38 protein-coding genes (1 of these 38 only partly in view) are annotated in these 57,671 nt (G+C 66.3%); 8 read left to right on the top strand and 30 right to left on the bottom strand.

All coding sequences use genetic code 11. The annotated features are described in order from the left end of the window. Nucleotides 1–7 precede the first annotated feature (7 nt). The 3 genes from IFT60_RS15555 to IFT60_RS15545 all read right to left on the bottom strand — a co-directional run bounded on the left by IFT60_RS15555 (nucleotide 8) and on the right by IFT60_RS15545 (nucleotide 3,796). Nucleotides 8–349 (bottom strand): hypothetical protein, encoded by a 342-nt coding sequence (locus IFT60_RS15555; protein WP_192053079.1) that lies wholly within the window; start codon nucleotides 347–349, stop codon nucleotides 8–10. Between the two features lie 14 nt (nucleotides 350–363). Beyond that, nucleotides 364–732: a hypothetical protein gene (locus IFT60_RS15550; protein ID WP_192053077.1), complete on the bottom strand. Its 369-nt coding sequence runs from the start codon at nucleotides 730–732 to the stop codon at nucleotides 364–366. A gap of 190 nt (nucleotides 733–922) precedes the next feature. After that, nucleotides 923–3,796, bottom strand: coding sequence for a M16 family metallopeptidase (locus IFT60_RS15545; RefSeq protein ID WP_192053075.1), 2,874 nt, complete (start codon nucleotides 3,794–3,796; stop codon nucleotides 923–925). A 283-nt stretch (nucleotides 3,797–4,079) separates the two neighbouring features. Here IFT60_RS15545 and IFT60_RS15540 point away from each other — a divergent pair, with 283 nt between their 5' ends. Beyond that, nucleotides 4,080–4,838: a hypothetical protein gene (locus IFT60_RS15540; protein WP_192053073.1), complete on the top strand. Its 759-nt coding sequence runs from the start codon at nucleotides 4,080–4,082 to the stop codon at nucleotides 4,836–4,838. A gap of 429 nt (nucleotides 4,839–5,267) precedes the next feature. On the opposite strand, the gene IFT60_RS15535 is transcribed toward IFT60_RS15540, so the two are convergent. From IFT60_RS15535 to IFT60_RS15510, 6 genes are all read right to left on the bottom strand, one after another. Beyond that, entirely contained in the window at nucleotides 5,268–7,670 is a 2,403-nt protein-coding gene (locus IFT60_RS15535) for an outer membrane beta-barrel family protein (protein ID WP_192053071.1), read from the bottom strand. A 107-nt stretch (nucleotides 7,671–7,777) separates the two neighbouring features. Next, nucleotides 7,778–9,109 (bottom strand): DUF4382 domain-containing protein, encoded by a 1,332-nt coding sequence (locus IFT60_RS15530; protein ID WP_192053069.1) that lies wholly within the window; start codon nucleotides 9,107–9,109, stop codon nucleotides 7,778–7,780. Between the two features lie 79 nt (nucleotides 9,110–9,188). Continuing rightward, entirely contained in the window at nucleotides 9,189–13,001 is a 3,813-nt protein-coding gene (locus IFT60_RS15525; RefSeq protein WP_192053067.1) for a TonB-dependent receptor, read from the bottom strand. A gap of 613 nt (nucleotides 13,002–13,614) precedes the next feature. Continuing rightward, nucleotides 13,615–14,613, bottom strand: coding sequence for an L-arabinose ABC transporter permease AraH (araH, locus tag IFT60_RS15520; protein WP_192053065.1), 999 nt, complete (start codon nucleotides 14,611–14,613; stop codon nucleotides 13,615–13,617). Further along, nucleotides 14,610–16,166 (bottom strand): L-arabinose ABC transporter ATP-binding protein AraG, encoded by a 1,557-nt coding sequence (gene araG, locus IFT60_RS15515; RefSeq protein ID WP_192053063.1) that lies wholly within the window; start codon nucleotides 16,164–16,166, stop codon nucleotides 14,610–14,612. Before araG ends, araH begins: the two co-directional genes overlap by 4 nt. Nucleotide 16,167: 1 nt before the next feature. Next, nucleotides 16,168–17,172: an arabinose ABC transporter substrate-binding protein gene (locus IFT60_RS15510; RefSeq protein ID WP_192053060.1), complete on the bottom strand. Its 1,005-nt coding sequence runs from the start codon at nucleotides 17,170–17,172 to the stop codon at nucleotides 16,168–16,170. Nucleotides 17,173–17,417: 245 nt separating this feature from the next. On the opposite strand from IFT60_RS15510, the gene IFT60_RS15505 reads away from it, so the two are divergent. After that, entirely contained in the window at nucleotides 17,418–18,899 is a 1,482-nt protein-coding gene (locus IFT60_RS15505) for an SEL1-like repeat protein (RefSeq protein ID WP_192053058.1), read from the top strand. A 388-nt stretch (nucleotides 18,900–19,287) separates the two neighbouring features. Here IFT60_RS15505 and IFT60_RS26950 read toward each other — a convergent pair whose 3' ends face one another. From IFT60_RS26950 to IFT60_RS15425, 16 genes are all read right to left on the bottom strand, one after another. Next, entirely contained in the window at nucleotides 19,288–21,249 is a 1,962-nt protein-coding gene (locus IFT60_RS26950) for a family 43 glycosylhydrolase (protein ID WP_197986350.1), read from the bottom strand. A gap of 33 nt (nucleotides 21,250–21,282) precedes the next feature. Then, nucleotides 21,283–22,224: a LysR family transcriptional regulator gene (locus IFT60_RS15495; protein WP_192053123.1), complete on the bottom strand. Its 942-nt coding sequence runs from the start codon at nucleotides 22,222–22,224 to the stop codon at nucleotides 21,283–21,285. 40 nt (nucleotides 22,225–22,264) lie between these two features. Next, nucleotides 22,265–23,251 (bottom strand): galactofuranose ABC transporter, permease protein YjfF, encoded by a 987-nt coding sequence (yjfF, locus tag IFT60_RS15490; protein ID WP_192053056.1) that lies wholly within the window; start codon nucleotides 23,249–23,251, stop codon nucleotides 22,265–22,267. After that, the gene (locus IFT60_RS15485) at nucleotides 23,248–24,330 is read right to left on the bottom strand and encodes an ABC transporter permease (RefSeq protein WP_192053054.1); all 1,083 of its coding nucleotides are present in this window, start codon (nucleotides 24,328–24,330) and stop codon (nucleotides 23,248–23,250) included. Before IFT60_RS15485 ends, yjfF begins: the two co-directional genes overlap by 4 nt. Continuing rightward, complete coding sequence (locus IFT60_RS15480) at nucleotides 24,327–25,853, bottom strand: sugar ABC transporter ATP-binding protein (protein ID WP_192053052.1); 1,527 nt, start codon at nucleotides 25,851–25,853, stop codon at nucleotides 24,327–24,329. Before IFT60_RS15480 ends, IFT60_RS15485 begins: the two co-directional genes overlap by 4 nt. A gap of 7 nt (nucleotides 25,854–25,860) precedes the next feature. Beyond that, nucleotides 25,861–26,826: an ABC transporter substrate-binding protein gene (locus IFT60_RS15475; protein WP_192053050.1), complete on the bottom strand. Its 966-nt coding sequence runs from the start codon at nucleotides 26,824–26,826 to the stop codon at nucleotides 25,861–25,863. Nucleotides 26,827–26,959: 133 nt separating this feature from the next. Next, nucleotides 26,960–29,302, bottom strand: coding sequence for a glycoside hydrolase family 127 protein (locus IFT60_RS15470; RefSeq protein WP_192053048.1), 2,343 nt, complete (start codon nucleotides 29,300–29,302; stop codon nucleotides 26,960–26,962). Beyond that, on the bottom strand, nucleotides 29,299–30,264 hold the full coding sequence (locus IFT60_RS15465; protein ID WP_192053046.1) for an arabinan endo-1,5-alpha-L-arabinosidase: 966 nt from the start codon (nucleotides 30,262–30,264) through the stop codon (nucleotides 29,299–29,301). The genes IFT60_RS15470 and IFT60_RS15465 overlap by 4 nt, the downstream gene beginning before the upstream one ends. A 108-nt stretch (nucleotides 30,265–30,372) precedes the next feature. After that, nucleotides 30,373–31,923: an alpha-N-arabinofuranosidase gene (locus IFT60_RS15460; RefSeq protein ID WP_192053044.1), complete on the bottom strand. Its 1,551-nt coding sequence runs from the start codon at nucleotides 31,921–31,923 to the stop codon at nucleotides 30,373–30,375. A gap of 16 nt (nucleotides 31,924–31,939) precedes the next feature. After that, the gene (locus tag IFT60_RS15455; RefSeq protein ID WP_192053042.1) at nucleotides 31,940–33,895 is read right to left on the bottom strand and encodes a glycoside hydrolase family 97 protein; all 1,956 of its coding nucleotides are present in this window, start codon (nucleotides 33,893–33,895) and stop codon (nucleotides 31,940–31,942) included. A 44-nt stretch (nucleotides 33,896–33,939) separates the two neighbouring features. Beyond that, complete coding sequence (locus IFT60_RS15450) at nucleotides 33,940–34,710, bottom strand: SDR family NAD(P)-dependent oxidoreductase (RefSeq protein WP_192053040.1); 771 nt, start codon at nucleotides 34,708–34,710, stop codon at nucleotides 33,940–33,942. Between the two features lie 90 nt (nucleotides 34,711–34,800). Then, complete coding sequence (araD1, locus tag IFT60_RS15445) at nucleotides 34,801–35,793, bottom strand: AraD1 family protein (RefSeq protein WP_192053038.1); 993 nt, start codon at nucleotides 35,791–35,793, stop codon at nucleotides 34,801–34,803. Between the two features lie 174 nt (nucleotides 35,794–35,967). Continuing rightward, nucleotides 35,968–37,710 (bottom strand): IlvD/Edd family dehydratase, encoded by a 1,743-nt coding sequence (locus IFT60_RS15440; RefSeq protein WP_192053036.1) that lies wholly within the window; start codon nucleotides 37,708–37,710, stop codon nucleotides 35,968–35,970. A 159-nt stretch (nucleotides 37,711–37,869) separates the two neighbouring features. After that, entirely contained in the window at nucleotides 37,870–39,375 is a 1,506-nt protein-coding gene (locus tag IFT60_RS15435; RefSeq protein WP_192053034.1) for a family 43 glycosylhydrolase, read from the bottom strand. Next, nucleotides 39,368–40,276 carry an SMP-30/gluconolactonase/LRE family protein gene (locus tag IFT60_RS15430; protein WP_192053033.1) on the bottom strand — a complete coding sequence of 303 codons (909 nt, stop codon included), beginning with the start codon at nucleotides 40,274–40,276 and terminating at the stop codon, nucleotides 39,368–39,370. The genes IFT60_RS15435 and IFT60_RS15430 overlap by 8 nt, the downstream gene beginning before the upstream one ends. Further along, on the bottom strand, nucleotides 40,273–42,597 hold the full coding sequence (locus IFT60_RS15425; RefSeq protein WP_192053031.1) for a glycoside hydrolase family 2 TIM barrel-domain containing protein: 2,325 nt from the start codon (nucleotides 42,595–42,597) through the stop codon (nucleotides 40,273–40,275). The genes IFT60_RS15430 and IFT60_RS15425 overlap by 4 nt, the downstream gene beginning before the upstream one ends. A 224-nt stretch (nucleotides 42,598–42,821) precedes the next feature. On the opposite strand from IFT60_RS15425, the gene IFT60_RS15420 reads away from it, so the two are divergent. The 4 genes from IFT60_RS15420 to IFT60_RS15405 all read left to right on the top strand — a co-directional run bounded on the left by IFT60_RS15420 (nucleotide 42,822) and on the right by IFT60_RS15405 (nucleotide 47,696). Then, nucleotides 42,822–43,880: a UDP-glucose--hexose-1-phosphate uridylyltransferase gene (locus IFT60_RS15420; RefSeq protein ID WP_192053029.1), complete on the top strand. Its 1,059-nt coding sequence runs from the start codon at nucleotides 42,822–42,824 to the stop codon at nucleotides 43,878–43,880. Between the two features lie 7 nt (nucleotides 43,881–43,887). Next, entirely contained in the window at nucleotides 43,888–45,051 is a 1,164-nt protein-coding gene (gene galK, locus IFT60_RS15415; RefSeq protein WP_192053027.1) for a galactokinase, read from the top strand. Nucleotides 45,052–45,071: 20 nt separating this feature from the next. Beyond that, nucleotides 45,072–46,325, top strand: coding sequence for a DUF2264 domain-containing protein (locus IFT60_RS15410; RefSeq protein WP_192053025.1), 1,254 nt, complete (start codon nucleotides 45,072–45,074; stop codon nucleotides 46,323–46,325). Between the two features lie 288 nt (nucleotides 46,326–46,613). Beyond that, nucleotides 46,614–47,696, top strand: coding sequence for a S41 family peptidase (locus tag IFT60_RS15405; protein WP_192053023.1), 1,083 nt, complete (start codon nucleotides 46,614–46,616; stop codon nucleotides 47,694–47,696). 617 nt (nucleotides 47,697–48,313) lie between these two features. On the opposite strand, the gene IFT60_RS15400 is transcribed toward IFT60_RS15405, so the two are convergent. Genes IFT60_RS15400 through IFT60_RS15390 form a run of 3 tightly spaced genes read right to left on the bottom strand, consistent with a single transcriptional unit; the run spans nucleotide 48,314 to nucleotide 53,213 of the window. Further along, nucleotides 48,314–50,674: a beta-galactosidase gene (locus tag IFT60_RS15400; RefSeq protein ID WP_192053021.1), complete on the bottom strand. Its 2,361-nt coding sequence runs from the start codon at nucleotides 50,672–50,674 to the stop codon at nucleotides 48,314–48,316. Next, nucleotides 50,671–51,852, bottom strand: a complete 1,182-nt coding sequence (locus tag IFT60_RS15395; RefSeq protein WP_192053019.1) for a glycoside hydrolase family 88/105 protein — start codon at nucleotides 51,850–51,852, stop codon at nucleotides 50,671–50,673. Before IFT60_RS15395 ends, IFT60_RS15400 begins: the two co-directional genes overlap by 4 nt. A gap of 20 nt (nucleotides 51,853–51,872) precedes the next feature. Continuing rightward, a complete protein-coding gene (locus IFT60_RS15390; RefSeq protein ID WP_374001046.1) occupies nucleotides 51,873–53,213 on the bottom strand; it encodes a BNR repeat-containing protein in 1,341 nt (446 codons plus the stop codon). Between the two features lie 425 nt (nucleotides 53,214–53,638). On the opposite strand from IFT60_RS15390, the gene IFT60_RS15385 reads away from it, so the two are divergent. After that, nucleotides 53,639–54,589 carry a polysaccharide deacetylase family protein gene (locus IFT60_RS15385; RefSeq protein ID WP_197986349.1) on the top strand — a complete coding sequence of 317 codons (951 nt, stop codon included), beginning with the start codon at nucleotides 53,639–53,641 and terminating at the stop codon, nucleotides 54,587–54,589. A gap of 70 nt (nucleotides 54,590–54,659) precedes the next feature. Continuing rightward, the gene (locus IFT60_RS15380) at nucleotides 54,660–55,967 is read left to right on the top strand and encodes a glycoside hydrolase family 28 protein (protein ID WP_192053015.1); all 1,308 of its coding nucleotides are present in this window, start codon (nucleotides 54,660–54,662) and stop codon (nucleotides 55,965–55,967) included. A gap of 12 nt (nucleotides 55,968–55,979) precedes the next feature. On the opposite strand, the gene IFT60_RS15375 is transcribed toward IFT60_RS15380, so the two are convergent. Both IFT60_RS15375 and IFT60_RS15370 read right to left on the bottom strand, forming a co-directional pair. After that, on the bottom strand, nucleotides 55,980–57,098 hold the full coding sequence (locus tag IFT60_RS15375) for a HupE/UreJ family protein (RefSeq protein ID WP_192053014.1): 1,119 nt from the start codon (nucleotides 57,096–57,098) through the stop codon (nucleotides 55,980–55,982). Nucleotides 57,099–57,158: 60 nt separating this feature from the next. Beyond that, nucleotides 57,159–57,671: the 3' end of a rhamnogalacturonan lyase family protein gene (locus IFT60_RS15370; RefSeq protein WP_197986348.1), read on the bottom strand. 1,824 nt of this gene lie beyond the right edge of the window; the window shows 513 of its 2,337 coding nt (coding positions 1,825–2,337); its start codon lies beyond the right edge, outside the window; it ends in the stop codon at nucleotides 57,159–57,161.

Below are 57,671 nucleotides of genomic sequence, written 5' to 3'. Positions count from 1 at the left end.
AGGAGGCTCATCCATTTTTGCACATGAGCCAGCGTGTTTGCCATAAGGGTCTTCTGGAAAGGACGGTTGCATTAAAAAGTGCTGCTAAGCCGCAGCGAACTTCGTTCACGAGCGCACGTCCGCTTCGGCCGAACCGGGGCGTTGCGTTCAACGTAGCAGGTCGCCAGGCAAGCATGAGCTGAATGTTATTGAAAGGAGTAGACAGCGTTACGATCCAGCCCGTTGGGAAAGCCTGTTTTTGTTCCTTGCACGCTTGAAGCGGGATGCGTTGCGCGAGCGCATTCTGCGCTGCAAGAGCAAAGCCGATGCCAGCGAGCTGCATCATCCGCCGAGAAATTTTCGACAGCATTGTTCCTTCGGTTATCACCAAGCGCTCCCTGGGACAATGCCTTTGCCGTTCTCCCGTAGTCTGGACGATATGACCCAGCCTGTGACATCCCGATCACCCTTCTTCATCGCAATAAATGAAACTTTAGTAAAGCCCTTATAGGTAAAGTGTGCGAACAGCATATCGCCGCTAACGAGGACCTGATCGTTCATTTTGCAGCCGTTATCCGGCGCCCAGTACAACTGCACTCTGCCTGTTCCGACAATATCACGGCCCGAGCCGAAATCGGGAACGATGTTTGCAGCATCCTCCCCGTCTGCGTTTAACTTGTCACAATCGACGCCTGCAGATGCGCCGAAAGAAAGCAGTACAAGAGCCAGGAATAAAACGCAATTCTTATTCATGCGATCTCCTCGAGTCGACAAGCATTGCGCCAGCTATTTTCGGCAAAACAAGATCGACGATAAGGCCAACCGGCTACGTCGAACCGGTGTTTCTCAACGTCGACGATGGGACATAAAAACGCCCGACTCGATTTTCATGTGCTCGTGAAACGTCTAATTAATACATAAAGCCTGCCCGCAGCATCGCGCATCACGGCGTCCCCGCGCCAACGATGCCGCTGGGCTGCCACCACTTCTCCGGATTCATCACCACCTGTACATAATTGCCCGTGTTGAAATACTGCTGGGCGGCGGCCTTGATGTCGTCCACGGTGAGCGCGCTCATGACCTTGCCATCGGCCAGCCGCTCGGCCGGATCGGTGCCGGTCATCAGCGCGCCCTCGAGCAGGCCGGCCCAGGCGCCGTTTTCCTTGAGGCCGCGTGCGATCGATTGCAGCGCGGTTTGCTGCACCTTCAGCAGGTCGGCTGCGTCCGGCCCGCGGGTCTTCAGCAGTTCGATCTCGGCAAACAGCGCCGCCAGCACGGGCTCGACCTTGTTCGGCGAGGTCGGCAGCATTGCAGCCACCTGGTAATGGCCATATGGCACATGCGACAGGTTGCCGCTCAGCTTGACGCTGTAGACCAGCGACTTCTCGCGCAGCACGTCGGTGAGGCGCATCTTGGCGATCTCGACCAGGGCGAGGAAGCGCATCCGTTCGGCGTTCGAATACGTCGCCGGACCGGTGAAGTTCAGCGAAATGACGCTCTGGTCGTGGGTGCCGCGCCGCACTTCCTTGCGGACGACGCCGGTCACCGGGCGAATGCCCAGGTCCTTGAAGCCGACCGGAATCTCGCCGGTCGGCAGGCTGCCAAGGTAGGTGGCCAGCAGCGGCTTGAAGGTCGCCGGGTTGAAATTGCCGACAAAAATGAATGTCATGTCCCTGGCGCTGGAAAACCGTTCCCTGTAGAGCGCGATGGAATGGTCCAGCGTGACCTTGCCCAGCGCTTCCTGGCTCGGCAGGCCGGGCACGCGCGGGTGGTTGCCGTACAGGGTCGTGCGCACCGCGTCGGCCAGCACCATGTCCGGACGCGCCATGGCGTCGCGGGTGGCCTCGGCCTGCTTGCCGATATACGACTTGAACAAGTCCTCGTCGCGGCGCACGCTGGTGAAACGCAGGTACACGGCCTGCAGCAGGGTTTCGAGGTCGCCCGGGGCGGCGCCGCCGCTGACGTGCTCGGTGTGATCGGTCATGCCGATGCCCAGGCCCAGCGACTTGCCCGCCAAAATCTGCTGCAGGGCCAGCGGCGAATACGCGCCCCAACCCATGCTCGAGACGATGGCGCCGGCCATGCGCCCGTTGACGTCGTCCTCCGGCTGGTAGAGCGAGGTGCCGCCGAAGCGGGCCGCGCGCATGACCACCTGTTCGTTGCGGAAGTCGGTCTGCTTGAGGATCACCTTCACGCCGTTCGACAGGGTCAGGCGCGTGATGCCGACTGCCGCGTCCTGCGTTTCTTCGGTGATCGCGCCGCCCACGGGCGGGGTGTCGAGCAGGCTGCCGGCGAACACCTTGTCTTCGCGCGCGGTCACTGGCGCGTTGTCGGCCGCTTCCAGCGCGGCCAGCAGCGCGCCCTTGGCGGGCGCCGGGGCGCTCGCGGTGTCCTTGCCCTTGAAGGTCAGCTGGCGCGCCGCCCTGGCCGGCAGCACGGTGCGCGCATGCTGCTGGAGCTCTGCCAGGCTGATCTCCGGCAGCAGCGCGCGCGTCAGGCGGTGCTCGTCTTCGAGGCCGGGCAAGACTTCGCCGTTGAGGAAGCCGCCGACGTAGGCACCGACGAACGTGGCCGAATCGATCTTGTCGCGCTCGGCATACTGCAGTTCGACGCTGCGCAAGATGGTCTTGCGGGCGGTGTCGAGTTCGGCCTGGCTGAAGCCGAAGTCGCGCACCCGCGTGCTTTCCTGGGTCAGGGCAGCGATCGCCGGGGCGGCCCCGCCCTTGCCCAGCACCGCCTCGAGCTTGTAGGCCTGGTAACCCTTGCCCATCGGCTCGTATCCGGCCTGCGCGCGCACGAAGGGCGAGTCCGGCAACTGCGCCAGATGCTGGAAACGCCGGTTCAGCATGAAGTTGAACATGTTACGTACCTGCATCGCGCGGTAGTCGGCCACCGTGCGCCGTGTCGGCCGTTCGGCCTGCGGGTAGCCGATGGCGAGACTGCTGCCGGTCGCTTCGGCATCGGTGGCGATGAATGCGACGGTGCCGCGCCGCGCGCGCTGCGTGACGACGATCGGCGCGCGCGGATTGGCGGGCATGGTCATCTTGCCGAAATGCGTTTCGATCATCTTCTCGGCGGCGGCCGGATCGATGTCGCCCACGGCGACCACCGCCATCAGGTCGGGACGGTACCAATCCTTGTAGAAGCGGCGCAGCGTTTCCGGCGGCGCGTTCTGGATGATGGCCGGCTTGCCGATCGGTACGCGTTGCGCATAGCGCGATTCGCCCAGTCCAAAGAACCAGTTGGTCGACAGCGACCGGTTCATGCGGTAGGCGGCGCTGTCGCGCAGGCGCGCTTCCTGCGCGATCACGCCGCGTTCGGCGTCGACGGCATCGGGCTCGAAGCTCATGCCCTGGGCCCAGTCGGACAGCACCAGGAAACCCTTGTCCACCTGCTCCTGCTTGCCGGTCGGGATCGATAACTGATACACCGTTTCGTCGTACCCGGTGTATGCATTCAGGTCGGCCCCGAAGCGCACGCCGATCGACTGCAGGTAGGAGACCAGTTCATGTTTTTTGAAATTGGCCGACCCGTTGAATCCCATGTGCTCGACGAAGTGCGCCAGCCCTTGCTGGTCGTCGTCTTCGACCAGGGAACCGGCCTTGACCACCAGCCGCAATTCGAGCTGCTTTTCCGGCCTGGCATTGCGCTTGATGTAATAAGTCAGGCCATTTGCCAGCTTGCCGACCTTGAGGTCGCGTTCGTATTGGATGGGTTCATTTGGATCGGTGGCGGCATTGGCGTTTGCTATAGACGCAAACAGGACTGCGATCGAACAGACAGCACGCAGGAAGCTGGAAGATACCGCAAAAGACATCGACAACCTCACAAAAAATTAGCCGCTTGATATTACGCCTTTAATTTCCCTACGTCATTTAAATTATGCTTGTCGATCAGCTGGACGATTGATTCTGCGGATTATTCATTTCGGGTACGGAGCAGTTTTTTATTGATCCCGGCGTAAAACAGTCGACGGTCCTGTACGATGAAACGACTTATGATTGGTTCGATATAAACCCTCACCTATGCCGCCCGCCTGTATGTCGCCACCGCCACATCCACAAGCCCGATCCGATCAATCCCTGCTGCGCGGCCTCGCCGTGGCGACGATCCTGTCAGCAATAGCCGCCGCGGGGTGCATCGCCTACGCCGCGCGCCACGGTGCTGCAATCGCACGCAACATCAGGGCCCCGATCGTTGGCGACATGGGCGACATTCCGATGAAAATGCCATGGTATTTTGCCGAATGGGCTGAATATGAAGGCGAGCCGACCTGGGAAGTGCGGAAAGGACCAGCACCGGTCCGCACACTGGCGTCGAAGCTTGTGTCGTTTGGCTTCAAGCTGCGTTATCCGGATATGGCTGAATTGTCGACACCTGAACTTTGGAACGAGTATCGAACGGCGTCGATTTATACGACACCCTGGATACGTATCGGCATCAGCACAGGCAGTCATTTCGGTGACGGTGGCGCGCTCGATCGCCACTTGGAATTCACGCTGGCCGATGCGTCTGTAGACTATAAACTTGACCCGCGGCCACAATATGGCTTGAGTGTGTATCGCCCCTCATGGATCGCGCCATCGTTGAGCAAGGCAGCATTGCTTCACGTCGATAATGACATCCTTGTCTACCGCGACAGTCACGGTCGTGTCGACACACTTATTATTTGCAGCAACGTGAAGCATGATGCAGCGCCTTGCACACAAGAGTCGAGACTCGATACGAATATAAAAGCCTGGCTAACTCTGGCTTACCGGCGCGGCCGGCTGAGCGATTGGAAAATCATGGCCACCAAGGTACACCACACATTGATGCAGTATCGCGCTGATGCGGGTCGCATTTCTACAATCCCTTGATCCACTACCGGCTAAATCCCATGGCAATCATTCGTTCTAAGAAAGTCATGATCGTGATGAATTATGTAGGGCAAAGAAGACCGAATGGAGAAAATCCTGAAAGGAAAAAAATTACTGATCGAATTGAGCGCGCACGGTGCATTTGGTAGGGACCTCACTCCATTCAGCCTACCCGAATTATCCAGGAAAGAATGCTCAGACCCGAAAGGGGGACGGCTAGACCGGGGCGTATGCCGATCTTCCGTCTGAATTCCCTTACGCGATCTACTCAGATGCCCACATTTCGCGACGAATCAGCTGCTGGCTGAACGCGTGGGCGGCGCAAATGCGACTGGTCGGCAAACGAAAGGATGGAGCCGCCCACCTTACGCGTCTGTGCAGTGTTTTCGAAACAAAGTGGGCCTGCCTGCCTGATAGTCGTTTCGGGCCTCATCCCGAAAAGCCGCGGCCACCACCATTCCCGCCACCGCCATTCCCGCCCCGTGCCCCCGGCCCGCGCAGCACGCCGCGTCCGCCATTCCTGATCCGCTCATCCCCCGTCACCCCGCCCCACTGATAGCGCAGCCCCAGCGAAAACACCCGCGGCTGGGTCTGCGACAAGGTATGCAGGCGCAGGATCTCGTTCTCGACAAAGGTTTCGGTATTGCCCGCCCCGAACAGGTTGTTCACGTTCAGGTTGAGCGACAGCTGCGGCGAGAAGCGATGCATCCAGGTGAAGTTGGTCATCGTGGTCGCGCTGTTGACGCCCTGCCCGTTCAGGCTGCGGCCATTGCGGTTGACGCTCAGCTGCAACGACTCCTTGTCGAACTGGTACGCGAGGCGCAGGCGCGCGTTCTCGCGCCGGTTCTTTTGCTCGACCGGCATCCCGGCCGTGCGTGAATTGAACAGGCGCATGCGCGTCTCGTTGCCGACCGTGGCGCCCAGGTTGGCCGACAAGCCCTGGATGAACAGCTTGCGCGCGTTGAGGTTCAACTCGACGCCGACCGCATCGTTGGCGCCGAAGTTGACTGGCGAAGTCACGATCACGTTCGGGTCGGTGGCCAGCGGATAGCTGCGGTTGCCGAGCACGGGCGACTCGCGCCGCTTGTACAGGGTGACGCTGGTATCGACATCGAAGAAGCGGTCGCGCCAGGCCAGTTCGGCCGAATCGTTGTTGACCGGTTCCAGGTCGGGATTGCCCTGGCGCGCATAGAAATCGCTCAGGTAGACCAGGTTCGGGTTCAGGTCGCGCTCGTTCGGACGCGCCACGCGGCGGCTGACGCGCAGCTGCAGCTGGCCGGTGTCGCTCAAGCCCTGCGACACATACAGGCTGGGCAGCCAGTTGGTGTAGCGGTAGGTATTTTCCTGTTGCAGCAGCGGCTGGCGCACGTCGAGTTCGGTGTATTCGCCGCGCAGTCCGGCCTGCACGCGCAGGTCGGAAAAGAACTTCGTGCTCAGGCTGGCGTACAGGGCGGCGGTACGCTCGTCGGTCTCGAAGTCGCTGATGCGGCTGGGCACCGGTTCGTAGGCGCCGCTGACCGGATCGACGGCGAGGTAGTTGGTGGCGTTGGTGTTCTTGCTGACGGCCGCCTTGGCGCCGGATTTCAGCTGCCAGGTTTCCCACAGCCGGTTTTCGTAGTCCATCGACAGGTCGAGGATGCGGTTGTCGCGGTCGGTCGAGCGCAGGCTGTCGGCGGCGTAGCGCTCGGGACGCAGGCGGAAATCGTAGAGCACGCTGGCGTCCGAATCGTTCTTCTGGCTGGTATAGCGCAGGTCGAACTTGAGTTCTTCGCCGGGCTCGCCGCTCTTGTGGACGTAGGAAGCGCCGAGGCCGAGATTTTGCGCCGGCGACGTGCTGCGGGACGTGGAGGTGAAATCGGCGGTGGGCGCCATGGCGCGGCCGTAACGCCTGGTAACGCCGATATTCTCGCTGTCGTTCTGCATCTTCGAATAGCTGAACGTGGCGCCGGCCTGGTCACTCGCGCCGACGTTGTAGGTCAGCGTCGAGGCGAGCCTGACGGATTCCGAGGGCGCGTGGCTGTCGCTGCTGGAATCGGTACCGCCAATGACTTCTCCGGTGGCTGGATCGAGGTCTTCGCGCCGGGATTCGCGATAGCCGGTGCGCTCGTCCCGGCGCACGCCGACGCTGCCGCTGAGCGAGTACGGGCCGGCGGCGTATTCGCCGTTCAGGTTGGCGTTGTAGCGCTCTTCGGTGCCCTTGTTGACCGCCAGGGTGGCGCGCGAACCCGGCTTGCGGTTGCGCTTGAGGACCAGGTTGATGATCGGGCCGCTGCCGCCCTCGTTGCCGAATTCGGCGCCGGGTACGTTGATGACTTCGATCGACTCGATGTTCTCGGCCGCGAAGGAATTGAGGGCGTCGCCGCGGTTCTGGCCCTGGAACTGGGCGTCGCGCTTGCCGTTGACCATGATCTGGACGTTCGGGTTGCCGCGCAGCGCCACCGTGCCGTCCTGGTCGACCGAGACCGAGGGTACGTTGTTGAGGATATCGGCCGCCGACGCGTTGCTCACGCTGATGTCGTTCTTCAGCTCGTAGACGTCGCGGTCGACCTTGTTGGTCGGGCGCGCCGCGACGACCTGGACAGTCGCGATATCCTCCTCGGCGCCCGCCTGCGGCTCGGGTTCGGGCGTAACGGTGCCTGTGCCGGTGCTGGTGCTGGCGCCTTTGTTCGTCCCTGCGGGCGCGGGATTGGCAGCCGGGACAGCGGCCGGTGCCGGCGCGTCGGGACGGTTGCGCGGCGGTTCGGGCGGCTGGGTTTGTGCGACGGTTTGCGCAAACAGCGGCTGTACGGCAAAGCAGCTCAGCAGCAGTGCGGGCAATAGCTTGGGCGTCATCGGAATGGCTCACAGGGCAAAAAACCCCGGACGAGCTGCGAAGCCCACCGGGGTTGAAATTTCAAGACCGGGTCGCCGCATGGCGCACCCGGTTCCAGCCGCTACGATCAATAGAAAATGATATTGACGTTGGCGACGTTGCCGGTGCTGGCATTCACATCGGCCGTCGCAGTGGCGGTCGGTACGCCGCTCGAGTTGGTGCCGAAGGTAGTGACACGGCTGTAGCCGGTTGCCACCGCTTCGACCTTGTAGCGGCCGGCCGCCGGCACGGTCGTGATGTTGGCCAGCGTCAGCGGCAGCGCCGGCTTGTACAACGCGTAACGCAGCGAGGCGCGCGGCAAGTCGGTCAGCGTGTAATTGCCCGTTGCCTGGTCGACCGGCTGGAAGCGGTGGGCAAAGGTGCTTGCGGGAATACCGGTGCTGGCATTCGCGGCGATCGACTGCGACGCCGCCACCCAGGTGCCGCTCTCCGGCGCCGCCTTGCCGGCCGCATAGCCGATCTGGCCCGAGATGGTGCTGGTGGTGCTGGTCGGCAGAACGATCGGCGCGGCCACCGTGGAGACGGCGACCGTGGTGTTCGCCGCCACCGGCACCTGGCCGATGACGGAGGTGGCGCGGCCCTTGCCGGTGATGACGACGTCGTAGTTGCCGGCCGGGAGGCGCGGCAGCAGGAATTCGCCGGTGGTCGGATTCGGCACGGTGGTGATGGCGCTGATGCCGCCCTGCTGGGCGGTGATGACCACGTCGCTGGCCAGCGCCGCCTTGTCGATATAGCCGCTGACGCCGTTCAGCGCGGCCGGGACGACGCGCGCCACCGGCCGGAGCAGGTATTTGTCGCCGCGCGGCTGGATCGAATTGCAGGCGTCGAAATCGAACACGACGCTCGCCTGTTTGCCTTCTTCGATCGTCAGGTCGATCGGCATCTTGACGCCTTCGCTTGCCAGGCTGGCTGGAGTTTCCAGTGAACCGGGCGCCCCGGGGCCGGCGATCGTGGACTGGCCTTTCACCCTGACGGTGTTCGGGCTCGGCGTGGCGGCGACGGGGGTCTCGATCACAAGGCGCATCTGGGTGTAGATGCCGGCCGGCAGCGTGACATCGCCGAGGCTCGTGGTGGCGCCGCTCAGCACGCCCGCCGCATTGAGCAGGTTGAGCTTCTTGGCCCCCACCGCGAAGGCCACTTCCGACCAGCCGCTCGAGGCGGCCGTCGCCTGGAAGTCCTTGTGGAAGCGGATCCGGGCGATGCTGACATTGACCTGGTCGAATGCGCAGGATGGCGCGCCGGTCATGGCCGCGACGGCGACGGTGCCGGTAGCCGCGGTGGCGATCGGGGCCTGGGCCGGCGAGTCGTCGCCGCCGCCACCGCCGCAGGCGGCCAGCGCGGCCGCGGCGATCGCGCTGACCGCGATGGAACGGGAAGAACGGAAGAATGTTGGTTTCATGATTGTCTCGTCTGTTTTAGCTGTTTTGAGCGCCGCCGGGGTCATGCCGGCCCCGGCGGCCATCCGCTGATTGGCCCGATTACCGCCCGCCGAACTTGAAATTCAGACCCGCCATGAAGGTGGCGCCGGAGAAGATGTCGTTGTAGACGTTCGGCGTACCGTCGGCGAAGTTGGCGTAGCCACCGGTGTTGTTGCCGGTGTGGATCTTGCCCAGGTTGCGGCCCTCGGCGAAGATCTCGACCCAGTCGGTGATCTTGTAGGCGATCTTCGCGTCGAGGTAACGCGTGCCGAGGCGGAACACCGGGGTGCCCGGCAGGTAGGTCGGGAAACGCACCAGGGTCTGGCCAACGGCCGGATAGTTGTTGACCGAGTTGCTGTTGCAGCCGGAGGTGCACGAGAAGGTGCTCGCCTTGATCTGCAGGCCGACACGCATCGACAGGGCGCCGTCGTCATACCAGACCGACGCATTCCACGAGTGGTGCGGCTCGCCGGCCACCGGCAGGGTGTCGCCCGTGATCAGGTCGCGCATCGCGCCGCCTTCCAGGGTCGACTTGTTGCGGGTGTAGTTCAGGTCGACGCCGGTATAGCGCAGGTACCACGGCAAGGCGGTGAAGCCCACCTTGCTCGACACTTCGAAGCCCGTGCGGGTGAACGGGATCTGGTTGGTCCAGCGGCGCAGCGAGAACGCCAGGTCGGACAGCGGCGTGCCGGTCTGCGGATCGACGGCACTGGAACCGGCGAACGGATAGATGTTGTCGACGGTTTCGATCAGGCTCGGGGCGCCGATGACGCCCTTTTGCCGGTAGACCGCGCCCGACAGCATGATGTCCTTGTTCGGATACCATTCCAGCGACAGGTTCTGGTTGTAGTTGGTCAGCGGCTTGATTTCCGGGTTGCCCATGACGTCGTTACAGCGCATCAGTGCATCGCTCTCGCTGCCCTCTTCGTCGGTTTCGACCAGCCTGCGGCCATCATAGACGCAGGTACCGTTCGGGATCAGGCGGCCGGCGGCCGGACGGCCGATGGTCTTGCCCCAGTTGTAGCGCAGGACCAGCTTGTCCGGAATCACCCAGGTATTGAAGTTCAGCGACGGCAGGTAATCGGTCGTCTTCGCATTGATCGCCGTTTCCTTGCGGTACACGCGGGTGGTGATGCCCGCGGCGTTATTCGGATCCTGGTAGTTGTAATTGGCGGTCGGGACGATCGACTGGAAGGTCAACTGGCCGCTGCCGACCACCTTGGTCTTCACGGCGCGCACGCCGATGTTACCGTCGAAAACGATGCCGAACGGCAGCGAGCGCTGGGTGAAGGGGAAGCGGTCGACTTCGAAGTTGGTCATCACGTAGCCGGCATCGACCTGTTCCATGATCGAGTTCTTCGGCTGGTCGTACATCTTGCCGTCGCTGCCGATGCAAGTCTTGATGCAATCGAGGTTGTAGTTCTGCACGCCCAGCACCGCGTAGGCCTTGTCGATGTCGAACTCGGTCCAGCCCTGGATAAGGCCTTCCGGACGATCCTTGTCGCCGCCATAGAACTGGTTGGTCATCTCCTTCGTGTAGGACTGCTTGAAGAAGTCGCGGTATTGCTCCGGCGTGAGGACGTAGGTGCCCTGGCGCGCCGTGCTCGGGTTCGTGCTCGGGTTGTAGCCGTACTGGCACGGGCGGCCGCCCGGCGCGAGCGAACCCGGCGTGTCCTGGCAGACGATGAAGTTCGAGCGCAGGTTGTTGGTCGAGATATAAATGCCTGGAATGTAGCCGGCGGTGCCGAAGGTGCCGACCGCATCCTGCACGGTCGGGCCGCCGGTGTTCCAGGCGTCGTAGCCGCTCTTGCGGCGGCTATAGCCGACCTTGATCGACGGAACGAAGGGGATGTACTCGTCGGTGGCGATGTTGACGTCGAGCTTCGCGGTCTTCTCGTACGACTCGTTGATGCGCGGGTTCTGGAACGACAGCGTCGTCGAGTTGCCCGTCAGCGGCAGCTGGGCGCTGGTGTAGGCGGGCGTCGCCGGCGCGGTGGCGCTGGCGGCGGCGGCGGTCACCGCGGCCGATGGGGCCAGGCTCAACCAGTTGTTCGGGTTGGTCAGGTCCACCGAGTTGTTCGGCGAGTAGTTCCAGATGCCGTTCGGCAGTACCTTGGCGCTGGTCGGGCCGAGATAGGCGCTCTGGCTCATGCGCTTTTCGTAGCGGTAGAAGTCCGACTTCGAGTCGCCCAGCAGGAACTCGGCGCGCACGATGCCCTTCTTGAAGGTGCCGCCCGCCTGGGTATAGCTCGATTTGGTGCCGATGGTCGACGTGGTGTTGTCGACGCCGAACAGGCCGTCGGCAATCGTGAAGCTGGTCAGGTGGTGGTTCGCATCGACCACGACCGAGGCCGGGTCGATGTTGGACACGGCGCCGTTCAGGCCAGGGGTCGTGATGACGCTGCCGCTGGTACTGCCGCTCCGGTAGGTCAGCTCGCCCGGATAGAGGAAGTAGCCGGAAGGGGGATTCAGGGTGCGGATACCGCCGGCGCCGTTGGGCTGCACCGCGGTCGTGTCGATCGAGGTCGCGCCGTTGAACCCGTTCGGCCCGCGCGCGGTCGCCCCGTTCACGTTCACGCTGCCGTAGTTCATGTTGGTGCTGTAGTTGATGACTTCGCCCTTGCTGCGGCTGTGCTTGGCGTAGATCGTCAGGTTGTCGTTGACCTTGAAGTCCAGGCGCAGGTCGCCGCTCACGCGGTCGTCGTTCCAGCGGTTGACGAAATAGCGGGTATTGCTCGGCGTCCAGTCGTTCCACTGGCCCAGGCAGCTCTGCAGCGCCAGCAACGTGATGTTCTGGGCATTCGTGCGGTTGTTGCTGCCGGTGCCGATCAGGGCGGCGGTGGCAGCCGGCAAGATCGGGAATTTCTGGTAGCACTCGGCCTTGGTCTTGGCCGCGGCCGAGCCTTCGAGCACGTCCTTCGGCGTCATGCTGACCCAGCTGCCCGATGCAGCATTGCTGTACGGGACCGTGTAGAACGGCGTGGTCGACTGGATGTCGTTCAGGTTCAGCGTATCGGGACGCAGGGCGACCGTCTTCTCCGGCGAATTGTCGAAGTCCATCAGGCGCACGTGGCCCAGCTGGCTGCTGGCGCCGCCCTGGTCAATCCGGTGCGCTTCCTGGTTGACGCTGCTCTTCGAGAGATTGACCAGCACGCCCAGGCGGCCATCCATCAACTTCTTGACGCCGATGACGTTCAGGTTGGGGTTGACCTTCTTGTTGATCGAATTCTGCTGGCCTGCCACGCGCACCGACAGGTAATCCTTCTTGAAGTCGAGGCCGCTGCGGGTGGTGATCTTGACGCCGCCGCCGAGCGAACCCTCGGTCATGTCGGCGGTCGAGCCCTTGATCACGTCGACGCTCTTGATCAGGTCAGAAGACAGCTGGCGCATTTCGACCGCGCGGCCGCCGGACGTATCCGCGCCCGCCGAAATACCGCCCAGCATGTCGGCGCCGCCGGCCTGCTGCACGCCCTGGCCGTCCAGCTCGACGCGGGTCAGTTCCGGGCCATTGCCGCGGATCGACACGCTGATGCCTTCGCCGAATTCGCCGCGGTCGACCGCCACGCCGGCGACGCGCGAAATCGCATCGGCCACGTTACGGTCAGGGAAGGCGCCGACGTCTTCGGCAATGATCGAATCCTGCGCGGTATCGGCGCGCTTCTTGCGGGCGATGGCGCTGCGCTGCGACTCGCGCGCGCCGATCACCAGCACCTGCTGCGGCGCATCGGCCAGCGTCTCGGTGGTGGCCGAGGTCGCTGCAGCGGGTTCGGCTTGCTGTGCAAGCGACGGCGCCGCGGCGGCAGCCAGCCAGGCCATCGCCACTGCCTGGGTCAATCGTTTGATCGGGAATACCTGATGCGAATACGGTGTCATCTCCACTCCTCCACGTTATCGTTATATGCGCCGGCTTGACCAGGGGCCGCCGGCGTTGTCGAGCTTTGCTGCAGGGCTGCGCTTGGGCGCATGCATTGCGGCTGCAAACGATTTAGATTGTATTGTTCTAAGGCCGATATTTACTTGGTGCATGTGCTGATTTTTGGAAACGGTCAGCAACTTGAGCGTTTCGCGCATTGAAATGATAAAGATGAGACAGATTCGGGCAGCGGGCCGCGCCCGGGCATGCCAAGTGAGCGCTTCTTAAGGCGCGTAAGGAGGGAGTGAAACCGTTTAGATTGATTCGAGATCGATGGTGCACCGCTATGCCTGCCTTTATTGCTGGCAGCAGCGTAACGTAGGGTGGACTCCTGAGTCCACGCGTTACGGGCACATCCTTTCATCGACTGCGGTGATATTCATTCGCACGGAATCCAGCGGACATTTGCGAGGTGCTCAAAGCCACTGGATACCGCGAACGAACAGTCACAGTCGCGTACCGGTGAAACGCACGTAACGCGTGGGCACAGGTGCCCACCCTACGTTACGCCACGGCTAACGACAAAAACGAAAGGCGGGACGCATTGCGCGCCCCCCCTACCGATATTGCCGATCAGTGCCGCTCGCCGCGCGTCTTCAACTGGTCGAACAGCACCGCCGCCAGCAGGATCACGCCGCGCATCAGGTACTGGTAGAAGGCGTCGACGTCGAGCAGGTTCATGACGTTTTCCACGGTACCCATGATCAGCACGCCGATCAGCACACCGAAGATGCGCGCCTTGCCGCCCTGGAGCGAGACGCCGCCCAGCACGCAGGCCGAGATCACGTCGAGCTCGAAGCCTTGCGCTGCGTTCGGCTGGCCGCTGGTGATGCGCGCCGCCATGATCAGGCCGGCCAGCGCCACCACCACGCCCTGCAGCAGGAAGATCCAGACGCGCAGGCGCTCGACGCGCACGCCCGCCAGGCGCGCCGCTTCCGGATTGCCGCCGATGGCCAGCGTGTTACGACCAAAGACCGTGTGGTTCAGCAGCACGCCGAACACCACGAAGCAGCCTGCCGCCACCAGCACTGGCAGCGGCATCCCGAACACGCGCGTGTCGCCGAGGGACATGAAGGTTTCGTTGGCGATGCCGACCGCCTGGCCCTGCGAGACGATGAAGGCCATGCCGCGCACCATCAGCATGGTGGCCAGCGTGGCGATCAGCGCGTTCACGCGCAGGTAGGCGATCAGCACGCCGTTGAAGGCGCCGATCAGCGCGCCCGCGGCCAGGCCGCCGCCCATCGCCAGCATCACGCTGTCGGTGCGTTCGAGGATGATCGCGCCCAGCACGCCGGCGAAGGCGATGGTCGAACCGATCGACAGGTCGAAATCGCGCGAGGCCAGGCACAGCATCATGGTGCAGGCGACCATGCCGATCTGCGCCACCGACAGCATCAGGCCGACGATGTTCGGCACCGAGAAGAAGTTGTCGACGGTGGCGGCCAGCACGACGAACAGCAGCGCGTAGGCGATCGGCATGCTGTAGTCCATCAGCCATTTGCGTTGCTGGCGCTGGCGCACCAGCGCCGGCAGGCCGACGCTGGTTGGGGAAGTGGTGCTGGTGGTGCTCATGGGATGCTCCGGAGGACAGGTTCAGGGGTGGCGACGTCCGGCAGGGCCAGGCCCAGCACGGTGCGCTCGTTGGCATCGGCGCGCGCCAGTTCGCCGCTCATGCGGCCTTCGCGCATGACGATCACGCGGTCGGAAATGCCCAGCACTTCCGGCAGTTCGCTCGAGATGACGATCACGCAGCAGCCGCGTTCGGCCACCTCGTGGATGATGCGGTAGATTTCGTTCTTGGCGCCGACGTCGATGCCACGCGTCGGCTCGTCGAGGATCAGCACCTTCATGCCCGGTTCGGCCAGCCAGCGCGCGAGGATCGCCTTTTGCTGGTTGCCGCCCGAGAGCAGGCGGATTTCCTGCATCCGGTTCGGAGTCTTGATGCGCAGGCGGCCGATGAATTCGTCGGCGCGGCGCGCTTCCTCGCGGTGGCGCAGGAACAGCCCGCCCAGGAGGCCCAGGCGGCGCACGCTGATGTTGATGTTCTCGGCGACCGAGGCGTGGGCCAGGATGCCCTGCTCCTTGCGGTCTTCCGGGCACAGCACGATGCCGGCGCGGATCGCCGCGGCCGGGCCGGACGGATCGACGACTTTGCCGTCGAGTTCCACCGTGCCGCTCTTGCGGCGGTCGGCGCCATACACCAGGCGCAGCAACTCGCTGCGCCCTGCTCCGACCAGGCCGAAAAAGCCCAGCACTTCGCCGGCGCGCACGACGAAATCGTGGCTGCCTTCGATCTTGGCGCCGGCCATGCCGCGCACGCGCAGGCGTTCGGCGCCGAGCGGGCGCGGACGGTAGTCGTAGATGTCGGTCAGCTCGCGTCCGACCATGTCGCTGATCAGGCGTTCGCGCGAGACCTCGGCCATCACCGGATGCGTGACGATCTTGCGGCCGTCGCGGAAAATCGTGCAGGCGTCGCACAATTCATAGAGTTCGTCGAGGCGGTGCGAGATGTAGATCAGCGTGCGCCCTTCCGCGCGCAGGCGGTGCACCAGGCGGAACAGGATCTCGGTCTCGCGGTGCGACAGGCTGCTGGTCGGCTCGTCGAAGGCGATCACCTGGGCGTTCTGCATGATGGCCTTGCAGATCTCGACCATCTGGCGCTGCGCGATCGACAGGTCGGCCAGGCGCGCGTCCGGGTCGAGGTCGACGCCGATGGCCGCCAGCTGCGCCGCCACCAGCGTGCGCGCCGCGGCCCGGTCGAGGATGCCGAAGCGGGTCGGCATGCGTCCCAGCAGGACGTTCTCGGCCACCGTCAGTTCGGCCACGTACTGCAGTTCCTGGTGGATGACGGCGATGCCGGCCTTGATGGCGTCGCCGGCCGACTGGAACTTGCACTCGACGCCGTTCAGCAGCAGGCGCCCGCCGTCCGGGCGGTACTGGCCGCCCAGGATTTTGAGCAGCGTCGACTTGCCGGCGCCGTTTTCGCCGAGCAGGCCGTGCACCGCGCCGGCATGCGCCGCGAAGCTGACGCCGCCGAGGGCGGTCACGCCGGGGAACAGTTTGGTGACCTGCTCGAACTGCAGGCTCGGAACCGCGCTTACGGCGGCGCTTGCAACTGTGCTCACGTCAGATCCCCGTCTCGCGCCGCACCTTGGCCAGGTTGGCGCGCGTGACCAGGGTGCCGCTGGTCTGGATGTCGGCCGGCGGTACCTTGTTGTGGGCGATCCACTCGTACATGTTGATCGAGGTTTCGTAGCCGTGGCGGCGCGGGCTCAGCATGATCGTGCCGAAGAAGCCGGTCGGGGCCGGCTTGGCGAATTCGTTCAGCGCGGTGCGGCTGCCGCCGATGCCGACGCCGATCATCGAATCGGCCTTGAAGCCGCGGCCCTCGGCGGCGCGCACGGCGCCCATCACGGCTTCGTCGTTCAGGCCAAAGGCGACCCAGTGGCGGATCTTCGGGTTCTTGGTCAGCGCGATGTTGGCGGCGTTGTAGGCCGATTCGGTATCGGTCTTGGTCTGCGGCGCATCGACGATGTTCGCCGCCGGCACGCCGGCCGCCTTCAGCACCGCCACCGCGCCGCCGGTGCGTTCGCGCCCGGTCGGCAGCTGGTCGTAGGCGATGCGCAGCGCGCCAACTTCGGCCGGCTTCCAGCCGCGCGCCTTGATTTCGGCGGCGATCGCCTGGCCCACCTGCGTGCCGATGGCGGTGGCGGAAATGCCCATGTGCGGGATGCCGGCGATCGGTTTGCCGGCGCCGTCGACCAGGCGGTCGTCGACCGACATCACTTTCAGGTTGTTGCGCTTGGCGGCGCGCGCCACGGCTGCGCCCAATTTGACGTCCGGCGCGCAGATGACGAAGCCCTGCGCCTTTTGCGCGGCCAGGTTGTCGATCGCCGAGATCATCTTTTCGCCGTTCGGCACGCCGATCTTGACCAGCGCGAAACCCTTTTCCTTGGCAGCCTGCTCGGCATGCTTCCACTCGTCCTGGAACCACGGTTCCTCGGCCTGCTTGACCAGAAAGCCGATCTTGACCGGGTCGGCGGCGTGCACGGCCTGCGAAGCGATGGCGCACAAGGCCAGCGCCGCAGCGGCCGGCAGGCGGCGCGCCCAGTGGGTGATACGTGAAGTCATGTCGTCTCCTGATGATGTTTTTGTCATGGCCTGGCCGGCGCGCGCTGGTGTAACACCGGTGCGGCGCCGTCCATCAGCTACCTGTGCGGTAGCAAGCTCTCGTTATGCTAAGGTCAGCCATGCCTTTTCAACCCCTCGGCGGCGAAATAATCGTGTTGTTGATCGATATGCGCGTGCACGGGCCAGTTCCCGATCAGATAATTGACGGATCGATCAATATCCCCCACCCACAAGAGGAAATCCCGATGTCCCTGTCCAAACGCACCGCCGGGCTTGGCCTGGCCGTGCTCATCAGCGCGCCCGCCGTGCTGGCGCAGACGGCGCCGAGCCAGCCGTCCGAGCAGCCGCAAGTCGCACCCCAAAGCGTCAGCGTCACCGGCAAGCGCGCCAGCGCCGGCGATCCGACCCTGATCACCGCCGCCAGGAACCGCGTGTTGTCGCGCACGCTGGCCTCGGGCTGTAACTACATGAGCGCCTACAGCGCGGCCGACGACGACATCACGCTGGACTACATGCGCGACATGGACCTCGAAGACAGCGCCACCAACGAAGCCGAGCGCCTGTACGAGGGTAGCCCGAACGGCGACGCCTCCACCTCCAGCATCCCGAGCAGCCTGCCGACCGAGACCCTGCCCGGCGAGCCGGCCGTCTCCAAGTACGGTTGCGGCCCCTCGGACCGCAACTTCGCCGCCGGCCGCAACCGCATCGCGCGCAAGGACACCTCGCTCGCGCAAGCCTTTGTCGCCTTCGATGCCGGCGACTACGCGAAAGCCAAGGAACAGGCTTCGGTTGCCTGGAACAAGATCGGCTACGACGAGGCGGCGCTGCTGCTGGCCCGCATGCACCTGGCCGGACTGGCCACGCCGAAGGACACCAGCCAGGCCATCGACTGGCTGCGCAAAGTCACCGAGGCGCGCTTCGATCCGTCGCGCGACCGCGTCCAGTTCGACCCCAGGGACCCGGAAGCGATGACGCCGCGCGTCGAAGCCACCCTGCTGCTGGCCAAGATCTACCTGCGCGGCATGGGAACCCGCAAAGACCCGGCGCAGGCGGTCAAGGCCTACGCCAAGGCGGCCGAGATCGGCTTCGTCCCGGCCCACAACACGCTGGGCATGGCGGCCATGAACGGCTTCGGCATGCCGCAAAGCTTCCCCCGGGCCGCCGCCTCCTTCAAGACCGCGGCGGAAGCGGGCTACGCGCCGGCGCAATACAACCTGGCGAAAATCTACTACCTGGGCGAGGACGGCGTGCCCCAGGACCTGAAACTGGCCGGCGCCTGGTTCGCCCAGGCCGCGAAGATGGGCCACGCCGGCGCGCTGTTCGCGGCCGGCCGCATGTACGACCTCGGCGAAGGCGTGCCGGTCGACCAGAAACGGGCCATCGTCTACTACAAGGAAGCGGCGCTGAAATCGAACCCCGACGCGCAAAGCGCGCTCGCCACCTATTTCTATACCGGCGAAGTGGTTGCCAAGGACCTCGCGACCGCGCGCAAGCTGTTCGCCTCCGCCGCGCAGCAGGGCCAGGTCGACGCCATGTTCAACCTGGGCGTGATGATGGCGCAGGCGCAGGCCGGCGTGAAGGACACCGCCATGGCCTACGTGTGGTTCACGCTGGCCAGGGACAGCGGCCACACCCAAGCCGCCGCCGCGCTCGCGCAACTGGGGCCGACGCTGACGGCGGCCGAGCGGCAGCGGGTGGATGCGGTGCTCAAGCCGAAGGCGCCGTGACGCTGTCTCGCCACACTGTTCGCGTTGAGTTAATCGTAGGGTGGACTCTCGAGTCCACGCGGTACCACGCGTGCCTATCGAAACGCGTCGTACGGCCTCGGTGCGCATTCGTACAGGTTTCGCCAAGCGCTGCGGCATGCACGTGCACGACCGCGTGGACTCGAGAGTCCACCCTACGGATCTCAAGCCGAAGGCGCCGTAGGGCGTAAGGCTGTTCTCGCCACACTGTGCGCGTTGAGTTAATCGTAGGGTGGGCTCTGCCCACGCGGTGATACGTGACGGCGAGATCGTTGAACACGACATCGGAGCCGATGCGTATCACCGCGTGGACGAAGCCCACCCTACGGATCGCGAAACTTGCCCTGCGCGACAGGGCTCGGCACTCCGTTCAATCACCACGCAACACGATCCGCGTCGGCGCATCCCGCTCGACGCGCAGCGTATCGCCCTCCTGGAATAACTCCGTCACCTGGATCGTGCTGCGGCGCTGCTCGACGCCATCCTGCTTCGCATCCGCGCCGCGGCGTCCCGGATGCGTGAAGTAGAACAGATACGCGCGGTCGCCGCTGACGACCACGTCGGCGTGGCCGCCGATCACGCCGTCGTCAATCCCCTGCCCCGGCTGCTCGAGCAGGTTGGCGGCCTGGCGGGTCCAGGTTTTCGCGTCAGGTGAGCGGTACACGGCCAGGCCGCGCCAGACGTCGGTGATCATCCACCAGGCGCCGCGCCACTGGAACACCTTCGGGCCTTCGCCGGCCTGGTCGGCCACCACGCGGCCACCCTCGGTCCACTTGACCAGGTCCGGGCTGTCGGCGGAATAGATCGCCTTGCGGTCGCGCTCGTTGTTGTACCACATGCGCCAGCCGCCACCCGGCAGGCGCGTCACCGCCGCATCGATGACGCGCTCCGATGCCAGCTTGATCTCGCGCGCATTGCTCCAGCTGCGCAGGTCGGTGCTGGTCAGCTGCACGATGTGGCGCGGGTGCGCCCAGTCGGTGAACACGCCCGGCACCACGGTCAGGAACATGTGCCAGGTGCCGTCGTCGGCACGCACCACGTCCGGCGCCCAGTGCGTCGCCTCCTTGCCGCCCAGCGCTGCCGGCAAGTCGATGTCGGCGGTGCCGATGTATTTCCAGTTGGCGCCGTCGTCGGTCGACTCGGCGATGCCGATGCGAGTGCCGTGCACCCACGACACGCCGGGCAAGCCGGTTGCCGTCGCGCGCCGGTTGGTATAGAACATCCACCAGCTGTTGCGGGCGGGATGGCGCACCACGACCGGATCGGCGGCGCCGTCGAACAGCGGATCGCGAAACAGCGGCTTGGCGGCGACCTGTCCGCGATCGGGCACCGGCACGCCGAAATCGGGCGTGCCGTCGGCGCGCCAGCGGATCACCTGGGCGCGGGTGGCGCGGTTCGGGTCCTTCAGCGAGTCGCCCTGGATGTCGCGGTAGTTGCGCGCATGGTAGACCAGCACGTCGGTCTTGCCGTCCGGCGTGGTGGTGAAGCTGTTGTGGCCGGGGCCGTACTGGCCGTTGGCGGCGCTGCTGGCGAATACCGGCGCGGGCGACTTGCGCCACGCCGCCGGATCGAGCAGGTTGGCGCCGGCGTCCGCCGTGAGCAGGCCCATCGCATAGTTGGCGTCGGTGGCGCTGGCCGAATAGGTCATGAACAGCTTGCCGTTCTTTTGCAGCACGGCCGGCGCCTCGTTGACGTCGTACTTCATCTTCTCCCAGGCATATTCCGGCGTCGACAGCAGCACAGTCTCGCCCGTGATCGAGGTCGGCGTGTCCATCCGCGCCAGGTAGATGTTGGTGACCTTGCGCTTCGGGTCCGGCCCGTTCTGGGTCCAGGCCAGGTAGCGCTGGCCCGCATGCGCGAACACGGTGGCGTCGAGCGAGAAGCTTTCGCGCCCGGTTTTCAGCTGGCCGCGTTCGATCCAGGTGCCTTCCAGCGGGTTGGCGGCGCTGTTTTCCAGCACGTACAGGCGGATGTCCCAGATCGCCTCGGCGCGGCCGGCGGTGAAGTACAGGTACCACTTGCCGTCGATGTGGTGCAGTTCGGGCGCCCAGATGTGGGCGCTCATCGGACCACTCGCATGCTTGCGCCAGGCGACTTTCGCATCGGCGGCACCCAGGCCGTCGAGGGTGCGCGCGCGGCGCAGTTCGATGCGGTCGTACTCGGGCACGGTTGCGGTGAAATAGTAATAGCCGTCGCTGTGCAGCGCCACGTGCGGATCGGCGCGCTGGCGTACCAGCGGGTTGGCGAACTCGGTCTGGACAGCGGCGTAGGTGCCGGCATGTGCGCTGGCGAGGATCAGGGCGCAGGCAAGCCAGCGCAGGGAGGCGGTCATGGGTGACTCCACTTCATGTGATGGTACGAATCGTCAGTAAAGCTCGGCCGCCGCCAGCCGCACCTGGCGCAGCAGCAGGTCGGCGCCCGGCGCCAGCAGGTGGTCCTGCTGGCGGATGATGCCGAAGGCGTCCATCTTGCAGGGCAGCTCGATCGGCAGGATGCGCAGCACGTCGAGCGCCTGGTAGTACTGGGCCACTTCGCGCGGCATGACGTGCAGCGAATCGGTCTGCTGCAGCAGCGCGGTGATCAGGAGCAGCGCCGTCGTGTCGACCACGTTCGCCGGCGGCTGCAGGCCCGCGCGGCGGAACATCATGTCGAAGCGGTGGCGCAGGATGCTGCCGCGCGGCGGCAGGATCCAGGGCCGGCCGGCGAGCGCGTCGAGCGACAGCGCGGACTCCTCGAGCAAGGAATGGCCGGGCCGCACCACGGCGCACACCGCCTCTTCGGTCAGTTCTTCGTAGACCAGGCCGCTGGCATCCTCGCTTTCCAGGATGCGGCCGATCATGAAGTCGAGCGTGCCGTGCTGGAGCCGGTCCAGCAGGATGTTGCTGGCCTCCATGTGCACGCCGATGCGCAGCAGCGGCGCCTGTTCCTTGATGCGCGCGATCGCGCGCGGCAGCAGCGCCATCGCCGGCGCCATGATGACGCCCACCTCGACCTGCCCCGCCAGCCCCGCCTTCAAGGCGACCAGGTCGTCGTGCGCCAGCGCCAGGCTGGTCAGCGCCATGCGTGCGTGGCGGATCATGGTTTCGCCGTAGACCGTCGGCGCCATGCCGCGCGGCAGGCGATCGAACAGGCGCACTTCCAGCATTTCTTCGAGGTCCTTGACCTGCTTGGAAGCGGCCGGCTGCGTCATGTGCAGCTCGTCGGCGGCGCGGTGGATGTTGCGGTAGTCGTCGAGCGCCACCAGCAGCAGGAGCTGGCGCGTCTTCAGGCGCGCCTTCAAGAACCAGTTCGGATTCGATGTGTCCATCGGCAGGTCGCGCACGGCGGGGGCTTGCATCGTCATGCCGCTATGCGCCCTTCCTGCGCAGGCCGATCAGCCGCTGCACCACGCAGAACACGAACAGCAGCGCGCCGATCACGATCCTGGTCCACCACGAGCTGAGGGTGCCGTCGAAGGCGATCAGGGTCTGGATGGTGCCCAGCACCAGCACGCCCGAGAGCGCACCGGCGACGTAGCCGTAGCCGCCGGTGAGCAGCGTGCCGCCGATGACCACGGCGGCGATCGCATCGAGCTCGGTCCCCTGCGCATGCAGCCCGTAACCCGACAGCATGTAGAACGAAAACAGCACGCCGCCGAGCGCCGCGCAAAAGCTGCTGAAGGCATATACCAACACCTTGGTGCGCGCCACCGGCAAACCCATCATCTCGGCCGACTGTTCGTTGCCGCCGACCGCGTACAGCGCGCGTCCAAAGGCGCTGTAGTGGCCGAGCCAGACGGCAAAGCCGAGCAGCACCAGGGCGATCAGCGCGCCCGGCGACACGAAGCCGCCAAAGAACGGCAGCTGCGCCTGCGACATCGCCACGAAAAACGGCTCGTTGATGGTGATCGAATTGATGTCGATCAGGTAGCACAAGCCGCGCGCCAGGAACATGCCGGCCAGGGTCACGATGAAGGGCTGCAGCTTGAAGTAATGGATGATCGCGCCCATCGCGCCGCCGAACAGGGCGCCCAGCAGCAGCACGGCCGGAATCACGACGGCCGGCGGCCAGCCCGCGCTCTGCAGCAGCCAGGCCGTGATCATGGTCGACAGCGCCAGCACCGAGCCGACCGACAGGTCGATGCCGCCGGAGAGGATGACGAAGCCCATGCCGATCGCGATCACCAGCAGGAAGGCATTGTCGATCAGGAGGTTGAGCAGCACCTGCAGCGACAGGAAGCCTTCGTAGGCGGCGCCGCCGGCGAGCAGCATCGCCACCAGCAAGACCACGGTGACGGCCGAGGTGAAGTATTGCGCGTTCGGCAGAGCACGCAGGCCGCGCACCGCGGCGCTCATGCCGTCCTCCGCGTGAAGGACGTGCGTAATTTCTTGAACTCGCCCGACTGCGAAATGCAGACCAGGAATACGACCACCGACTTGACGACCATGTTGACCTCGGGCGGCACGCCCAGCGAATAGATGGTGTAGGTAAGCGTCTGGATGATCAGCGCGCCGATCATGCTGCCCGCCAGGCTGAACTTGCCGCCGGCGAGCGAGGTGCCGCCCAGCGTGACGGCGAGGATCGCGTCGAGTTCGAGCAGCATGCCGGCATTGTTGGCGTCGGCGCTCTTCACGTTCGAACTGATCATCAATCCCGCCATGCCGGCGCACAGCGAACAGAAGGCGTAGACGAAGACGACCAGCGCCGCGGTGCGTACGCCTGCCAGGCGCGCCGCCACCGGGTTGATGCCGACCGCCTGGATGAACAGGCCGAGCGCCGTCTTGCGCATCAGGAGCGCGGTCGCGGCCAGCACCGCCGCCACCACGAACAGCGCCACCGGCAAGCCGAACAGGTAGCCGCTGCCGAGGAAAAAGAAGGGTTTGTAGTAGACCGTGACGATCTGCCCGTCGGTGAACAGCTGCGCCAGCCCGCGCCCGGCCACCATCAGGATCAGGGTGGCGACGATCGGCTGCAGGCCGAGCCCGGCCACCAGCGCGCCGTTCCACAGCCCGCACAGCAGCGCGATGCCGAGCGCCGCGCCCAGGGCCAGCAGCATCGGCGTGTTCGCGACGTATTCCGGCACGCCGTTGTTGACGACCATGGTGCCGCCCACCAGCATGGCCGCCACCGTCCCCGACAGCGCCACCACCGCGCCCACCGAAATGTCGATGCCGCGGGTGGCGATCACCAGCGTCATGCCGATCGCGGCGAGCATCAGCGGCGCGGCGCGGTTGACGATATCGACCAGGCTGCCGTACAGGTGGCCATCCTTGATCTCGAGGCGGAAGAAACCGGGGATCAACAGGAAGTCGAGCAGCAGCAGGACGCCCAGCGCCGCCAGCGGGCGAAACAGCGAATGCGCCGCCAGCGTTGCGATCAGCGGTTGGCGTTCGCGCGGTTTGGCGAGCGCCTGTTCATCGAGCCGGGCCGTCATGCGCAGGCCTCCCCGGCGATCACGTGCAGGACCGAGGTATCGTCCAGCTCCCCGCGCGCGTACTCGCCGCAGGCCTTGCGGTCGCGCATGACGACGATGCGGTCGCTCACGCGCAGCACCTCGGGCAGCTCGGACGAGATGAAGAGGATGGACATGCCTTTGCGGCACAGGGTCGAAACGTAATCCATGATTTCCTGCTTGGCGCGCACGTCGATGCCGCGCGTGGGTTCGTCGAGGATCAGCAGCTGCGGGTCGAGCGCCAGCCAGCGCGCCAGCAGCACCTTTTGCTGGTTGCCGCCGGAGAGGTTGCCGATCGGGGTGTCGATGCTGGCGGTCTTGATGCCGAGCTGGCGCACGTAATGGCCGGCCAGTTCCTGCTGGCGGCGCAGGGGAATCGCGCGCAGCACGCCCTGGCGCGCCTGCAGGGCCAGGATCATGTTCTCGCGCACCGACAGCGACAGGATCGCGCCCTCGTGCTTGCGGTCTTCGGAACAGTAGGCGATGCCCTGCGCGATGGCGTCGCGCGGCGTGGCGAAGCTGCGCTTGCGCCCGCCGATCTCGATGGCGCCGCTGTCGGCGCGGTCGGCGCCGAACAGCAGGCGCGCGGTTTCGGTGCGGCCCGAGCCGAGCAGGCCGGCAAGGCCGAGCAGCTCGCCCTTGCCGACGCGCAGGTCGAGCGGCGCCAGCACGCCCTTGCGCGCGATGCCATGCGTCTGCAGCAGCGTTTCAGCGTGCGTGTGCGCGGCGCTGTCCACCGCCACCGCGGGCTGCTGCACCGCTTCGTTCGGCGCACCGATCATCTTGTTCACGAGCGCCAGGCGCGACAGGTCGGCGCAGGCGTATTCGCCTTCGCGCTCGCCGTTGCGCATGACCGTGATGCGGTCCGAGATCGCGTAAGTCTGCTCCAGGAAGTGGGTGACGAACAGGATCGCCATGCCGGCATCGCGCAAGGAACGCAGCACCGCGAACAGCAGCTGCACCTCGGCTTCGTCCAGGCTGGAGGTGGGCTCGTCGAGGATCAGCACGCGCGCCGAAATGCCGAGCGCGCGCGCGATCGCCACCATCTGCTGGATCGCCAGCGAATAACTCGCCAGCGGTTGACTGACGTCGATGTCGACCCGCAGCCGCGCCAGCAGGTCACGTGCTTCCCGCTGCATGCGGCGCCAGTCGATCATGCCGAAGCGGCGCGGATAGCGTCCGATGAAGATGTTTTCTGCGACCGACAAGTTCGGGCACAGGTTCACTTCCTGGTACACGGTGCTGATGCCGATCGCCTGCGCCTCCTGCGTCGAGCGCGGCGCCACCGGGCGTCCGCCCAGCACGATGCTGCCGCTGTCGGGCTGGTGCACGCCGGTGAGCACCTTGATCAGGGTCGACTTGCCAGCGCCGTTCTGCCCCATCAGCGTATGCACTTCGCCCGGGAACAGGCGCAGGCCGGCATTCGACAGGGCTTTCACGCCCGGGAACTGCATGTGGATGCCCGTCACCTCGAGCACCGGCGTCGCCGCGACAGGAGCAGCCATGTCGGCCTCAGTAGCGACGGTTCGGGAATTCCTTCGCCGCGACTTCAGCGGGGAAGACGCCCTCGATCACGGTGATCCGCTTCGGCACCGGCGTGCCCGCCTTGATCGCCTGCGCGGTCTGGATCAGCTGTGGCCCGAGCAGCGGATTGCACTCGACGGTGACGTTCAACTTCCCCTGCATCATGGCTTCGAAAGCGCCCTTGACGCCGTCGATCGACACCACCAGGATGTCCTTGCCCGGCTTCAGGCCGGCTTCCTCGATCGCCTGGATCGCGCCGATCGCCATGTCGTCGTTGTGCGCGTACAGCACGCCGATGTTCTTGCCCTCGGACTTCAGGAAGGCTTCCATCACCTCCTTGCCCTTGGCGCGGGTGAAGTCGCCGGTCTGCGAGCGGATGATCTTCAGCTTCGGATCGGCCTTGATGACTTCGGCGAAACCGGCCTTGCGGTCGTTCGCCGGCGCCGAGCCGACCGTGCCCTGCAGCTCGACGATGTTGTAGCCGCGGTTCGGATTCTTCTTCGCCTGCTCCAACAGCCAGCGCCCGGCGCGGCGGCCCTCTTCCACGAAGTCCGAGCCGATGAAGCTGGTGTAGAGCGTCTTGTCCGCCACGTTCACGGCGCGGTCGGTCAGGATCACGGGGATCTTCGCATTCTTCGCTTCGCGCAGCACCGTCTCCCAGCCCGACTCGACGACCGGCGAAAAGGCGATCACGTCGACGCGCTGGGCGATGAACGAGCGGATCGCCTTGACCTGGTTTTCCTGGCGCTGCTGGGCGTCGGCGAACTTGAGGTTGACGCCGGCCTTTTTGGCGGCGTCCTTGATCGATGCCGTATTCGCCGTGCGCCACTCGCTCTCGGCGCCGACCTGGGAAAAGCCGATGGTCAGGGGTTTGGCGGCCAGGGCCAGGGCCGGGGTGGCGGCGAGCATGGCAAGCATGCTGGCGCCCAGCAGGGCGCGGCGGGTGAAGGGCATCGCATGTCTCCGGTATTGTTGTTCTTCAATAGTACCGAGAAGTGCGATACTCAACTAATCAATTTTTTGACAAGATCGATACCAAGATTGATAAGGCTTTCGACATCGCGCGGCGGCGCCGGCGTCTTTCGGTTCAACGCAGCAGGCGCAAGCCATACAGGGCGCCTGCGCGCGAACCGGGCGCCGCTTCGAACTTCACGGTCATGCTGCCGTCCGCCCTGCGCGCCATATCAGGGGGAAGCGGGAAGTCGCGCGTGTACAACGTTTCCCCTTCCCCGGCCGCCAGCTCCACCGCCGCGAGCGGAGTATCGTCGACGAGTAGTTTGAAACGCCGGCCCGCATCGGCCCGCGCGAAGGTCAGGCGCAGCACCCTGGCCGCGCGCTGCGGATCCTTCAACTCGTAACTGAACCAGCCCTTGGCGTGGCGCCAGTGCCTGCCCTGCGTCACGCCCGCCTCGCTTCCCTCCCCCTTGAAGAAATGGTCGGACTCCGGCTGCTGCTCGCCCGGCGCCACCTGGTCGATCGTGATCGCGTCCAGCGCCAGGCGCTCGGCTTCGCGCGCCGCGTTCTCGGCCTGCAGGCGCTCGAATTTCGCCGGCGTCGACTGCTGCCAGACCATCGTGTAGCGTGAGTCGTGCAGGCGGAAGAAGGGAATGAATTCAGTCGCCGTGCCAGAGGCGCCCCGCACCAGCCCCGGCGCCGTGAAGGTCAGCGGCTTGCCCTTCACCGGCTTGAAGCGGTGCAGGAAGTCGGTCGAATCGCTGACCAGCATCGGCGCCGCCTCCAGCGGGCAGACCGGACCCTGGGCGATGTGGCCCATGCGCGATGCGTCGGCCATGAAGTTCAGTTCGTCGTCCTTGAACAGCCGCGTCTTCGCCGCCAGCACGATCGGGCCATGCAGCACGGCGTAATAGTTCGAGCCGTCCGGCATCTGCTCGAGCTGTGTCCTCATCGGCAGCAGCACGTCGACGCGGTCGTTCTTGCGCCAGGCGCGCTCCAGGCTGACGTAGCTGCCCGGCTGCGCAGCGAGCGCCACCGGCTTGCCGTTCACCCGCACCTTCATCGCGCCGGCCGCCACCCAGGCTGGATAGCGAATCTTCATCGCGAAGCGTGCCGGCGCATCGACCGTGATGCGCGTGCTGCCCTCGTCCGGGAAGCGCGTGCTTTGCGTGATGCGCACGCCCTTCTCGCGCCAGTCCAGCGTCGAGGCGATGAACAGGTTGACGAACAGTATGTCCTTCTCGTGTGCATAAACGAATTCGCCGTACTTCGCATGGCTCTCGATGCCCGAGCCGACACAGCACCACATGCCTTTGTCGACCTGCGAATAGACGCGGTAATGGTTCGGGCGCAGCGGCGTGAAATAGACGAAACCGCCGCCCGGACGCTGCGAGGACAGGATGTGGTTGTACAACGCGCGTTCGTAGTAGTCGCCATAAGCGCTCTTCTGTTCGGCGTGGAACAGCATGCCGGTCAACTTCAGCATATTGTAGGTATTGCAGGTCTCCGGGCCTTCGACCTCGCTGATCATCGAACTGAAGTCCTGCGTGTCGTGGATGTGCTCCTTGACGCTGTTTCCGCCGATGGCCACCGTCCGCTTGTCGCGCACGGTCTGCCAGAAAAAGCGCGCGGCCTGGCGCATGTCGTCGCGTCCGGTAAGCTCGGCGATGCGCTGGAAGCCGATCACCTTCGGAATTTGCGTGTTCGCGTGCAGGCCGGTGAGCTTGTCCTCGCCGCGCGCCAGGGGCTGCAGCACGGACTGGTGCGAAAAGCGCAGCGCCAGGTCGAGATAGCGCCCGTCTCCGGTCATCTGCGCCACGTCGGCGAAGATCTCGTTCATGCCGCCATGCTCGCTCCTGAGCATGGCCTGCATCTGCGCGTCGCTCAGTTGCGCCGTCAGGCGCAGCGCCCAGTCCGACAGCTTGACCAGCATCGCCCGCGCATCCTCGTTGCCGGTATGGACCCAGGCGTCGAGCAGGCCGGCGTAGACCTTGTGCAGGTTGTACCACGGTACCCACTTGCCATTCACCGCGAAGTTGTCGGCCTTGATCTTGCCCGCCGCGACATCGCGCCAGGCCTGGCGCCCGCCGGGAATGCCGCCGAGGTAGCCGTCGCCATTCGCCTCCTGCGCGCGTTTCAGTTCGGCCACGACGTAATGCAGGCGGCGCAGCGCTTCGGCGTCGCCGGTCGAGGCCACCATCAGGGCCAGCGCCGACAGGTAGTGGCCGCCCATGTGGCCGTCGAGTCCCGTCGATTCCCAGTTGCCGTAACCCGGCTGGCGCGGCGTCAAGCCGGCTTCGCGCAAGAAAGGCGCGAGCAGGCGGTCCGGCTCCATCGCCAGCATGTAGTGCAGGTCGGTGGTCTGGGCCTCCAGGAAAGGACCGGCGGCGAGGCGCACGCGCGACAGCGGGAACAGCTCCGCCGCCTGGGCGGATGCACTCAACAGCAGCAAAGCAAGGACGAAGCGGGTTTTCATTTGTCGAGACGGCTTTGATAGCGGTTGAGGTCCCTGCGCTCGATGGCGGGCCAGCCGTCGCCATCCCAGCGCATCTCCAGCATCTTCAGCTTCGGCTTGTACTTGTCGGCGCTGTCGTAGGCATGCAGTACCAGGTAATCACGGCCGTCGAAGGTGTAGGCGCCGTTGTGGCCGAGCGCCTGCCAGTCGCTGTCGCCGTCGATCACGAGCGAGCCGCCGCCGTTTGCCATGTCGCGGCCCTGGCGGTCGAGGTAGGGGCCGGTCACGCTGCGGGCGCGGCCGACCACGACTTTATAGGTGCTCTTCTCTTTCTGGCAGCAGGCGTCCCAGGAGGCGAACAGGTAGTACCAGCCGTGCTTGCGGAAGATGAACGGCGCCTCGACCTGGGCCGGGCCGGCAGCGGCGTCGGGCACGTAGGCGGGACGGTCGCGGCGGGCGATGGTATGCCATTCCTGCGGCTCGGCCAGTTTCGTGCGGCCGGGGTCGAGCCTGGCCAGTTTCAGGCCGCTCCAGAACGAGCCGAAGGACATCCAGGGGGTGCCGGTGTCGTCTTCGACGATGTTCGGGTCGATCGCATTCCACAGGTCGCGCCCGGGGATCGATTGCAGGACCATGCCCTGGTCTTGCCAGCGGTAGTTCGGCGCACGCGGGTCGAGGGTGGTGTTGGTGGCGACGCCGATGGCGGAGGTGTTCTTGCCGAAGCCGGAGACCGAGTAATACAGGTACCAGGTGCCCTTGTGCTGGTGGATGTCCGGGGCCCAGATGTGGTCCTTGAAGGTGGGCGCGGCCTTCGTGGCCCAGGATGGCGGGGTCGGGAAGATGGGGGCTTCCTGCTTCCACGTGCGCATGTCGGGGGAGCTGTGGACGGTGATGCCGCGGCCGGTGCTGAACAGGTACCAGGTGGCGCCCTCTTTTGCCATGACGGGGTCGTGGGTGGTGACCTGGGTGGCGTGTGCGGGCATGGCCAGGCATGCCAGCACCGGCACGATTGCATGGAGGGCGCGTATCACCGCGTGGGCGGAATCCGCCCACCTTACGGGTATGACGGAACGGACCAGCGCCCCCATTCCTTAGCCTTCGACGGCGACGACCATCACCGACTTGGCTGGCAAGGTCACCGTCATCTTGCCGCCGCTGGCCTTGGCGCTGTAGGGCGCCGGCTTCACGGCCTGCTTGTTGTCGAAGGTGTTGTGGGCGTCCATCGCGTCGGCGGTCAGCACCTGGCCGGAGACGGCGTTGACGGCCTGGCCGGCCACGTTCAGGTCGACGTCGGTCGCCTTGCGCGGGTTGGTGTTGACCAGGGCGACGTACAGCTTGCCGTCCTTGGCGCGGGCGGCGGAGACGCTGACGCCCGGCACGCTGGTGGCGCCCAGGGTATAGCCCGCGTCGTTCGCCACCACGGCCGGCAGCGAGGTCGCGTCCTGGAACGGGATGTACATCTTGTAGGCGTGGTAGGTCGGCGTGAGCAGCATCCGGTCCTTGTCGGTGATGATCATCGCCTGCAGTACGTTGACCATCTGGGCGATGTTGGTCATGCGCACGCGCTCGGCATGGGCGTGGAAGATGTTGAAGTTGAGGGCAGCCACCACCGCGTCGCGCAGCGAATTGCGCTGGAACAGGAAGCCCGGGTCGGTGCCCGGTTCGACGTCGTACCAGGTGCCCCATTCGTCGACATAGAAACCGATCTTCTTCTTCGGATCGTTCTTGTCGAGGACGGCGACGTTATTGCGGATCATCGTTTCCATGCGCAGCGTCTGCTTCATGGTCGAGGCCCATTCGGTTTCGTCGAAGCCGGTGGCGGCGCCCTTCTTGTCCCACTTGCCGGTCGGGAGCGTATAGAAGTGGAAGCTGATGCCGTCGGTACCGCGCGCGGCTTCGCGGCTGAGCACGTCGGTCCATTTGGTGTCGTCGTCGTTGCCGCCGCTGGCGATCAGCTTGGGACGAGCGCCCTTCGGCGCTTTCAGGAAGGTGGCGTAGTGGTTGTACAGGTTGGCGTAGTACTCCGGCTTCATGTTGCCGCCGCAGCCCCAGGCTTCGTTGCCGATGCCGAAATAGTCGACCTTGAACGGCTTGGCGCGGCCGTTCTTGCGGCGCTGTTCGGCCAGCGTCGACTTGGTGTCCGAGGTCATGTACTCGAGCCACTCGGCCATCTCTTGCGGGGTGCCGGAACCGAGGTTGCCGTTGACGTAGGTCTGCGCGCCGAGCATCTCGGCCAGGTCGAAGAATTCGTGGGTGCCCACCGCATTGGTCTCGGCGACGCCGCCCCAGTGCGTGTTCACCTTGACCGGGCGCTTGTTGCGCGCGCCGATGCCGTCGCGCCAGTGGTATTCGTCGGCGAAGCAGCCGCCCGGCCAGCGCACCAGCGGCACCTGCAAGTCCTTCAGCGCGCCAAGCACGTCGTTGCGCCAGCCGCGCGTGTTGGGGATCTTCGATTGCGGGCCGACCCACAGGCCTTCGTAGATGCCGGTGCCGAGGTGTTCGGCGAACTGGCCGTAGACGTTCTTGTTGATGGTCGGGCCGGGCTTGGCGGCGTCGATGGTGACGCTCACCTGCGCGAATGCCGACAGCGCCGGCAGCGCGCACATCCCGAATGCCAGGATGCCGAGTTTGAATGCTTTCATCTGGTGTCTCCCTTTTTTATTTGAATACGGCGACGAAGCCGCCATGTGCCTTGATGGTGACCTGCCGCTGTCCGCCGTTGATGGTCTCTTGCACGAACGCGCGCTCGCCGTCGCCGTCGCCGATCAGCTGTCCCGTTTTCGTGCCGACGAAAGAGAGGTCCAGTTGCAGCGTCTTGTCGGCGTCGTCGGCGTTGATGCCCGCGACGTACCAGGCGTTCCCCGCCCTGCGCGCGATGACCGCGTGCCGGCCCGGGTAGCCGTCGACGAATTTCACGTCGTCCCAGCTGCGCGGCAAGTCCTGCAGCAGGGCCTTGACGTAGGGCGGCACGGTCGCCATGCCCTCGGGCGTTTCGGCGAAGTGCTGGATCCCGGACAGGAACAGCACCGACTGCGCCAGCTCGAAGCCGTTGCGCGTGACGCGGCGGATCTTCGGGATGTCGCCGAACACCATCGGCGTGTAGTCCATCGGATCGAACAGGTTGCGCGTGAACGGCAGCATGGCCGCATGGCGCGGCGCGGCGTCCTGGTCGGCCTGGGTGAAGGTGGTGAATTCGAGCCCGCGCACGGCTTCCGCCGTCATCAGGTTGGGCCAGGTGCGCGCCCAGCCGCGCGGCAGCGTGGCGCCATGGAAGTTCACCAGCAGGCCAGCCGCGGCGGCGTCGTTCAGGATGTCGACGTAATAGGCGATCATCGACTGGCCATCGCCGGCGAAGAAGTCGATCTTCACGCCCTTCACGCCCATGCCGGCCAGGCGCGCGAATTCGCGCCGGCGCTGCGCCGGCGTCAGCAACGCGCCCTTCGGGCTGTACTCGGTGCCGTTCCAGGCGCCCGACGAGTTGTACCAGGCCAGCAGGCCGATACCCCGGGTGGCGCCGTAGGCAGCCAGCGCGCGCATCCGGTCGTAGCCGATCTTGCGGTCCCAGTCGGCATCGACCAGGGTGTAATCCCAGCGCATGTCGGCCGCGTAATCGATGAAGCGCTTCTGCACGTCGAATACGGTGGCATCGTCCTTCAGCAGCGCCCAGCTCCAGGAGGCGTGGCCGGGCTGCAGCCTGGCCTTGTCGAAGGCGACCGCGGGCGCGGCGAGGTCGGTGCCCAGCGTCGACTCCATCAGCGTCGCCAGCGAGCCGAGGGCGATGATGCGCCAGGGCGTGACCAGCTCCTTGGTGGTCGCGGCCAGCAGCGCGCCATCCGTGAACACTTCCGGGGCCATCGGCAGGCCGATGCGGAAGGTCCCGCCGGGCGCACGTGGCTGCAGGCGCGAGGCGTGGAAGCTGCCGTCGAGGCCCGCCTCGGTGAGCGCGACCCAGGTGTCGCCGGTGCGAAACAGCGCCGGGAAGACGTAGCCCGCCGCCGGGCAGGTGGTGGAATCCTTCGGGCAGTGCGAATCCTGGCCCGCTGCATCGGCGGCAGCGGCCGGCAGTTCGCGCCGGTAGTGCTCTTCGTAGGAAGGGTTGGTGTTCTTCCACCCGGTGCGGGCGACCGACACCGGTTGCAGCCAGGCCTGCGCCGCGCCGCCGAAGGCGAAGCCCGTGGCTTCGGAGACGAAGCGTTTGGGGCCGGGCGCGCGTACGGCATAGCGGAAGGCGACGCCGTCGTTCGAGACGCGGAAGGTCACCTCCAGCGCCTGGCCCGCGCTATTTCGCAGCGTGACCACCTGTTCGTTCGCCGCGTAGCTGATCTGGCGCCGCTTCCCGACCGCCATCTCGTAGCTGTCGCGGACCGCCGTCACTGGCGAGGTGGCGGCGAGCGCGAGCTTGCCGGCGAAGTCGGCGTTCTCCAGGCGCAGGCCGAGCGGCGATGACAGGATGACGGGCCGGCCGTCGCGTGCGACCTGGTAGGTCAGCGCGCCCGCCGCATCGACGCGCACGTCGACGCCGATGCGGCGGTCCGGACTGGTCAGGGCGGCGGCGCCGGCCTGCGTGCACAGGCCGGCGGCCAGCATCAGCGAGCCAATCTGGATTCGTGTCATGGTATGCCTCAATGGTTTGCGAACAGGGGGTACCGGACGACGGATCAGGTCCAGCCGGCGTCGACGACGAAGTCCTGGGCGGTGCACATCTTGCTGTCGTCGGCGGCGAGGAACAGCACCATCGCGGCGACGTCGTCCGGCATCAGCTTGCCGGGCAGGCATTGGGCGCGCTTGATCTCTTCCTCGGCGGCGGCGTCCACCCACAGCGCGACCTGGCGTTGGGTCATTACCCAGCCCGGCGTCACGGTGTTGACGCGGATGCCGAAGGGACCGAGGTCGCGCGCCAGGCTGCGCGTGAGGCCGATGACGGCGGCCTTGGTGGTGGCGTACACCGGATAGCCGGCGCCCTTGGCGTGCCAGGACATCGAGCTGAAGTTGATGATCGAGCCGCCGCCCTTCCCCTTCATGCCCGCCAGGACCGCCTGCGCGGCGAAGAACATCGGCCGCTGGTTGATGGCGATGCGTTCGTTCCAGTAGTCGAGCGAGACCTCGGCGATGTCGTGACGCTGGTCGTTGGCGGCATTGTTGACCAGGACGTCGAAGTCGCCCAGCTGCGCGGCCAGCTCCGCCATCGTCGCTTGCAGTGCCGGGATGTCGGTGATGTCGCAGTGGCGGAACACCGGCGCAGCCTCTTGGTGGGCGGCGGTCAGGCGCGCCACCAGCTGTTCGCTGGCCTCGCGCGCGATGTCGACAAAGGCGACGGTCGCGCCCTGTGCCACGAAGGCGGCGACCAGCGCCTCGCCGATGCCGGTGCCGCCGCCGGTGATGAATACCCGTTTGCCTTGCAGGCTGGGGTAGCTTGCCGCGCTTGTCATGCTGTCTCCTGTTCTTGTCTATTGGCGCCGGTTCCGGACACGGATGATCGTGCCGCGGCGATCGACGCGTGGACGGCGCAGCCGTCCACCCTACAGTGGCTTTACCGTCACCGGGGCCGCTTCGACGCGCGCGAGCCGGTTGCGCAGCGCGGGGCCGAACAAGGGCGATTCAATCTCGAAGCTTTCGCCCGGTTCGACCACGATGTTGTCGGCCACGCTCAAGGTGGCGGTGCCGAAGAAGTGGACGTGGACGTCGCCGGGGCGCCGGAACAGGCCGTACTTGAAATGGTGGTGCTCGAGGTTGGCGACCGTATGCGACATGTTGTCCTCGCCGCTGACGAAGGCCTTTTCCCAGCGCACCTCCCCGTTCTTGTCGAGGATGCGCGAGGTGCCGGCGACGTGGCGCGGCAGTTCGCCCACGTACAGGGCCGGCCCCAGGCCGCAGCTGCGCAGCTTGGAATGGGCCAGGTACAGGTAGTTCTGGCGCTCGGTGACGTGGTCGGAGAACTCGTTGCCGATGGCGTACCCGAGGCGCCAGGGCTGGCCGTCGGCGCCGATCAGGTACAGGCCGGCGATTTCCGGTTCTTCGCCGCCGTCGAGCGCGAAGCCGGGCATGTCGAGGTCCTGGCCGGTGGCGCGCACAATGGAACCGTCGCCCTTGTAGAACCACTCGGGCTGCACGCCGATGCTGCCGGCCTGCGGCTTGCCGCCTTCGACGCCCATGCGGAACATCTTCATGCTGTCGCTCAGGGTCTCGACGTCGCCGCCGATCTTCTTGTGCATGGCGTCGCGCGTGTCGGCGCTGCCCAGGTGGGTAAGGCCGGTGCCGGTGACGTGGCAGTGGGCGTGGTCGGGGTGGTCGAGCGGGGGCAGGATGCGGCCGGCTTGCAGCAGGGTGTCGTAGGGGATCTGTTGGTCACCGGCGCTGGCGGTGGCCAGTTCGGCCAGCGGCTGGCCGCCGGCGATCGCTGCCGTGGCGAGGTCGCGCGTGGTGGCGTAGCCGTCGATGACGCGGATGGTGTCCCCGTCGAGGATGCCGATGCGGCGGGTGCCGGCGTCGGTTTCGAATTGGATGAGAAGCATGCTGTTGTCTCCACTATTCTTTTAGTTTTCGCGTTTGATCCAATGATCGTTGAACGCGTGGGCGGAAATCCGCCCACCTTACGTCGCCTTGCTATGTGTTAGCGGTCGTGCTTGACCCGTAAGGTGGGCGGATTCTCCGCCCACGCGTTCAAGCCACGTTCGCGCCACTGGGCATCAATGCGAATGCTTCGGCACCGCCGACCCGCGGCAGCCGATCAGGAAATCGAAGTCGCAGCCTTCGTCGGCCTGCAGCACGTGTTCGAGGTAGAGCTGCTGGTAGCCGCTGCGTTTTTCCGGCTTGTGCAGCTCGGCGCGGTCGGCCAGGCGGGCGCGGATTTCCTCGTCCGGCAGCTCGACATTCAGTGCGCCATTCTTGCAGTCGAGCGTGATCCAGTCGCCGTCGCGCACGATGCCGAGCGGGCCGCCATCCATCGCTTCCGGCGCCACGTGCAGCACGACGGTGCCGTAGGCGGTGCCGCTCATGCGCGCGTCCGAGATGCGCACCATGTCGGTCACGCCCTGGGCCAGCAGCTTGGGCGGCAAGCCCATGTTGCCCACTTCGGCCATGCCCGGGTAACCTTTCGGGCCGCAGTTCTTCATCAGGAGCACCGAGTCGGCGTCGACGTCGAGATCCGGGTCGACGATGCGCTGCTTGTAGTGGTCGAAGTCCTCGAACACCACCGCGCGCCCGCGGTGCTGCATCAGCTGGGGCGACGCGGCCGAGGGTTTCAGCACGGCGCCGCGCGGCGCCAGGTTCCCGCGCAGGATGCAGATGCCGCCGTCGGCGACCAGCGGCGTGTCGAGCTGGCGGATCACCTCGTCGTTGTAGATCGGCGCGTCGACGCAGTTCTGCCACAGCGACTGGCCGTTGACGGTGAGCGCGTCGCGGTGCGGCAGCAGGCCGCCTTCGCCGAGGCGGCGGATCACGCCCGGCAAGCCGCCCGCATAATAGAACTCTTCCATCAGGAAGCGCCCCGAGGGCAGCAGGTCGACGATGGTCGGGGTGCCCTTGCCGATGGCCGTCCAGTCTTCCAGGGCGAGCGGCACGCCGACGCGGCCGGCGATCGCCTTCAGGTGGATCACGGCATTGGTCGAACCGCCGATGGCCGCATTCACGCGGATCGCGTTCTCGAAATTCTCGCGCGTGAGGATTTTCGACAGGCGCAGGTCTTCGTGCACCATCTCGACGATGCGGATGCCCGACATGTGCGCCAGCACGTAGCGGCGCGCGTCCACGGCGGGAATCGCGGCATTGTGCGGCAGCGAGGTGCCGAGCGATTCGGCCATGCAAGCCATCGTCGAGGCCGTGCCCATGGTGTTGCAGGTGCCGGCCGAGCGCGAGTGGCCGGCTTCGGCGGCGAGGAAGTCGTGCATGCTGATCTGGCCGCCCTTGGCCTGCTCATGCAACTGCCAGACGGCGGTGCCGGAGCCGATGTCCTTGCCGTTGAGCTTACCGTTCAACATCGGGCCGCCGGTGACGACGATGGTCGGCAGGTCGACGCTGGCCGCGCCCATCAGCAGCGCCGGCGTGGTCTTGTCGCAGCCGACCAGCAGCACGACCGCGTCCATCGGATTGCCGCGAATCGACTCCTCGACGTCCATGCTGGCCAGGTTCCGCGTCAGCATGGCGGTCGGGCGCAGGTTCGATTCGCCGTTCGAAAACACCGGGAACTCGACCGGGAAGCCGCCCGCCTCGAGGATGCCGCGCTTGACGTGCTCGGCGAGCTTGCGGAAGTGGGCGTTGCAGGGCGTCAGTTCGGACCAGGTATTGCAGATGCCGATGATCGGCTTGCCCTGGAATTCATGGTCGGGGATGCCCTGGTTTTTCATCCAGCTGCGGTACATGAAGCCGTTCTTGTCCTGGGTCCCGAACCATGCGGCCGAGCGCAGCGTGGTTTTCTTGTTTTCGTCCGACATGGTGTCCTTTGTCTCCACGGGCCGCCTGCCTTCCCGTCGTTGTTATTGAGCGATGCGATTGAGCGATGCGATTGAGCGATGCGAAAAGTCTAAAGTTCAGAGCAATAACTTTCCAATCACTTATTTCGCCTTACCGATACCGAAATCGATATGTCTAGTTCATTCGCGCACGAGGCTGAAATCGTCCAGGCTGACCCAATCGCCCTCTTTCCCTTCCGTGTACACGCCGACCTGGACGCTGCCGGTCTCGACCCGGATGCCCGGCAGCGTGATCTCGGTCCATGCGCCGACCGGCTTGTCGAGACTGCGTACCAGCTCGGGTCCGCCGTGGCCGCTGGCGTACAGTCGTGCTACGCCCTGCCCGCCGCTGCTGCGTGCCCACACCTTGAGGGTATAGACGCCGTTCGGCAGCGTGACGTTCTGGACCGCGCTGCCCATGGTCTTGCCCGGGTGCCGCAGCGTCAGCGCCCAGCGGCCGGTACGCCCGTCCAGGGTGTTGACGAAGGGTGCGTCCCCGCCCAGGCTGGTCCAGCTGCTGACCCAGCCGGCGACGCCGGTCTGGCGCACCCGGTCGGCCTCGAAGCCGGGATTGAGCAGGTAGTTGTTGCCCTTGCCGACACGCCAGGTGCCGGCGCCGGCGTCCAGGGTGAATTCGCTGAGCGAATTGAAGCTCGGCTCGGCGCCCTTGAACGACAGCGGCGTCCAGATGTTGTAGCCGTGGCCGTTGCCGGCAAAATTGCTCCAGCGGTCGCCTGCATACAGCACCGTGGTCCCGGCCTTGCCCTGCACGGGAATGAAGAAGCCGTTCTGCGACACGTGCGAAAAGTCGGCATCGGTGCCGGGCAGGAGCTTTTCCGGCGTGTAGGGGCCGGTGATGCGCGGCGCGGTCATGTAATAGCTGCGCGACGCGTTCCAGCCATGCAGGTCGGACGAGAAGAAATAATACAGCCCGTCTCGCTTGAACATCGCATTGCCCTCGCGCCCGCCGCCTGGCGCGCGATGGACGTTGGTCGCCGCCTCGACCTGCAGGAAGTCGGACCCGCGCAAGGGCGCGACGTACAGGCTGCGGCGGTCGCCGTTGTTGCTGAAGATGAGGTAAGGCTGGCCGTCGTCGTCGGTGAAGACGGTCTGGTCGCCCGAGGTCGGCGAAGCGACGTTCTCGAGCTTTTCCTGCAGCCGCGCGAACACGAAGGGACCGGTGGGCGCGTCGCTCGTCGCGAACAGCAGGCCGGCGCCAGCCTTGCCGCCGTACTGGATCAGCAGCACGTACTTGCGCGTGAGCTTGTTGTAGACCACGCCCATGCGCCCGAGCCAGGCCTTGGGGTCGGCGAGCTTGCCGAGGCCGGCCGGGGTCAGCACGTCGCCCTCGGGGGTCCAGTTCACCAGGTCGGTTGACGAATAGGCGGTGACGGCGCTGAAGTGAGCGTGCGGCGCGTGCGCACGCGGCGACTTGGCATAAGCAACAGCCTCGTCGTACCTGACGCCGTACCAGTAGTATTTGGCGCCGATCTTGAGCATGCCGCCGCCCTGGGAGTAGATCGGCGTGCCGGCCGTGTCCTTCCAGAAGACGCCGTTGCGGATGGTCGGCTCGGCGGGCGCTTGCGCAAAGCACATCGGCGCGCCCAGGACCAGGGCCAGCGCTGCAAGGCGCAGGTGTTCAATCATCGGAAAACTCCAGGCATTGGTTGTCATGCGGTGGGTGTCCGGCAAAACGGCATTCCTCGACGCCGCGCACGGTCCCAGGAGCCAGCGACAGCAGCGCGCCGTCGGCAGCGGCCGGGTTAACGAGGCCGACGCGCGCGCTGGTGCACAGCAGTCGATCGAGTCCGGGCCCGCCGATGGCAACGCAGCTGGGCTGGCGCGCCGGCGTCTCCACGATGCGCTCGACCGTGCCGTCCGGCGCGTAGCGCACCAGCGCGGCGCCGCCCCACTGCGCATTCCACAGGTAGCCGTCGGCATCGATGCAGGAACCATCGGGTTCGCCCTCGCCCTGCACCCGGGCGAAGATGCGGTCGTTGGCGAGCGACGGATAATCGCAGCAGCGGATCGCCCGCTCGGGCGAATCGCAGTAATAGAGGGTAGCGCCGTCGAGGCTGAAGCAGATGCTGTTGGCGATCGCGACTTTACGCAGCGGCAGGCGCTCGAGCGTCAGGCCCTCGGCATTGAGGCGGTAGAAGGACCCGATCGGCGCTTTCGGCTCCGTTTCGCATAGGGTACCGAACACGAAATTGCCCTGGCGGTCGCAGCGGCCGTCGTTCAGGCGCGTGGGCAGGTCCGGCTCGACGGCGCACAGCGGCGTCAGCTCGCCCGTCCCCAGGTCGAACAAGGCGAGCTGCGACGCCAGTCCCAGCAGCAGCCGGTCGGCGTGACGGGTCAGTGCGAACGAGGCCAGCCGCTCGGGCATGGGCCAGCTGACGGTGGCGTCGCCTTCGAGGTCGTGCGCGTACAGGGTCGCGCCGAGGATGTCGGTCCAGAATACGCGTTCGCTCGTGGCGCACCACAGCACGCATTCGCCGAGCTGGTTGTTTACGTCAGCCACTATATGCAAGTTCGCTCCTTCTCTCATTGGATGGTCCCTTCGAGCGCCCCGGCCCGCGCGGCCAGGCTCGCCTTCCCTGCCCCGACCCGCACCAGCACGCTGGCAATGCCCGCCTCGGTCGTGACCTCAGGACTGCCGACGATCTCCGCACCGCCTGCGTTCGAAAAGCTGACTTGCCGTCCGCTGGTGGGTACCGTGGTACCGTTTGCATCGACCAGGCGCGCACGCACGAAGACCAGGTCGCCGGCGGTCATGGGCACACCAAGGTCATCCCATGCCAGCACCAGCCGCACCGGCTCGCCCGGCGTACGCACACGGTGCTCGGCGACGACGCGGCCGCCGCTGTAGGCCGTGGCCACCAGTTCGCCGGGGGCGAAGGCGCCGGTGTCGAATTCCAGCGGCGGATGTGTCAGGCGCGGATGGGCGGATGCGGGGCGTGCCGTGCGGCGCTCGACCAATGTGCCGTTCAGGCGCAGTTCGACTTCGTCGGCATTCGTGAAGACGCGCACGCGCGGCGACGAATCGGGCTGCCAGTAGCTGGCGATGAAGACCATCGGCCCGCCGCCCCATTGCGGCGAGCGTTCGGCGGCGTCGCGCTGGGAGCGGAAAAACTCGGCCGCGAACTTCGGCAGGCGCTCGATGCTCATCGCACCCGATTCCTCGAGGTCGGTGGCGTAACCGCGCGCGTAGTCGAACATCACCCAGTAGCCGTCCGCAAACGCCGGCGTGGCGGCATTGTCGTCATGGGATTCGGCCACGTTGCGCGCTTGCTGCAGCAGGCGCGCCTCGCCCTGGCCCAGCGACTGGCGGCTGGAGCGGTCGGCGGGCTTCAGGTCGGCCCAGGCGGTCTGGTTCAGGCCCGCGTTCATGGCGTAGTATTCCCAGTCGCCGTATTCGGAGACGATGTAGGGCTTGGCCGGCAGCGCATGCTTGCTGCCCAGCCGGTGCTGGCGCGCCTGCAGGTAGATGTCGTAGGGCTCGGGCACCCAGCCGGCCGAAAAGGCCTGGTCGCCCGGGTATTCGGCGTGCACGGTATCGTGCAGCGCCCGCAGCAGCGCATCGGGCATCTTCGTCTCGTTGAGCGAACATTCCCAGGCCAGCACGCTCGGATGGTTGCGGTCGCGCCGGATCATGTCGGCGCAGGTACGCAGCACTTGCCGGCCAAAGGCCGGGTCGGGATTGTAGAACTGCCAGCCGGGAATGCCGGGCACCACCATCAGGCCAAGCTCGTCGGCCGCCGCCATGAAGGCCGGCGACTGCGGATAGTGCGACAGCCGCACGTAGTCGAAGCCATGCTTCTTGATCAGCAGCGCATCGCGCCGGTCCGCCCCTTCCGACAGGGCGTAGCCGACGTACGGATACTCCTGGTGGCGGTTAACGCCGCGCAGCTGCAGCGGCGCGCCGTTGAGCAGCAGGCGCCCGCCCTCGAAGGCGAGGCGGCGCACGCCGATGCGGGTCGTTACGCGGTCGGCAGCGCCGCTGCCGCGTAGCGTCGTCGTCAAATCATACAGATTCGGCGCCCGCGGCGACCACAGCTTAGGTCGAGCGAGTTTCAGTGCAGTGGTGACGTGGCGCCGTTCGCCGGCAGCCAGGCGCACCTGCTGCTGCCCCTGCGCGACCTGCCGGCCCTGCCAGGCCAGCGCATGGCGCAGCGTGACCGTGCGCGCCTGCGCCGCGGTGTTGGCGACCTCGGTTCGCACCTGCACCACGGCCGCCGACTTGTCCGCCTGGGGATAGGTGACGAACACGCCGCCCCCGCCCGGCGTATTCGACAGCATCTCGTCGGTGATGTGCAGCGCCGGCTTGATGATCAAGCTTACGCCGCGGTAGATGCCGCCGTGCTGGATGTAGTCGAGCTGCTTGAGCGGCTTCGGGCCGGTGATCGGGTTGTCTTCGTTGTTGGCGCGTACCACCAGCTCGTTGTCGCCGCGCGCGTTGAGGGCGTCGGTGATGTCGAAGGCGAACGGCAGGTAACCGCCCAGGTGCTGGCCCAGATGCCGGCCGTTGAGCCAGACGTCGGCCACGTTCATCACCGCCTCGAAGCGCAGGATGGCGCGCTCGCCCGGGCGCAGGCTGACCTGCAGGCGCTTTTTATAGAACACGGTACCCTGCCACGGCGCGCTGGGCACGCGCGGCTCGATGCGCGCCGCATGCGGCAGGTCGACCCGGGTCCAGGCGCCGGCGGGCACCGCCTCCACCGTGGCGGCGCTACGCGCGTCATCGCGGTGGAACAGCCAGGACGCGTTCAGGCTGGTGGTGGCCGCATGCGCCTGGCCGACGGCCATGAAGGAGACGAAGAGGAACAGTACGGCGGCTACGCGCCATGCGAAGGAGTCGGCAGAAATCATCGTGATGCATTCATCAACATGAACGGGCTGCCAGTCTATGCAGGGGCTGGCCGCCGCCGCAAGCAAAACAGGGGTTCGGCGCCGGATTTGGTATAAATGATCAGCCCATTGAGAGTTTCGCCAGCTCCTTGGTCATGGATTGATTTTTGTGCAAAGATTCCGCCGCCGCCATGCTCAGCATGGGGCGGCACTGCTGAGAACTTTTTACCTGAAAAGAGGAACCCATGTTCAACCCTTCGGATGATCCCCACCGCCGCTACAACCCCCTGATGGGCGAATGGGTGCTGGTGTCGCCGCACCGCGCCAAGCGTCCGTGGCAGGGCCAGCAGGAAGCCGTCGACCGCACGGTGCAGCCCGCCCACGACCCGTCCTGCTATCTGTGCGCCGGCAATACGCGCGTCAACGGCGAGCAGAATCCGTCGTACGAAGGCACTTATGTGTTCACCAACGACTTCGCCGCCCTGAAAGCCGACACGCCCGACGCCGCGCCCGGCGCCGACCCGCTGTTCCAGACCATGAGCGTGCGCGGCACCAGCCGCGTCATCTGCTTCTCGCCGGACCACGGCAAATCGCTGCCGCTGCTGACCCTGCCGGCGATCGAAGCCGTGATCGACACCTGGTGCGAACAAGCCGCGGAACTCGGCGCCAGCCACCGCTGGGTGCAGGTATTCGAGAACAAGGGCGCCGTGATGGGCTGCTCGAATCCGCACCCGCACGGACAGATCTGGGCCAGCAGCTTCCTGCCCGACCTGCCGGCCACCGAAGACGTCCAGCAGCGCGACTACTTCGCGCAGCAGGGCAAGCCGATGCTGCTCGACTACGTGGAGCGCGAAGCGGCATCCGGCGAACGCGTCGTCGTCAGCACCGAACATTGGCTCGCCGTGGTGCCCTACTGGGCCAGCTGGCCGTTCGAAACCCTGCTGCTGCCGCGCTTCGCGGTCAAGCGCCTGGAAGACCTGAATACCGAGCAGCGCGCCGACCTGGCGCTGGCCCTGCGCCAGCTCACCATCCGCTACGACAACCTGTTCCAGTGCTCCTTCCCGTACTCGATGGGCTGGCACGGTGCGCCGTATGGAGACGACGACACGGCGCCATGGCAGCTGCACGCCCACTTCTACCCGCCCCTGCTGCGCTCGGCCTCGGTGCGCAAGTTCATGGTCGGCTTCGAGATGCTGGCCGAGACCCAGCGCGACCTGACGCCGGAACAGGCGGCCGCCCAGCTGCGCGCGGTATCGGACGTTCACTATCTGCACGCCACCGACGCGAATAACCAACAACGATAACTAAAACATGCCCAATTCTCCCATGGCCCGTGCGGCCGCCATTTTCCATGCCGCCTTTGGCGAAGCCGAGTCGATCCGCGTCCAGGCGCCGGGCCGCGTCAACCTGATCGGCGAACATACCGACTACAACGATGGCCTGGTGCTGCCCTGCGCGATCGACTACCGCACCGTGATCGTGGCGCGCCAGCGCGACGACCACCTGGTGCGCGTGGTGGCCGCCGACTACGACGGCGCCATCGACGCATATTCGCTCGACGCGCCGATCGCGCGCCTGGACGCGCCGATGTGGGCCAACTACGTGCGCGGCGTCATCGACGAGATGGTGCGGCGTGGACTGCCGATGCGCGGCATGGACCTGGCCATTGCCGGCGACGTTCCGCAAGGCGCCGGCCTGTCGTCGTCGGCGTCGCTGTCGGTGGCGGTGTGCCGGCTGTTCGCGTCGCTGCCGGGCTTCGAAGGCTGGACGCCGATCGACCTGGCGCTGATCGCCCAGCGCGCCGAAAACGACTTCGTCGGCTGCAAGTGCGGCAACATGGACCAGATCAGTTCCGCCGCCGGCATCCAGGACCATGCCCTGATGATCGACTGCCGCTCGCTGGCGGTGGAACCGGTGCCGATTCCGGCCGGCGCCGCGATCATGATCTTCAATTCGCAGGTCACGCGTGGCCTGGTCGACAGCGCCTACAACACGCGCCGCCTGCAATGCGAGGAGGCGGCGCGCCATTTTGGCGTGCCCGCCCTGCGCGACGTCGACATGGCCATGCTCGATGCGCGCGGCGCCGAGCTCGACCCGATCGTGCTGCGCCGTGCGCGTCACGTCGTCACCGAGAACGCACGCGTGGCCGCGGCGGCGCAGGCGCTGGCCGCCGGCGACCTCGAACGCATGGGCGAGCTGATGGCCGCTTCGCATGCCTCGATGCGCGACGACTTCGAGATCACCGTGCCGCCCATCGACCAGCTGGTCGGCATCGTCAAGGACGTGATCGGCAACGCCGGCGGCGTGCGCATGACCGGCGGCGGCTTCGGCGGCTGCGTGGTGGCGCTGGTGCCGCAGGCGCTGGTCGAGACGGTGCGCGCGGCGGTTGGAGAAAGCTACCGTGCCCCGAACGGCGAGGCTGCCACGATCTACGTGTGCCGCGCCGCCGGCGGCGCCGGCCTGGCGACAGTGTGACGCGCGTGGCCGGGCAGCACATGGAACGACGACACTTCATGCGCATGGTGGCGGCCGGATCGGCCAGCGGTGCGCTGGCGACGGCCGGCGCCGCCGTGCCGGCTGTTACACCCACGGGCGAGCGTGCCTTCATGGCCGGCCTGCTGCAGAAAATGGCCGAGCCGGTGCTGTCGAACATGGCCAACGGCACACTGCAAAAGCACTTTGCGCTGGAACTGAGCCCGACCTGGGACGGGCGCGACCGCCGCGTCGCCTACCTCGAATGCTTCGCGCGCCTGATGGCGGGCGCGGCGCCCTGGCTGGCACTGCCCGCGACCGACACGGCGGAGGGCCGCACCCGGCGCCGCCTGCAGCAGCTCGCCCTGCAAAGCTACGTGAACGCGGTCGATCCCGCCAGCCCGGACTACCTGGCGTGGAAAGGCGGCGGCCAGGCACTGGTCGATTCGGCCTATTTCACGAATGCGCTGATGCGCGCGCCAGGCGTGCTGTGGGACCCGCTCGACAGCGTTACCAAGGGGCGCATCGTCGCCGAAATCAAGGCGCTGCGCCGCATCGATCCGCCCTACATCAACTGGCTGCTGTTCGCCGCGATGAACGAAGCCTGGCTGCTTTCCATCGGCGAGGAACACGACCCGATGCGCCTGAACGGCGCGATCCGCAAGATCAACGAATGGTATGTCGGCGACGGCTGGGTCAAGGATGGCGACGCCTTCCACTTCGACTATTACGGCGCCTTTGTCATGCATCCGATGATGGTCGAGATCCTGGAAGTGCTGGCGCGCTTCAAGGCGCCGTTCTGGAACGCCAAGCCGGCGGAATTGCACGCCCAGGCCCTCAAGCGCATGCAGCGCTACGCCGAGCACCTGGAACGCTTCGTCTCGCCCGAGGGCAGCTTTCCGCCGATCGGCCGCTCGCTGACCTACCGCACCGCCGCCTTCCAGCCGCTGGCGCTGCTGGCCTGGCGCAAGCAGCTGCCGGCCAGCCTGCCCGAGGGCCAGGTGCGCGCCGCCATGCATGCGGTGCACAAGGCGATCTGGAGCGAGCCGGGCAACTTCACCCGCGACGGTTATCTCACCATCGGCTTCGTCGGCCACCAGCCGCAACTGGGCGACTGGTATTCCAACAACGGCAGCATGTACATCGCCTCGGCCAGCTTCCTGCCGCTCGGCCTGCCCGAGACCGATTCCTACTGGACGGCGCCAGCGCAGGCGTGGACCCAGAAGAAGGCGTTCGCCGGGCAGCCGTTTGCCAAGGATTATCCGGTCAAGTACTAGCGCCTGAAGCATTCAGGCGCGTCCCCCGCAAGCCACTTCCCGAGCGCTTTCGCTGCCCCATTCGTGGGGCGGTCTCGTCTTGCGCTTGTTCCGATCCGATTCGCTTCTGCGCTGAATCCCCACGCCAGCCGAACCTCCCCACAAGTACGCCAGAGACGCAGTAATAATTGCTAGTACATAGCAATGGTTGTGCCATTCTCAATTCACATCGTTACCTCATCGATGAAGAAATCGTTTCTGATGCGCCTGATTCCACATTAACCCACGTGCTACAGCCAGAGGATGAAAATGAAAAAAAAATGGATCGTCATCCCGTCTTTGCTGGTGCTGACCGCAATCGGCGCCCTTGCCACCTTGCCCCTGTGGCGGCCACTATGGGACGACTTGCGTCCACCGCCGAAGGTCGTCGTCGACAGCGCAATGCGGGTGCAGGCAATCGATGCGCTGGTGGCGAAGCTGAACGATCACTATGTCTTTCCCGACAAGGCCAGGCAGATGGAAGCGGTGCTGCGCCGGCGCCAGCAGGAGGGCAAGTACGATGGGTTCACGGATGGCAGAGCGCTGGCAAAGCAGCTCACTGACGACCTGCGCGGCGTCGCCCGTGACCTGCATATGTCGGTCTGGTTCAGCGCCCGGCCGGTGCCGCACGACGATGCCGTGAAGCCGCCACCGGCGTCGCAAGCGGAGTGGGAACAGCGTACCAACCTGCTCGTGCGCCTGCTCATGCGCCGCAGGGCAAACGAGAGCGTGGAACAGGTCGAGCACCTGAGCCCCAACATCGGCTACCTGAAGTTGTCCGGCTTCCCGCCCGATTTCCTCATGACCGAAAAATACGCCACGACGATGAACGAACTTGCCGGCACCGACGGCCTCATCGTCGACCTGCGCAGCAACGGCGGCGGCACGCCGCAAGCGGTGGCCCTGCTGGCCAGCTATTTCGTCGACGGGCGTACGCGCCTGAACGACATCTGGGACCGCAATACCGGCATCAGCACGCAGCAGTGGACCCAAGACACGCTGGGCGGCAAACGCTATGGCGGCACGAAGCCGGTCCTGATCCTGGCTGGCCCCGGCACGATGTCCGCCGGCGAAGACTTCGCCTACACGATGCAGGCCATGAAACGCGCCACGGTAATCGGCGCGCGCACCTGGGGCGGCGCCCACCCCGCTCGTCCTTATCGGATTGCCGAGCATTTCCTGGCCGTGATACCGAGCCGACGCACCATCAGCCCGATCACCCAGGGAAACTGGGAAGGCGTGGGCGTCATTCCGGACATCGCGGCGAAGCCCGACGACGCGCTGGCGGTGGCCAGGGAACTCATGCAGCGTCGGCTCGACCGCTCCGCTCCGCTTGCCGCCGCGGGACGGTAAAGGTTGGGTCGTTACCCCGGTATGGCCAACCGCCCTGCCGGTGCAGCAGGCCGTAGGGTGGGCGCCCCGAGCCCACGCGGTGCACCGTATCCGTTTGCATGCGGCAGCGATGTTTCCGGGACGTGATCGACGCGCGCCATAGTTCCACGCCGCGTACGTGCCGACCCCGAACCGCGTGGGCACAGGGGCGCCCACCCTACGATATGCAGCAGGGCGTAGGGTGGGCGGCTCCACCCGGACGCATGCACCCACGCTGCCGTGCGCCGCCCACGCGTTCAACCACCGCGTGATACCTCGCGACGAATCGCCTGCTGGTTGAACGCGTGGGCGGCAGTCAGGCAGCAGGTACGCATACGCCTGGGTATAGCCGCCCACCCTACAGGTATATCGGACACGTAACTGTAGCGTTCAACCGCCGGGTCATACCTCGCGACGACTCGCGCGCCGCGTGAACGCGTGGCCGGCGCACACGTCGCTACGACGCACGATCCCGGGTGGAGCCGACCACCTTACCGATGCAACAGGACGTAGGGTGGTCGGCTCCACCCCAACGCGTGCGGCCACGCTGCGGATGCGCCGCCCACGCGTTCAGCCACCGGGTGATACCTCGCGACGCATCAGATCGGCGCCACCAGCTTGTCGCCCATATACACCCGATAATGCCGGATACGTCCGGTCACCCCGTCCGCGCCCTGGCGCGGCGTGTAGCGCAGGCCGCTCACCTCGACCCGGCCACCGAGGTCGATGATCAGGCGGTGCGGATGGCCGCCTGCCGGGGTCTTGCCGCTGTAGCGCGTGTGCCAGTGGTCGCTGGCCTGGCCGTTGATGGCGTTGAGCGCCGAGCCGTCTTCCTTGCCGGCTTCTTCGCTGCTGGCGTAGGCGATGGTCCAGGCGGACTGGTTCAGCGTCTTGCCGGACGCATCGAGCAGCGCGATCTCGGCCACCGCGGCGAAGTCCTTGCCGTCGAAGGCGTCGAGCGACTCGAGGCAGAACTGGCGGCCGGCGACAAGCCGGCCAAAGCGCACGTCCTGGCGCGCGGCGCCGGGCGCGAATTCGCCCTCGTGGATGGGCGCCACGCCGTCGAGCTGCGGGCGCACCTTGCTCGCCGGCCGCGGCAGGTCGCGCTCGGGATGCAGCTGGTCGAGGATCGGCAGCTTCACGCCCGTGATGGTGGCGCGGCGCGGCCCGGTCAGGTCGAGCACCACCACCTCGTTGCGTCCGCGCTTCATCCACGGCCCCGGCAGGTACATGGTCTGGGTCGGGCCGATGCTCCAGTAGCGCCCCAGGCAGCGGCCGTTGATCCAGACGATGCCCTGGCCCCAGCCGGACATGTCGAGGAAGGTATCTCCCGTCTCACGGACCTCGAAGCCGCCACGCCAGAACGCCGGCCCCTTGGCGCGCCCGCGCTTGAAGGCGAGCGGCGGCAGCTGTCCGTCGGCGTCGAAGTCGATGGCACGGATCGTCCAGCCTTCGACTGCCTGCGGCGCGCCCCCTTGCGGCACGAAGCGCACCGGCCCGTGCAAGCCCTTGCGGTCATGGATCTCGACGCCGAAGTTTACGCGCGCGATCGTGTAGAGCAGGATATCGATTGTGACCGGCCTGGTGCGCGCCGGCAGGTCGACGTGGAAGCGGCGCTGGCGCGTGTCCATCGTGCCGACCTCGCGGCCATCGACATACACCCAGGCCAGGTCGCGCACGCGCGCCGCTTCCAGCACTCCGGCCGGGCCGGCCGGCAGCGTGACCCGGTACGCCACCAGGCCGCGGCTGATGTCGTACTGTTCGATCGGGCGCGGCGACACGGCGCGGATCGCGCGCCGCGGCAGGTTGGCGAACACGCCCGCCGATTCGCTCAAGGCGAATTCGCCGATGGCGATCACCGGCAGCGGCGCCGGTGCGGGCGGCAGCGTCTCTCCGGCCGCGAGGAAGGGGCGGATGCCGTCGCGGTACGCCTGGAATTTTTCGCCGACCCAGCCGGCTTCGCTGATCGGCGCGTCGTAGTCGTAGCTGGTCGTATCCGGCCGAAACGGCCGGTCGCAACCGCCCCACAAGCCGAAGGTGGTGCCGCCGTGCGCCATGTACAGGCTGAACGAGCCGTTCGCCGCCAGCATGGTCTTGATGTCGGCCACCGCCTTGTCGGCGCTGCCGCGGCGGTGCGGCGCGCCCCAGGTGTCGAACCAGCCGGAATAGTATTCGCCGCACATCAGCGGCCCTTGCTGGACCGCGGCCAGCGCCTTGAAGCCCGCTTGCGGGTCGCTGCCGAAATTCGCCACCGAGAACAGCTCGGGAATATGGGTCTTCGCCACCGCATTCGTCGGATTGCACTGGAACAGCGGCACGTCGAAGGCGTCGAGCAGGATCGCGCGCATGGCGCGCATGTAGTCGAGGTCTTCGCCGAAAAAGCCGTATTCGTTCTCGACCTGCACCATCAGGATCGGACCGCCGCGGCTGACCTGCTGCGGTCCCAGCACCCGGCCGACTTCCGCCAGCCAGCGCCGTACCGGCCGCGTGAAGCGTTCGTCGCGCGTGCGCAGGAAGGCGTCGCCTTCGTGCTTGAGCAGCCACCAGGGCAGCCCGCCCATTTCCCATTCGGCGCAGGCATACGGGCCCGGACGCAGGATCACCCACAGGCCTTCGGCCTGGGCCAGGCGGCAGAACTCGGCGGCGTCGCGCTGGCCGCGCCAGTCGTATCTCCCCTCGCGCCATTCGTGGTAATTCCAGAACAGGTAGGCGCAGACGGTATTCAGGCCCATCGCCTTGATCGCCTGCAAGCGGTGGCGCCAGTATTCGCGCGGCACGCGGGCAAAGTGCATTTCGCCGCAGCGGATCTGGAGCGGTTTGCCGTCGAGGAGGAAATCGCTTGTCCCGATCGAGAAACGGGCGGCGGCGTCCTGGGCCTGCACAGGGGCGGCGAAGGGCAGCAAGGCGCCGCCAATGGCGACGCCTTGCAACAGGCGGCGGCGTTGAGGATGCATGGTCATGCTGGTCCCTGTGCGTTGTTGTCGATGAACCTGGTCATTTCGGCCGCGGCCAGCAGGAAGGCGCCCACGCCAAACGGCGCGGTCGATTCGCGGTCGACCACCTGGCCGGGAATCGCGCGTTCGCCGATCGGCTGCACGTAGCCCAGCTTGCCGCTCGGCTGCAGCGCCACCTGGGTCAGGAAGCGCCAGCTCCTTTCCACCAGCGGCGCATGGGTGGCGCGATCCAGCACACCATGGTTCATCCCCCACAGGAAGCCATAGGTGAAGAAGGCGGTGCCGCTGGTTTCGGGGCCGGGCGCATGCGCCGGGTCGAGCAGGCTGCGCGTCCAGTAGCCGTCGGCCTGCTGCGCGGCGCGCAGCGCCACGGCCATGCGCCGGAAGCGGTCCAGGCAGAGCGTGTACGCGGGATGGTCGCGCGGCAGGTCGGCCAGCACCTTGGCCAGGCCGGCGAACACCCAGCCATCGCCACGCGCCCAGAAATCCTTGCCCCCGTTCGCGCTCTTGTGCTTCGGGTAGACGTATTTCGCGTCGCGGTAGTACAGGCCGGCCTCGGCGTCGAACATCAGCTGATCGGCGTACAGGAAGTACGCGTGCAGCTTGTCGAGATAGCGGCGCTCGCCGGTCAGCTTGTACAGTTTGGTCATGACCGGCATCACCATGTACAGCCCGTCCGCCCACCACCAGTAGTCCTTGTTCGGCGTTCCCATCTGGTAGTCCATCACCTCAAGTGCGCGTGCGATCTTGCGTGGTTCCTTGCTTGGGTCGAGCCGGTACAGGTCGATATAGGTCTGGAAGCAGATCTGCCAGTCGCCGAACAGCACGTACTCGTCCTTTTCGCCGTAGCTGTACTTCCAGGCGCGCCGGTCGTTCGAGCGGGCGCCGCTCCAGCCATTGTGTTCGGCCCAGGCGGTGGAATACTGGCGCCAGGTCTCGTCGCCGGTCAGCGCGTACGCTTCCATGTTCCCGGTGTGGTAGGCGGCGACGTCCCAGAACGCCCACAACGTGGACGCGTTGGTGCGCTGCCAGTAGCCGTTGGCCAGCCGCAGGGCGGCCAGCACTTCGGCTTTGGTCGTGCCGACCGGGGTGGCGGCGGACGGCGCCGGCCGGATCGCGCAGCCCGAGGCCAGCACGCTGGCGCCGGCCAGCGCCGCCTTCAGGGAAAGTCGTCGTGTCGTCATGTGTCCTTGGCGTGGGGATGTCAAAAGCGCGGCGTCCATTGCAGGACCCGCACCGGCGAAGGCGCGGCGTCGCTCCTGCCTTCGCCGTCGACCTGGTCGACGTGTTGCAGGAACAGGTTCAGTTCACCCGAGCGCTTCCACAGCTCGGTGTCGAAGCTCGGCTCCCAGGCGCCGACCGCGTCGTCGGTGAGGTCGCGCACGCGCCAGCGGCCAGCGCGGAAATCGTCGATGGTGACCGCCGACACCTTGCTGCCACGCTCGGCGTCGCGGAAGACCAGCACACCAGCCGGCTTGTCGGCGCGGATGTCGAGCATGATCTGCGGGCGCGAGATCGGAATCGCCTTGGTGCCCTGGCCGCTGAGCGAGAACGGCGCCTTGCGAAAGCCGAGGTCGAGCCGCTGCCACGCCTTGCCGTCGTGGTACACGACGCGGTACTGGGGCGTGGCCGAAGCGGCGTCGCGCCAGTAGCTGGCGATGTAGGGATTGCCCTGGCGGTCGGCCGCCATCGCCGTCTGGTTGATCAATTCGCTGTTCTGCGGGATACGGGCGGCATACTCGGCGCTGGCCGCCGTCACCGGCAGCGCCTGGCGTACGCCGGCCGAGGTTTCCCAGCTCACGCCGCCGTCGCGCGAGCGCGCGTAGCCGAGGTCGTGGTTGCTGGCGACGTCGGGCGACTCGCGCCAGACCCAGGACAGGTGGAAGGTGCCGGCATGGTCGAGGAAGGCTTGCCAGTAGGCGTTACGCTTTCCTTCCCCGCTGATCAGGTTATCGTGCAGGCGGGTCCAGGTGCCGCGCGCGACGTCGTAGCGGTTCATGACCAGGTTGCCGCGGCCGGAGCCGCCGTCGCGGTACAGGAACAGCAGGTTGCCGTCTAGCAGACGGTAGAACTCGGGATACGATACCGAGCCCTCGTTCTTGCCCGTCATCGGCATGCGCGCGCCCAGTTCCAGCGCGCCGGGACGCACCGCTTTCGCATAGCGCAGGCCGTGGTTGTGGTGGTCCCAGGCCATGTGCAGGACACCGGCGCCGTCGACCATGATGCTGATGCTGTTGTGGGCATCGCGCACGTTGCCGCGGTACTGGGTGCGCGCCAGTTCCCAGCGCGTGGCGCCGAGGGTGCGCTTGCCGAGGACGACGACGCCGTCCTGGTCGTAGAAGGCGATGAACTGGGTATCGCCGTGGGTGACCAGCGAATTCTTGCGGAAGACGACGGCGTTGACCGAATTGCCGGCCCAGCCGGGGGCGACGTCGACCAGGCTGACGGCGTCTTGCGGCGCGGCGGCGCAGCCAATCAGCAGGATGGAAACCGGCAGGATGGCGGCCAGCAAAGGAACGGCCGTACGGCTGGGGATCTTTATCACGTCGGCTCGAGGGTGCATACTGAATCGCCAACCTTACTACGTCGGTGTTTTTCGGTGTGATCAGATTGTTGACGTAATGCGCATACGCGGATCAGGGCCTGGCATTTTCCGCTCGGCCCCGTAGGGTGGGCGGCTACACCTTTGCGCTTGCCAGCCTGCTGCCTAGTTGCCGCCCACGCGTTCAGCCACACTCCGAAACTTCGCGACGGATCACTGGCTGGTTGAACGCGTGGGCGGCGCAAACGCCGCTGGTCCGCGAACTGGATAGGTGTAGCCGTCCACCCTACGGGTCTGTGCGTTGTTCGCGAATCATCGCGCGACCACGGAACGCGCGCCAGAGGCTGTCGGTGGAAGCCTCGCCCCAAACGATCAGGCACCTGAGCGTTATGGCACCATATAAGCAAGCGCGGCCGATTCATGCGACGATGCGCGTATCCGCCGCCGCCCACATCGCCACGCCGCTCATGACCGCATCTTCCACGCCCTATCTGCTGGCAGCCGCCCTCACCCTTGCCACGTCCGCGGCCCTGGCCGAACCACCGGAGCGCTTCGACGTCGCCGTGACAGTCGACGACGTGCCGCTGCACGGCGACCTTCCGCCCGGGATGACGCGCATCGGCATCGCCCGCGCCACGCTCGATACCCTCAAGGCGCACGGCGTGGTCGAAGCATTCGGGTTCGTGAATGCCGGCCGCGCCGAGAAGGAGCCGGGCAGCGAAGCGGTGCTCGACCTCTGGCGCCAGGCCGGGCACCCGCTCGGCAACCACACCGCCAGCCACATGAACCTGGAACGCGCGTCCTCGTTCGACGCCTGGCGCGCCGACGTGCTGGCCGGGGAGCCGGCGGTCAGCGCGCGCATGGTCGGCGTGAACTGGCGCTGGCTGCGGTTTCCGAACCTCGCCGTCGGCGCCAGGCGCGCCGAGGCGCTCGCCTTCCTCGACGCGCGCGGCTACCAGGTGGCCGACGTCAGCCTCGCGTTTGGCGACTGGGTCTACACCGACGCCTATGCGCGCTGCGTGGCGAAGGGCGACACGGCGGCGATCGACGCCATGAAGCGCCAGTATTTCCAGGAGATCGACGCCGGCATCGTCCAGATGAAGGAGAATTCGCGGCGCGTCTACGGCCGCGTGATCCCGCAAGTGCTGCTCACCCACCTGGGCGGCTGGAGCGCGGTCACGCTGCCCGAGGTGCTGCGCCGGCTCGACGCCGCCGGCGCGCACTACGTCACGCTGGCCGAGGCGCAGCGTGATCCGGCCTATGCCGAACCGGGCGGCGGCAACCTGATCACGCGCGCGGCGGCGGCGCGCGGCATCAAGCTGGTGGCCGACACGCCTGCACCTGCGCCCACGCTCGACGTCAAGGCGCAGTGCCGCTGAGGCCTTTCCGCAAGAGGGCGTCATTGACGCCGCAACGTTAACGATGAAGACAACCAGACTGGATCGCACCATGCCCCACCGTACCCGCCGCCGCCTCCTGCTGTCGATGCTCTCGGCCCCGCTCCTGGGCGCCGTCGCGCACGCGGCCGATACCGCCGCCAGGCGCGCCACGATCACCGCCTTCGGCGCGCTCGCGGACGGCGCGACGGTCAACACCAAAGCCATCCAGGCCGCCATCGACCAGTTGGCGGCGGGTGGCGGCGGCACCGTGGTGGTGCCGGCGGGCGTGTTCGTCAGCGGCGCCCTGTTCCTGAAACCGAAGGTCAACCTGCACCTGGACAAGGGCGCGGTGATCCGCTGCTCGACCGACATGCAGCATTTCCCGGCCCGGCGCACACGCATCGAAGGCCATTTCGAGGACAAGTTCACCCCGGCGCTGATCAATGCGAATGGTTGCGACGGCTTGACGATCAGCGGCGCAGGCACGTTCGATGGCGCCGGCCGGCCGATCTGGGACCTGTTCTGGAAGCTGCGCAATGCGGCGCCGGACCCGCACAACTTCCCCAACCTGGGCCTGCCGCGCGCACGCCTCGCGCTGATCGAGCGCTCGCGCGGCGTGGTCGTCGACGGCGTCACCTTCAAGGATTCGCAGTTCTGGAACCTGCACCTCTACAACTGCCGCAACGTCGTCGTGCGCAACGCTCGCTTCGAGGTGCCGGACGACTACAAGCAGGCGCCCAGCAGCGACGGCATCGACCTCGACAGCTGCCAGGACGTGACGGTCGACGGCTGCTATTTCTCGGTGACCGACGACTGCATCGCTGCCAAGGGCAGCAAGGGACCGCACGCGCTCGAGGACAAGGACAGCCCGCCGGTCGAGCGCATCCGGGTGCGCAACTGCACTTTCAGGCGTGGGCACGGCATCCTGACGCTCGGCAGCGAGGCGACCCTGGTGCGTGACGTCGTGGTGGAGAACTGCAGCGTCAGCGGCGTCACGCAGATGGCGGTATTGAAGCTGCGGCAGGACACGCCGCAGCACTACGAGGACATCCATTTCCGCAATATCACGCTCGATGGGGCGGGCGGGCGCGGCACGATCATCGCCATCAAGCCATGGAGCCAGTACGCCAACCTCAAGGGAATGGCGCCGCCAAAGTCGGTGGTCCGCAACATCAGCCTGGTCGGCATCCGCGGCAGCTTCGGCGGCTTTGGCGTCATCCGCCCGAATCCGGGCCAGACCGACATCAGCGGCATCCTGATCAAGGACGTCGACGTGCAGCTGGTGCAGGACAGTCTCGACCTGGACGCCGCCGCGGGCGTGCGCCTGGAAAACGTGGTCGTGAACGGCAAGGCGGTGGCGGGCGCCCCATCCGCATAGCCGCCTGGCTGTTCAACTCCCCTGGATTCGTTGCACCAGCCAGTACGCGCTGATGACGATGACGACGCCGGACACCGCCGGCGCGCCGTAGCGGAGCAGACGCGCGTTGCGGCGCGCGAGCATCAACAGCGCGATCATCGCCGCCGCCACCAGCAACTGCCCGGCTTCGACCCCGAGGTTAAAGGCGAGCAGCGGCAGCAGCAGGCCCTGCCCCCCTTGCGCCAGCATTGCCTCGCGCAGCATGCCGGCAAAACCGAAGCCGTGGATCAAACCAAAGCCCGCGGCCAGCCAGATGCGGCTGCCGCCGCCATCGCCACGGCGCAGCAGGTTGTCGAGGCAGGCGACGATGATCGACACCGCGATCAGCGGTTCGACGAGGCTGGACGGCAGCGCCACCACGTCCAATGCCGCCAGCGCCAGCGTGGCCGAGTGCGCCAGCGTGAAGGCGGTGACGATGGCCAGCATCGGCTTGATACGGCTTACCGTGACCAGCAAGGCGCACAGGAACAACAGGTGGTCGAAGCCGGTCAGGATGTGCTCCACGCCCAGCTTGAAGAATGCCGCGAAGCCCGCACCCTGGGCCTGCGCCGGCGCGCCCAGCGGCACCGCCGCGACGGGACTCGCTTTCGACAGCAGCGCGCTGCCCAGCACCCGACGTTGGGCGTCGGTCACCACCAGCGTCCCGGCACGCATGTACGCGACCGTGTCGAAATAGGCGGCACGCGCCGTAACGGGGCCGCCGATCGGGCGCGGATAGGTGACCACGAAAGTGACTTCTTCCCTGCCGCCGACGGCCGCGAACGCGCTGGCCGCGATTGAACCTGACTGCGGCCCGGATTGCAGGGTCATCAACACCGCCGCGCGCGCGGGCGGCAGCACGGCCGGCGCATCGCCGCCGCGCGTGATCGTCGCGGCCGGCTCCGGCGCCACGCCGAGCAGGCGCAGCATGTCGCGCGCGGCGTCGTAGCCCAGCGTGACCCGGGCTTCGATGCGGTCATCGGCGACGATGATGTGGGTCGTGCCGTCGAACGGATCGTGCGCCTGCGCGGGCAGGACGATGGCAAGCGCAGTTATCAGCACCCGCGCGAACACAATCGCGACGGCGCCCAGTTTCTCGAGTAAATAAGGCATGCTTGTGCAGGAAATATGCGGGTGAAGGAGACTGCCGCAACAGCGGACAGTCTCCTCCGTTCAGGGCACCGTGATCTCGTCGATGTTCGCGAGATCCTGCCCGGTCGACTCGAGACGCAGCGTGTTGTTCAGTCCCGCGGCAAGCGTGACCGGCACCTCGATCGTGGTCCAGTTGCTGTAGCTGCCGGTGATCTTGAACGTGATGCGCTGCGCCACGCCGTTCACCTTCAGCACACCCGAACGCGGCGTCGGATTGCCGTTCGCGTACCGGATCGAGATGGTTTTCAGGCCGCCCGCGCCGCCATTCACGTTGGCGAGCTGCAGGCTGCCGCCGTTGGCCGGGAAATCGACGTAGCCATCGCCGCGGTAGCCGCCGGCGTCGCGCCGCACCTGCGCACCTCCGCCCAGGACTGCCGTTTCGGCGCCGCTGGTGCCGGTGCCGACGTAGCGGATGTTCGGCCGCGGCGGCGCATCCATGCCGTCGCCGATGTAATAGTCCGGCAGCGGCGATTGCAGGTAGCCCTTGATGGTCATGTGGTTGCGGTAGGCCGGGTTGTGCGCCATCGTGTACAG

Source organism: Massilia sp. CFBP 13721 (assembly GCF_014842025.1).
Lineage (GTDB): Bacteria > Pseudomonadota > Gammaproteobacteria > Burkholderiales > Burkholderiaceae_D > Telluria.
Note: the sequence above shows the minus strand (reverse complement) of the source record. Positions and strands in the feature narration are given on the sequence as shown.

Coding starts and splice junctions, on each gene's coding strand:
- IFT60_RS15460 (WP_192053044.1), bottom strand. CDS start 31,923: ATGAAAGCATTCAAACTCGGCATCCTGGCATTCGGGATGTGCGCGCTG.
- IFT60_RS15440 (WP_192053036.1), bottom strand. CDS start 37,710: ATGTCGGACGAAAACAAGAAAACCACGCTGCGCTCGGCCGCATGGTTC.
- IFT60_RS15435 (WP_192053034.1), bottom strand. CDS start 39,375: ATGATTGAACACCTGCGCCTTGCAGCGCTGGCCCTGGTCCTGGGCGCG.
- IFT60_RS15400 (WP_192053021.1), bottom strand. CDS start 50,674: ATGACCATGCATCCTCAACGCCGCCGCCTGTTGCAAGGCGTCGCCATT.
- IFT60_RS15425 (WP_192053031.1), bottom strand. CDS start 42,597: ATGATTTCTGCCGACTCCTTCGCATGGCGCGTAGCCGCCGTACTGTTC.
- IFT60_RS15510 (WP_192053060.1), bottom strand. CDS start 17,172: ATGACTTCACGTATCACCCACTGGGCGCGCCGCCTGCCGGCCGCTGCG.
- IFT60_RS15375 (WP_192053014.1), bottom strand. CDS start 57,098: ATGCCTTATTTACTCGAGAAACTGGGCGCCGTCGCGATTGTGTTCGCG.
- IFT60_RS15470 (WP_192053048.1), bottom strand. CDS start 29,302: ATGAAAACCCGCTTCGTCCTTGCTTTGCTGCTGTTGAGTGCATCCGCC.
- IFT60_RS15420 (WP_192053029.1), top strand. CDS start 42,822: ATGTTCAACCCTTCGGATGATCCCCACCGCCGCTACAACCCCCTGATG.
- IFT60_RS15485 (WP_192053054.1), bottom strand. CDS start 24,330: ATGACGGCCCGGCTCGATGAACAGGCGCTCGCCAAACCGCGCGAACGC.
- galK (WP_192053027.1), top strand. CDS start 43,888: ATGCCCAATTCTCCCATGGCCCGTGCGGCCGCCATTTTCCATGCCGCC.
- araD1 (WP_192053038.1), bottom strand. CDS start 35,793: ATGCTTCTCATCCAATTCGAAACCGACGCCGGCACCCGCCGCATCGGC.
- IFT60_RS15475 (WP_192053050.1), bottom strand. CDS start 26,826: ATGCCCTTCACCCGCCGCGCCCTGCTGGGCGCCAGCATGCTTGCCATG.
- IFT60_RS15505 (WP_192053058.1), top strand. CDS start 17,418: ATGTCCCTGTCCAAACGCACCGCCGGGCTTGGCCTGGCCGTGCTCATC.
- IFT60_RS15530 (WP_192053069.1), bottom strand. CDS start 9,109: ATGAAACCAACATTCTTCCGTTCTTCCCGTTCCATCGCGGTCAGCGCG.
- IFT60_RS15535 (WP_192053071.1), bottom strand. CDS start 7,670: ATGACGCCCAAGCTATTGCCCGCACTGCTGCTGAGCTGCTTTGCCGTA.
- IFT60_RS26950 (WP_197986350.1), bottom strand. CDS start 21,249: ATGACCGCCTCCCTGCGCTGGCTTGCCTGCGCCCTGATCCTCGCCAGC.
- IFT60_RS15410 (WP_192053025.1), top strand. CDS start 45,072: ATGGAACGACGACACTTCATGCGCATGGTGGCGGCCGGATCGGCCAGC.
- IFT60_RS15480 (WP_192053052.1), bottom strand. CDS start 25,853: ATGGCTGCTCCTGTCGCGGCGACGCCGGTGCTCGAGGTGACGGGCATC.
- araH (WP_192053065.1), bottom strand. CDS start 14,613: ATGAGCACCACCAGCACCACTTCCCCAACCAGCGTCGGCCTGCCGGCG.
- IFT60_RS15495 (WP_192053123.1), bottom strand. CDS start 22,224: ATGGACACATCGAATCCGAACTGGTTCTTGAAGGCGCGCCTGAAGACG.
- IFT60_RS15545 (WP_192053075.1), bottom strand. CDS start 3,796: ATGTCTTTTGCGGTATCTTCCAGCTTCCTGCGTGCTGTCTGTTCGATC.
- IFT60_RS15465 (WP_192053046.1), bottom strand. CDS start 30,264: ATGCCCGCACACGCCACCCAGGTCACCACCCACGACCCCGTCATGGCA.
- IFT60_RS15395 (WP_192053019.1), bottom strand. CDS start 51,852: ATGACGACACGACGACTTTCCCTGAAGGCGGCGCTGGCCGGCGCCAGC.
- IFT60_RS15525 (WP_192053067.1), bottom strand. CDS start 13,001: ATGACACCGTATTCGCATCAGGTATTCCCGATCAAACGATTGACCCAG.
- IFT60_RS15385 (WP_197986349.1), top strand. CDS start 53,639: ATGCGCGTATCCGCCGCCGCCCACATCGCCACGCCGCTCATGACCGCA.
- IFT60_RS15380 (WP_192053015.1), top strand. CDS start 54,660: ATGCCCCACCGTACCCGCCGCCGCCTCCTGCTGTCGATGCTCTCGGCC.
- IFT60_RS15555 (WP_192053079.1), bottom strand. CDS start 349: ATGCTGTCGAAAATTTCTCGGCGGATGATGCAGCTCGCTGGCATCGGC.
- IFT60_RS15550 (WP_192053077.1), bottom strand. CDS start 732: ATGAATAAGAATTGCGTTTTATTCCTGGCTCTTGTACTGCTTTCTTTC.
- yjfF (WP_192053056.1), bottom strand. CDS start 23,251: ATGAGCGCCGCGGTGCGCGGCCTGCGTGCTCTGCCGAACGCGCAATAC.
- IFT60_RS15405 (WP_192053023.1), top strand. CDS start 46,614: ATGAAAAAAAAATGGATCGTCATCCCGTCTTTGCTGGTGCTGACCGCA.
- IFT60_RS15430 (WP_192053033.1), bottom strand. CDS start 40,276: ATGAGAGAAGGAGCGAACTTGCATATAGTGGCTGACGTAAACAACCAG.
- IFT60_RS15450 (WP_192053040.1), bottom strand. CDS start 34,710: ATGACAAGCGCGGCAAGCTACCCCAGCCTGCAAGGCAAACGGGTATTC.
- IFT60_RS15455 (WP_192053042.1), bottom strand. CDS start 33,895: ATGACACGAATCCAGATTGGCTCGCTGATGCTGGCCGCCGGCCTGTGC.